This is a genomic window from Rhizobium azibense, assembly GCF_004342325.1.
In the GTDB taxonomy this organism is placed as follows: domain Bacteria; phylum Pseudomonadota; class Alphaproteobacteria; order Rhizobiales; family Rhizobiaceae; genus Rhizobium; species Rhizobium etli_B.
This window is the reverse complement of record NZ_SMBJ01000011.1, coordinates 1-57,671: the sequence shown is the minus strand read 5'-3', so window position 1 is coordinate 57,671 and position 57,671 is coordinate 1. Positions and strand designations below refer to the sequence as shown.

Sequence of the window (57,671 nt, the reverse complement as noted above, 5' to 3'; positions counted from 1 at the left end):
ACCGGATCGCCGAACCCCTTCAACGACTTCGCACCGAGTTCGACAAAATCGAAGGCTCCATTGGCGGCGTCGCGGGTCTTCTGGTCGGCAAGAATTGTCTGAGGGGCGGCCAATGCCTGCAGCCGCTGGGCGAGGTTTGGCACCGGTCCGAAGGCGACAGTCGACACTCCGGCGGGTGCTCCAGCGAAATCGCCGACAACCACAAGCCCGCTTGCAATCCCGATGCGGATCTCCAATCGGGATCCGTCAGGCGTTTCAATCTGCGGCATCGCCTGTATGAGGCTGAAGCCGAGCCTGATTGCACGTTCGGCGTCATCCTCTTCGGCCGTGGGATAACCGAACAATGCCTGCAGCGCGTCGCCGATATAGTTGGCTGTGAACCCGCCATGTGCCTTCACGAGTGCGGCGCATCGGCTGAGATAGGTCTGCGTCAGCTTGCTGAAGTCTTCTGGATCGAGGCGCGCGGCATATTCCGTCGAGCCGACCATGTCACAGAACAGGATGGTCAGCGGCCTTCGCTCCACGGGCACCATCGGCCGTTGATGCGGTTCGCGGGCTTCGTCCAGCTGTGCGATTGCGGAGAGGATTTTTCGGCGCGGACCGAGTGGGATGCCGAGCTCCTTGAGGTCATCGTCGGACAAGAGACGAAGCGTGTCGAAATCAATCTGTGCCTGGACAAACGCGTCCCCCAGCCGACCAAGGCCGAGCGCGTTCAACCATGTCAAAACCTCGTCCATCGTATTTTCTGCCAGAAATCCGCCCTTCGGCATTCACCGCGATCGGCTGAGGCCAATTGCCCAGCAGCGTCCGATTCATATTACATGGAGCACTGAGCAGAGTAACATGCAGCTCTTCTAAATTTAGCAATTTCTTTCTTACTGTTTCAATATGATGTACTCCAGCGACAGTTGGAAACTTCAGTGCATAGCAAGTGCGGCGGCTTCGATTCCAGTCGAACGACCTATGCGGATCGGGAGAAAAAAGCCGTCTGGCAGTAACCTTGCAAGATCTTCTGGAAGTACCTCAACGGCTACGGCGAATTAGCCGGCAGAGACGACGTGCGATTCAACATGGCCGCCAGGGAGAGCCTCATACCTGCGGCGCGCACGATATTGCGAGCCTCGAGCGAGCTGGAACCCCGCCAGTACCGGTGGACTTTCCCGGTACCTGCAATTGCCGATATGCGATCCCGCATCCTTTTGAAGAGATTTTTTGCTTTGACCAAAGCGACGTTGCGTATGGCGCGGAGGACCACCTGATTTCGACGGATGTGCGATACGATTGATGGCCGCGACTGGCGCCGCGGCCATTCTCCGGGCTTAAGATGGCATGGCCTGATCGCAGGACAGATCGCGGCAGCGCCTGATGCCCGTGGCAGCGATCAGCGCGCCAGCCACGGCGGCTGCGACCGGGACGATCAACGCCGTTTGAAGCGATACCAGCCGGGCTTCGGAAGATGTAGCTTCTCCAAGAACATAGGCTCCGATGGCACTTGCACCCGACAGGCCGAGCGCTGCGCCGAACTGAAAGGCGGTGTTGAGCAGTCCGCCGGCCAGCCCCTGTTCGTCTTCATGAACGCCATCGGTGGCGGCGATTGTCAGCGGGCTGTAGGCGATCGAAAAGGCCAGTCCCAGCAAAAGCATGCTTGGGAAGATTGCCGCATATGTCCAGTCGAGGCCCATCGGCAGCAGCAATGCGTAGGAGGCGGCGGCAAGAAGCAGGCCTGCGAAGATAACGCGGTCGTTTCCGAAGCGGTTGACAAGCCTGGGCGTCAGGATGGGAGCGACGACCGCGTCGATGCCGATCACAAGCATCGCCATGCTGGTCTGCATGGGTGTCCAGCCGAGCAGTTCCTGGAGATAGAGGGTCGCGATAAACTGGAAGCCGAAGAACGAGCCGGCAAACAGCAGCGCTGCGAGGTTGGAGCGGACGAGGGAGCCGGAGCGGAATATTCCAAAACGTATGAGCGGCGCGCCCGACAGGCGCTCGATCAGCAAGAAGGCAAGCCACAGGGCCGCGCTCAGGCCGAACATGCCGAGCGTCCATGCCCAGCCCTGGTCCAGATGTTCGAGGCGGGTCACGCCATGAACCGCAAGCAGCATTGCTGCCGTCAGCACGACGGCGCCTGGAATGTCGAAACGTTCCCTGGTGGTTCCAGGCTGCTTGTCGGCAATGAGCCTGATCGCGGCGGCAAGGATGAGGAGCGCCATGATCACGGGTGCGAAGAACACCCAGCGCCAGTCGATTGCAGCAAGCAACCCGCCCAAAACGAGCCCGAGCGAGAAACCGGCGGAAGCGGTGGAGGCGTAGATGGTCAATGCACGGTTGCGCTGCGGACCCTCCGGAAAGTTCGTCGCAACGAGCGCCAGGCCTGCCGGTGTCATGAATGCCGAGGACGCGCCGGTGACGAAGCGGGCCAGAAGGAGCATCCAGCCCTCCGTCGCAAGGCCGCCCAGTCCGGAGAATGCAATGAAGACGGCAAGTGCGGAAAGAAAGACCCGGCGTTTGCCGAAAATGTCGGCGGCACGGCCGCCGAGCAGCATGAAACCGGCATAGCCCAGCACATAGGCGCTCACCACGCCGCTCAGCGTGGTTGTCGTCAGACCAAGATCGGCCCGGATTGCCGGAAGCGCAATGTTGAGCATGGCAACATCGATGCCCTCGAGAAAGATGGCGCCGCAAAGGACGATCAGCGTCGCTGCGGCACGCCGCGTCATAGGCGCGGCGCCTGCCTGGGAAGATGAAAGGGTCGTGGACATAACATGATCCTTCGTTGACGATGAAGAGGCAAGTGACTTTTCGTCAGTCAGTTCCCTCTTGTAACCATCGAACAACTAGGCCATGCTCCCGACCCATGAAAGAAGGCACTTTAAACTCACCGAGTAACCTTTGCAGCAGCGAGCCGGATTACGACGTCCTGCAATGGGATGTGCGCGAAGGCTGCGAGGTACGGCAGATCCTCGATCGGATCGCCGATAAATGGTCGCTTTTGGTTATCGCTCTTCTGGAAAAGCGCACGCTCCGCTTCACGCAATTGCGCAACAGCATCGAGGGCATCAGCCAGCGCATGCTGACGACCACCTTGCGCAACCTCGAACGCGACGGAATTATCGAGCGGACGGTCTATCCGGTCGTGCCGCCGCGTGTGGAATATGCGCTGACGCCCCTCGGCTGCACCTTGCACGAAACCATTCGCGCGCTGGTGGGCTGGACGGAATCGAACCAGGCTGAAATTCTGGCGGCCCGAGCCCGTTACGACGCAAGGGCAGCCAGCGAGCGCTGGTGAAAGGTGATTTGCCGATGCCGACTGAACATCCGACTGCGCCTGCAAGGGCGACGCTTGCTTCCATCGATCGCTTCTGCCGCGCCGTCTTCATGGCAGCGGGTGCTAACGAGGCGACCTGCGACGGGGCGACGCGGGCGATGATGCACGGGACGCGGCTCGGCATCGACAGCCACGGCGTCCGGCTTTTGCCGCACTACGTCAAGGGCCTGATCGAGGGCCGCATCAACCGGCAGCCGAAAGTGGCACTTTCTTCGGCATTCGGAGCCGTCGGTGTGCTCGACGCCGACAATGGTCATGGAGGGCTTGCCACCTACGTGGCGATGGATCATGCGATCGAATTTGCGGCCCGCCATGGCGTCGGCGCCGTGGCCATCCGCAATTCCTCGCATTTCGGGCCGGCCGGCGCCTATGCGCTCAATGCTGCCCGGCGGGGCTTCATCGGTTTTGCGTTCTGCAATTCCGACAGTTTTGTCCGCCTGCATGACGGCGCGATGCGCTTTCACGGCACAAATCCGATTGCCTGTGCAGTGCCGGTTGTCAACGACAATCCCTGGCTCTTCGATATGGCCACCAGCGCCGTGCCTTATAACCGCGTGCAGCTTTACAGGAGCCTTGGCAGGAGTTTGCCGGCCGGTACGGCTTCCGATAGCCGCGGCTACGATACCACCGACCCGGAACTGGCCGATATGCTGGCACCGCTTGGCGGTGAGTTCGGCTTCAAGGGGGCCGGCTTGGCCGGAATCGCCGAAATCCTCAGCGCCGTCCTGACCGGAATGAAGCTGAGCTTCGACATTGCGCCAATGCCGGGTCCGGATTTCTCGACGCCGCGCGGACTGGGTGCCTTCGTGCTGGCGATGAAGCCTGAGGCTTTCCTGGAGAGACGACGCTTCGACGCCGCCATGACGCACTACCTGGAGACGCTGCGCAATTCGCCGGCCCGCGACGGCTTGAACGTCATGGCGCCGGGCGACCGCGAATGGAAAGTTGCCGAAGACCGCGAGAAAAATGGTGTCGAACTCGACCCTGAGACGGCCCGGTCCTTTGCGGTGCTTGCCGCACGTTACGGTCTAAAGCCGCCTTTCAGTCCATAAAGGCCCTCCTTGCGGCGGATTGACGCACAGGAGGATCAGTGTTACGAATGGATGAATTGGTCAGGCCACTTGGCCAATTGCGCGTTTGAGGAGAAACGCGCCAGGGAGGCTAGATGTTTTCGGCTATTGAATCGCGCCGCCTTTACAGGCAGGTAGCGGACCAAATCCGCTCGATGATCGCGACTGGCGAACTGGCTGTCGGCCAGCGCCTTCCGCCGGAGCGCGAACTCGCCGAAAAGCTGGCAGTCTCGCGTCCGACCATTCGCGAAGCATTGATCGTGCTGGAAGTGGAAGGGCTCGTGCATATCCGCATGGGCTCGGGAATATATGTGGCGCGCAAGCACACCGTTCAGCCCGCTCAGCCGGAGCGCGAACCGTTCGAAGGGCCTTTCGAGCTGCTGCAGGCCCGCGCCATCATCGAATGCGCGATTGCCGAGGAGGCTGCGCAGCGCGCAACGCCAAGCGACATTGCCGTGCTGGACGAGAATCTGCAGCAGATGGCAAGCGCTGTGAACGATACCGATGCGGCGCTCGAAATCGACCGCGCCTTTCACACGGCGATCGCCGGCATCGTCGGCAATGCCGCGCTCATCCGCTTCACCGGCGAGATCTACGATCAGCGCATGACGCCGTATTTCGAGAAGCTGGCGAGCCATTTCGAGGGACCGGATTCCTGGACGCGCGCGATGGAGGAACATCGCGCCATCAAGGATGCGATCGCCGCCAATGACCCTAAGGCCGCCAAGCAGGCCATGCGGACGCATCTCGACAGATCGCAGAAGAGGTTTTCCGAAAGCTTCGGGGAGGAGCTTTTCAGGGACGACGAAGAAGGCCGCGCTGCGGCCCGCAGGAATGCAGAGACCTAACGCAAGCTCGGGAGGAAAGAGCGATGAAGATCAGACTGGCTACGATAGTTTGCACTGCAGCCGCCATCATGGCGACGACGGTCGCCGCGCATGCACAGACGGTCCTGAAATGGGCCCATGTCTATGAAACGTCCGAACCCTTCCATACGGATTCGGTCTGGGCATCCGAAGAGATCAACAAGCGCACCGGCGGCCGCTACAAGATCGAGGTCTATCCCGCTTCACAGCTCGGCAAGGAAGCCGACATCAACCAGGGACTGAAGCTTGGCACCGTCGATATCATCATTTCCGGTTCGAGCTTTGCCGCCCGCGACTACAAGCCGATCGGCGTCACCTATTATCCCTATATCTTCCGCGGCCCGGAACATCTGATCGCCTACACCAAGAGCGATGTCTTCAAGCGCCTTGCCCAGGGCTACGAAGACAAGACCGGCAACCATATCACTGCCGTCAGCTATTACGGCACGCGCCAGACGACCTCGAACAAGCCGATCGCCAAGTGCGCCGACATGCAGGGTCTCAAAATCCGCGTTCCCGACGTACCGGCCTATCTCGCGATGCCGCGCGCCTGCGGCGCAAACACGACGCCGATCGCCTTTGCCGAGGTCTATCTTGCGCTTCAAAACGGCACGGTCGAGGCACAGGAAAATCCGCTGACGACGATTGAGGCGAAGAAGTTCTATGAAGTTCAGAAAAACATCATCCTGACCGGCCATATCGTCGATCATCTGAACACCGTGGTTTCCAAGACCCTGTGGTCGAGCCTTTCTGCCGAGGACAAGACGATCTTCGAGACCGTGATGCGGGAAGCTGCAGAGCGCACTACCAAGACGATCGAAGGACGGGAAAAAGGCCTCATCGCCACCTTCAAGGAGAAGGGGCTCAACGTGACGGAAGTCGACAAGGCCGACTTCGAGAAGGCCATTGCCGAAAAGGTCGCCTTCGAGGATTTCGGCTATGAAAAGTCCGACTGGGAAGCCATCCGCGCTATCCAGTAATCGCAAAGGATGCGGCGCCATCGGGCGCCGCATTCTCCCTTCCGGCGAAAACGGATGTTGCCCATGTCGCAAGAAGTCCACACCCAGATCACTCCCGACGAGATTGCCCATACTTTCGAAGGCGCGGCTCCGACCGCAAAAGCCTCCGACTATGCCCCGGAGGACTGGATCACCCTGATCGTCTTCTGGCTCATGACCGGCTGCGTCTTTCTGCAGTTCTTCACGCGCTATGTATTGAACGACAGCTATGCCTGGACGGAAGAGATCGCCATCAACTGCCTGATCGGCGTCGTCTTCCTCGGTTCGGTCATGTGCGTGCGCACCTCGCGCCACATCCAGGTGGACGTGTTCTACCACTACATGCCGCAATCGATGGCAAGGATCCTTGCCAGCTTCGTCGACGTCGTCCGTATCGGCTTCTTTATCTACGCCTGCTACCTGATGTGGCGCTATGTGCAGATCGTCGCCGAGGAGGAGATGGTGACCATCGCGCTGCCGCGCAACATCGTTTTCTACAGCGTCTTTGCCGCATTCGTCCTGATGCTGCTGCGCGCCATCGTGGTCTTCGTTGCCAATATGCGCCGCGGCTATTCCGTTCTGGAGCGGCCCGAGGAATTCCAGAAAATCGAGGATTGATCACATGCTCCTGCTTGTCGGCTCGTTTCTCCTGCTGATGGTCATCGGCGTGCCTGTCGCGATCTCGATGGCGTCCGCCTCGGTGCTCTATATCGTCCTCTACGGCGTTGCGCCCGACATCATCGTCGCCCAGCGAATGATCGCCGGCGTCGAGAGCTTTCCGCTGCTTGCCGTTCCCTTCTTCATTCTCGCCGGCAACCTGATGAATTCGGCAGGGGTGACCGGGCGTATCTATTCGTTTGCGGTTGCCCTCGTCGGCTGGATGAAAGGGGGCCTTGCGCAGGTCAACATCATCGGCTCTGTGATCTTCTCCGGCATGTCGGGAACCGCCCTTGCCGATGCCGCCGGGATCGGCACCATCGAGATCAAGGCGATGAAGGACCACGGCTATCCGGTTGAAGCAGCCGTCGGCGTCACGGCGGCCTCGGCGACGCTCGGCCCGATCTTCCCGCCGTCTCTGCCCTTCGTCATCTACGGCATGATGGCGAACGTCTCGATCGGCGCCCTGTTCATGGCCGGCATTCTGCCCGGCATCGTCATGACCGTTCTGATGATGGTGACCGTTGCCGCATTCGCCTATGCGCGGAGCTGGGGTTCGGATGCACCCTTCGATGTCAAGCAGCTTCTGTCGGCGTCGCTGGAAATCGTCGTGGTGCTGCTCGTTCCCGTCGCGATCTACCTCATGATGCTTGCCGGGTTGTCGATGAACGTGTCGACCGGAATAGCGCTTGCCGCGCTTCTGGCGCTGGACTGGTATTTCTCCTTTTCTGCCGTCATGGCCCTGATGACGCCGGTCATTCTCATCGGCGGCATGACAATGGGCTGGTTCACGCCCACGGAAGCGGCAGTCGCGGCTGTCCTCTGGTCGCTTTTCCTGGGGTTGGTGCGCTACCGCACCATGACGCTCTCGACACTCGCCAAGGCGAGCTTCGATACGATCGAGACCACCGCCTCGGTCCTCTTCATCGTGACTGCGGCCTCGGTCTTTGCCTGGCTCTTGACGGTCAGCCAGGCCGCACAGCTCTTGTCGACGGCGATCCTTTCGATCACCGACAACAAGTGGGTTTTCCTGATCCTCGTCAATCTGCTCATGCTTTTCGTCGGCTGCTTCCTGGATACCATCGCGGCGATCACCATCCTTGTTCCGATCCTTTTGCCGATCGTGACGCAATTCCAGATCGATCCCGTGCAGTTCGGCCTGATCATGACGCTCAATTTGATGATCGGGTTGCTCCATCCGCCGCTCGGAATGGTATTGTTCGTCCTTTCGCGGGTGGCAAAGCTTTCCGTCGAGCGTACGACCATGGCAATCCTGCCCTGGCTGGTTCCGCTGTTCGTCGCACTGATCCTGATCACCTTCATCCCGTCGGTCTCGCTCTGGCTGCCGCAGCAGCTCGGGTTGCTGAAGTAATGGGGAGCGAGCTTGTGCAGACGCGTTTTGCCCGGCTTTACGGAGCGCGGGACCTCAGGGTCGAGGCAGGCCCGGTGCGCGAACCGGGCGAAGGCGAAGTGCTCCTGCGCATGGCCGCTGCAGGGATCTGCGGCTCCGATCTGCATTACTACCAGGACGGCGGCTTTGGGCCGGTGCGCGTGCGCGAGCCGATCATTCCCGGACACGAGGCGTCGGGCTTCGTCGAGACGGCGGGCGTCGGAGTGGCCCTGCCCGAGGGAACCCTGGTCGCCGTCAACCCGAGCCAGCCGTGCGGATCGTGCGACTATTGCAAGCGTGGGCAGCCGATCCACTGCCTCGACATGCGCTTTATGGGAAGCGCCATGCGGCTTCCCCATGAGCAGGGCATGTTTCGCCAGTGGCTGGTCGTGCCGGCTCTGCAATGCGTCGCCGTTTCCGGTGAGGTCAGTGCGGCCGAAGCGGCATGTGCCGAACCGCTCGCCGTCTGCCTTCATGCAGCTTCACGTGCGGGCGATATCGCGGGAAAGAAGGTGCTGGTCACCGGCGCCGGCCCGATAGGATGCCTTGCCGTTGCCGCGGCGCGTTATCATCGGGCTGCCGAAATCGTCGTCACCGACCTCGCTGACGCAGCACTTGGGCGCGCAAGCGCGATGGGAGCGGACAAGACGATCAATGCAAGAGATCAGGACGCGCTCGCACCCTACGAAGCCACAAAAGGATATTTCGACCTTGCATTCGAATGCTCTGCGGCAGCACCGGCAATCCGCTTTGCGATGGCGTCGGTCAAGCCTTTCGGCACGATCGTGCAGGTGGGCGTGACCGGCGACATCGCCATTCCGCTCAATGCCCTGGTCGGCAAGGAACTGCATATCCACGGTTCGCAACGCTTTCACGACGAATTCGCAGATGCGGTGGCATTGATCGCCAGCCGGCAGATCGACATCCGTCCGATCATCAGCCACAGCTTTCCGCTCGAACGCGCTTTGGAGGCTTTCGAACAGGCCGGCGACCGCCAGGCCGCGTGCAAGGTGCAACTGATATTCTAGGAAGCAAAAAATAGCTCGCCCAGCTCATCGCGCGCAATCTGGCGAAGCCGTGCCGCCTCCGTCTCGTCGATGCCGCGGTATGGTGACCGCAGACGTGTCCCGACAGGTCCCCAATTGCCGATTGCGCTCAGCAGTTTATCGAGCGCGGCATTCGAATAACCGGCCTTCTGGCGGAAAGGGACGATATGTTCGTCCATGAAGCGGCAGATCCGGCCTTCCGTTTCCAATGCGGCCTCGAGGTCGGTCCTAATCAGATCGGTCCATCGCTGCGCCCCGCGCGGGCTGAGGCAGGCGACATTGGAAAATGCGCCTGCTGCCACGCCTTTACTCATGCCGGTCGCCAGGTGATGGCCGGGTACGAAGAGCGAGAATTCCTGGAGGTGCTTTCGCGCTTCGCCGTACCAGTCCGCGCCGCCATCGGAAAGCTTGATGCCAACGATATCAGGGCAGGGGATGCAGATACCTGCGAGCTCCCGGGGCGTCAGAACGCGTTTGGCATGCGGCGGATTGTAAAGGATCAGCGGGCTCCCATCGGCGACCTTTGATGCCCTCGCCAGGAAATCTGCGGCTTCGAGATCATTAACCGGCCACCAGTCCGGCAGGATCACCTGAATGGCCAGCGGCCGAAGGGAGGCTGCACGCCTAACGCGGTCAAGCTGGATCATCGCATCCGGCTGGCATGCGCCGATGACGAAGGGCATTGCGGCTTTCGTGCAACGCTTGGCTAGCATGGACTGGATCCGGTCGAATTCCGCTTCGGTCTGGTTGTGGAATTCACCCGCCGTGCCGTTCGAATAAATGCCGTCGACGCCGGCTGCGATCAGAATATCGATTTCCTCGCCGAGCTTGGCGAAATTGATGCTGTCGTCCGCCTCGATCGGCAAAAGAAGGCTTGCCCAGTTCCCGCCGATCGGATGGCGCCTTTTTTCCGTCACCGAATGCTCCTTCTGCCGATCAATCCAGGTCGTCTCGAATGCAGGCCTTGAAATGCCCAGGGGCCACTTCGCGCAGTTCCGGCACGGTCCGGGCGCAGGCATCCAGCGCCTTTGGACAGCGCGTGCGGAAGACGCAGCCGCTCGGCGGATTGGCGGGGCTTGGAATGTCGCCCTGCAATATCTGCCGGTTACGCCTGGCATCCGGGTCAGGCGAGGGGATCGCCGAGAGCAGGGCGCGGGTATAGGGATGCTTCGGCCTGGCATAGAGATCGGCGCTCGCCCCGATCTCCATGATCCGCCCGAGATAGAGCACGATCACCCGGTCGCAGATATATTCGACCACGGCCAAGTCATGCGAAATGAAAAGCATGGTGAGGCCAAGGCGCTGCTGCAGATCGCGCAGCAGGTTGATGACCTGCGCCTGGATGGAGACGTCGAGCGCCGAAACGGGCTCGTCGGCAACGATGAATTCCGGCGACAGCGTCAATGCACGCGCAATACCGATGCGTTGGCGCTGTCCGCCGGAAAATTCATGCGCATAGCGATTGAGCGCGTCGGCCGGAAGATCGACCTGTTCAAGGGCCGACCGCGCCCGGTCGAGCCGTTCCTCGCGCTTTCCGATGCCCTGGATCGTCAACCCCTCCGTCAGTATTTCGCCGATGGTCATGCGCGGCGAGAGGCTGGCATAGGGATCCTGGAAAATATACTGCATGCGCGGCCGGGCCCGCCGCATGGCGCTGGCCGTCAGCGCGGTGAGTTCGGTTCCGTCAAAGCGCACGCTTCCGGAGGAGGGTTCGACCAGGCGCAGCACCGAGCGGCCGATCGTCGTCTTGCCGCTGCCGGATTCGCCGACGAGACCGACGACCTCGCCCTTGCCGATATCGAAGGAGATATCCTGCAGGATCGTAAGTTTCGTCCCGCGCGAGATATAATGTTTCGCAAGACCGCGAACCGAAAGCAAAGGCTCGTTCATCTAAATCTCCCGCCAGCGGATACAGCGGCTTTTATGTTGCGCATTGACGTCGTCGAGCGGCGGGACGGCCGCGCAGCACGCGTCGATCGCGAACCTGCAGCGAGGCGAAAAGGCGCAGCCCGGCGGCATTTTCATCAGGCTCGGCACCATGCCGGGAATGGCGGCGAGCTTTTCGCCGGCGAGCTTCATGCGGGTTGCATCGCCAAGCCGCGGCATCGAGGCGAGCAGGCCGATCGTATAGGGATGCTTCGGATGGCGGAAAACCTCGCCGACCGGCCCCTCTTCGACGATCCGCCCGGCATACATGACCGCGACGCGGTGGGCGATTTCCGCGACGACGCCGAGATTATGGGTGACGAAGAGCATCGCCATGCTGCGCTCGCGCTGCAGCTTCAAGAGCAGATCGAGGATCTGTGCCTGGATCGTCACGTCGAGCGCCGTCGTCGGCTCGTCGGCAATCAATAGCGCCGGATCGCAGGCGAGCGCCATGGCGATCGTCGCGCGCTGGCGCATGCCGCCGGAAAGTTCATGCGGATATTGGCCGGCACGGCGCTTCGCATCGGGAATGCCAACGCTTTCGAGCAGGGCAATGGCCGCATTCATCGCCGCCTTCCGCTCCGCCCCGCGATGAATGCGGATCGGCTCTGCTATCTGGTCGCCGATGGTGAAGACGGGATTGAGGCTCGACATCGGCTCTTGAAACACCATGCCGATATCGTCGCCGCGGACCTTTCGCATGTCCTGCTCGTCAAGCAGGACGAGGTCGGCCACTTTGCCGCTCTTCCGCTTCAGGCGAATGCTCCCGGCGGCGATCGCGCCGATATTGCGTGAAAGCAGCCGCATGACCGAAAGGCTCGTCACCGACTTGCCCGACCCGGATTCGCCGACGAGTGCCAGCGTCTCGCCGGCGGCCACGGTCAGGTCGATGCCGTTGACCGCCGTCACCTCGCCGCCGCGGATGCGAAAGATCGTCCGCAGTCCGCGAATGTCGAGAATTGGATCGGCGGTCTGTTGCATGGCGATCATCAGCCAAGCAGCCCGGTCGCGCGCAGGATCTCGTCAATCCGGGCGGTCTCGGCCTGGTTAAGCGGAGCACGCGGCCGCGGCATGAAGGCAGTATCGATGATGCCGAGCCGTTTCATGGCAGTCTTGAAGGCGCCGATGCCCGAGGCGCCGCCGCTGACACGGCCCTGCGCGACCCAGACAATTTCGAAAAGCCGGCAAAGACGTTCCTGCTCCTGCTTCGCGAGAGCCCAGTCGCCGCGCTGTGCTGCATCCCAAAGGCGGACATAACCGTGCGGGTCGACATTGGCGATGCCCGGAACGACGCCATGCGCACCCATCAGCAGCGCGGTGTCAACAACGATTTCCGAGCCTGTCATCAGGAAGACGTCCTTGTGCGCGGCGAGATCGAGAAGCGCATAGCGGAAATTGCCGTCGTCGCCGCTTGAATCCTTCAAGCCGATGATCGTGCCTTCCTTGGCAAGCGTCACGGTCGTTTGGCGTTGCAGCTTGACGTTGACGCAGACGGGAATGTCGTAGGCGATGAGCGGCACGTCGACGGCGTCGCGGATATAGCGGAAGTGGTCGAGGATCTCGGGCTGGCTGGTAACGGTGTAGAAGGGTGCTGTTACGACAACGGCGTCAGCACCCGCGGCCTTTGCGATCTTCGCGTGCGAGATGACCCGATCGGTCGTCGGATCGATGGTGCCGACGATGAGCGGCACGCGGCCGTTCACCACCTTGGCCGAATGTTCGATGATCTCGCGCCGCGCCTTGTCGTCGTAAAAGACCACCTCGCTCGTCGAACCGAGCACGAAGACCCCGTGGCAGCCGGCGCCGATCAGGTGCTCCAGAACGCGCGTATAGGAGGGATAGTCGACGGTGAAATCCGGATTCAGCGGCGTTACGACAGGAGGAACCACACCCTTGAATTTGCTCATTTCGCTTTCTTTCGATTGTCAGTTTAATTCGGCGCGAGGGTCGAAGGCGTCCCTCAGGCCATCGCCAATGAAATTGATCGCAAGCACGGCAAGAACCAGCGCCCCACCGGGGAAGAGCCATTGCCATGGATATTGTTCGAGAACCGCGGTGGAGCGGGCGGCATTCAACATGTTGCCCCAGCTTGCAGCAGGCGGCGCAATGCCGAGCCCGAGGAAGGAGAGGCCGGCCTCGAGCAGAATGGCATTGGCGATCTGCAGCGTCGCATAGACCATCAGGATATCGATCGAATTCGGCAGGCCGTGACGGAACAACAGGTGCGGCAGGCCGGCGCCCATGCCGCGCGCCGAAAGGACGAAATCGCGTTCGCGCAGTTCCAGCAGGCGCGAGCGGATCATGCGGGCAAGCAGCGGCCAGGAGAGCAGCGAGATCACCAGCACCGTCGGCCAGATGCCGGTACCGGCAATCGAGGCGAGCACGAGCAGGAAGATGACGGGCGGCAGCGTCATGACCAGGTCGACGAAGCGCATGGAAAGCGCATCAGCCCAGCGGCCGGCCAGGGCGGAGACGGCGCCGAAGAGAAAACCGATCATCGCAGAGATCGCAGTCGAGGCGACGGCGACCAGAAGCGAGATGCGGCCGCCCTCCAGAACCCGGGCAAAGACATCGCGGCCAACGCCGTCCGTGCCGAACCAATGCGTCGCGGTCGGGCCGCTGTTCATGGCCAGAAGATCGATGTCGTTCGGCAGGAAAGGCCACCAGAGCGGATAGGACAGGATGATCAAAAGCATCGGGATTGCGACGCATAGCCCGAAGACGGCTGCCCGGTTGAGAAGGAAGCGGTCAAAGGCGCGGGCGAGAGGGCCTGGGCTGCGGGTTGGGGCGCGGGCCAGCATGGATCAACCCACCTTGATGCGCGGATCGATAAGCGCATAGGCGATATCGGTCAGCAGATTGACGATGATGACGCAGGTGCCGATGACGAGCGTCGCACCCATGATGACGGGATAGTCGCGCGTCTCCACGGCATCGACGAGCAGAAGGCCCATGCCCGGCCAGTTGAAGACGCTTTCGATGAAGATCGCCCCGCCAATCGCAAGGCCGATAGTCGAACCGATCAGCGTGACGACGGGCAGCAGCGCGTTTCTGAGAGCATGCTTGGCGATGACCCAGAATTCGACGACGCCTTTGGCGCGGGCGGTGCGCACGTAATCCTGGTTGAGGACTTCGAGCATCGAGGCGCGCATGTAGCGCATGATCAAGGCAGCCTGGGCGATGGCGAGCAGTGCGGCAGGCAGGATCAGATGCCGCAGGAGATCGAGGACGGAAAACGCCTCGCCCGGCGTCAGCATGCCGCCCGACGGCGTCCAGTTCAGCCGGACGGAAAAAATGTAAAGACCGATCAGCGCGCTCAGAAAGGCCGGGCTGGAAATGCCGGCAAGCGCGAAGACCGAAAAGGAAATATCGGCGAGGGAATTGCGGCGCACGGCGCTGATGACGCCGGTCGCGATCCCGGCGACGATCGAGATGACCAGCGCGGTGCCCATTAAAAGCACCGTCGGGCCGATGCGCGAAAGCACGAGGGTCAGGACCGGCTGGTCCAGCCGCTTGATCGAGTAGCCGAGATTGCCCGCCAGCGCCTGCTGCAGCCATGCGAGATACTGAACCGGCAAAGTCTGGTCGAGCCCGAGCCGGCTGCGCAATTCAGCAAGATCAGACGACGACATGGGGATGTTGGGATCGATATAGGCATCGATCGGATCGCCGGGGGCAAGGCGCAGCAGCAGGAAGATCAGCGCGCTCAAGGCAACGAGCATGCCCATCCCGATGATCACGCGCCGGAGGCTGTATCTGAGCATTGGAAATCCATTCCGTGAGGGTGGCCGAAGCCACCCTCGATCGTTCAAGAAGAGCGCCTTATTCGGCGATCGACCACTGCTGCGGATTGGCCTGGTATGGCCCGCCGCCTGGAGCCGGCGTCCAGACGAAATCCTTGACCTTCGTCGACACCACGCCGTAGCGGTTCGCGACCCAGAGCGTTGCCCAGGGCAACTCGGTGTTCATCACCTTGCAGACCTGCTGGTAGCGGGCATCGCGCTTGCTGGCGTCGGTTTCGGCAAGGGCAGCATCGAGTGCTGAGGTCAGATCCGGCATGCGGGCTCGCACGACGTTCGGGCCTGCCGGCGGAATCTGCTTTTCGTTGAGGCCGGGATTGATGCTGCCGGCATCCGGGCCGTTTTGCAGGCCGGCATAGACCATCTGGAACTGCGAGATGTCGGCATCTGCCTTCAGCACGATGCTGTTGTAGGTCGGCGCATCGACGGCGCGCGGAACGACGTTGATGCCGACCTGGGCGAGCATCGCCTGCACGGCCGCGAGCACGTTGGTCGCAAGCGGCGTCGTGTAGTAGGTCAGGAGCGTGATCGGCTTTGCGCCGTTGATCTCGTCCCAGCCGGCTTCCTTCAGCAGTTCCTTGGCCTTTTGCGGATCGTAGGCGTAGGCTTCGATATCCTTCGGCACCAGCCGATCGGCGATATAGGCGCAATTGGCCGGCGTCGCAGCGCCGCCGTAAAGGCTCTTGATGATGGCGTCGCGATTGATGGCATACATCACCGCCTGACGGAGGCGCACGTCCTTCCAGATCGGCGAATCGTGGTTGAAGCCCAGATAGTTGACGACGAAGGAATTGCCTTCGATGACCTTGAAGGACTTGTCGTCCTTGAAGGTCGGCACGTCGTTGGAATCGACATAGGTGAACTGGATTTCACCCGACCGCAGCGCAGCGATCGCTGCCGCCGGATCGGCGAAATAGCGATTGATCACCCTTTCCAGCGCCGGCTTGCCGCCGCGATATTCGATGTTGGCAGCGAGCTCTACATATTGGTCGGCGACGTATTTGGTGAACTTGAACGGGCCGGTACCGATCGGCGACGTCGACCACCAGGTGCTCTTTGCAAGCTGATCGGCGGGGATGGTGGCGAGCGCGTGCTCGGGCAGCATCATCACCTTGGTCATCGTATCCAGGATACTGGCGCTCGGTGCGCTCAGCTTGACGACGAGCGTATGGTCGTCGGGTGCCTCGACCGCGGAAACCGGCTTGAGGCGGGCGGCAAGCACCGAGCCCGTCTTGGCATTCATCGCCAGTTCAATGGTGAATTTCGCATCCTTGGCCGTGAAGGACTTGCCGTCATGCCACTTCGCATCCGCGAGCTTGAAGGTGTAGGTCTTCTGGTCGTCGCTGACCTCATAAGACGAGGCCAGTACGCCGACGACCTTCTGCAGCTTATCGTCATAGGCAACGAGCGGCTCGAAATAGATACTGAGCCAGGTGAAGCCTGCGGTCGCCGCCAGCGGATTGAAATTGCCCTGAAAGCCGCCGGGGCCGACGTCGAAGCCGCCGGAAAGGGTCGCTGCTTCAGCCGGCGGTGTGAACGCTGGAATGGCGGTCGTTGCCATCATCGCGGCGAGCGCGATGGCCGATAGTCTGGACAGTCGTTTCATTGTGTTCCTCCCACATTTGAACTTGTCTTGTTATTTGCAATCACCCGGGAGATGCCGGCATAATGGCGATCCAGGCGCATGCGCGCTTCCTCCAGGTTCTTTGCTTCCACCGCATCGACGATCGCCTCGTGGTCCCTCCAGGTGGCCATGGGATCGACATTGTCGAGATTGACGAAGTCGGACGCCTTGTAAAAAGCCAGCCAGAAGACATCGATCAGCCGCACGAGCGTCTCGTTGTTCTGGCAGCGGAAAAGCAGGCGGTGGAAGAGCTGGTCGTCTTCGGCAAATGACTGGCCGCGCTCGGCATAAAGACGCATCCTGTTGACCGTCGCACGCAGCTCGGCGATATCCTCGTCGCTGATCATCTCCAGCGTCTTGCCGATCAGACCGACTTCGAGCGTGCGGCGGATCTCGAGGACTTCCTCGATCTGGCGAAGCGCGCCGCCGAGCCCGTAAGCCAGGTTGTCGAGCAGTGGCTCGAAGGAGAAGGCCTTCACGAAGATGCCGACACCGCGCCGCGATTCCAGAACGCCAAGCGACTCCAGCGCCTTGATGCCCTCGCGCAACGAATTGCGGCTGACGCCGAGTTGGCTTGCAAGCTCTCCCTCGGCCGGCAGCAGAGTTCCCGGCGAAAGGCCGTTGTCGGCAATATAGGCGCGAAGGCTCTCTTGCACCGAGACGTGCAGCAGAGGCGCCCGCGTCAGAGGCTTCATCGTCTTAAGCGCCATGCCGATCCCGCTCCTGCGTGAGTTCCGAATACCGATAGACATATCCACTTGTAGGATATCTGTCAATTGGATAGCCGTGGCCGCCCACTTAATGTCGGCATCGGGCATCCGCTGTTTCTTGAAAGCGTTTAGAAAAGCCTGAGCGACTGTTCAGCCCAGGCTGCCTGCAAAGCGAGCGGAAAGCTTCTGAGCCCGGAATTCCTCGGTGAGGAAATTCACGAAGACGCGGGTCTTTGCGGGAAGAAGGGAATGGCTGGGATAATAGAGCGAGATCGGTCCGGCATCGGCATACCATTGCGGGATGAGCCGGACGAGTTCGCCGCTTTCGAGACAGGGCAGGGCGTCGGGTTTTGCAATCAGCGCCACCCCAAGGCCCAGGACTGCCGCGCGGCACATGGCGGCGGGATCGTTGAGGACGATCTTTTCCCGCGGCCCTCCAGCAATCTCCTCGCCTGCGGCATTGCGCATCTGCCAATGGCGGATGCGTCCGGTGCGCATCGAGCGCATGACGATGCCGTCGAAAGCGGAAAGGCCGGCTGGATCGGCAGGTGGGGTGCGGTCGTGCATATAGGATGGAGAGGCGACAGCGATCAGGTGCGCGGGTGCAAGTGTACGGGCTATTACGCCGGGCGTCAGCTCGAAACCGCCGCCGATTGCCGCATCGTAACCTTCGGCGATCAGGTCGACCTGCCGGTTCTCAAATATCCATTCCGGCCGGATCTGCGGATAACGCGCGACAAAGCCCGGCAACAGCGGAAGGATATAAGTGAGGCCGAAAGTCGGGCTCATGCTGACTTTCAAGATACCGCACGGTTCGCCGCGATCTGCCGAGACATCTGCGATCGCTTCCTGCAGGCTCTCGAGATTGCCGCGGATGGCAAAAAGGAAGCGCTCACCGGCTTCTGTCAAGTCAGCTTACGGGTGCTGCGTTGGAAAGGCCGGACACCAAGCCTGGTTTCCAACGTTGCGACGTTCCGGCTGACGGCAGCCGGTGTGACCGAAAGCCTGCGCGCGGCAGCCGAGAAGCTGCCGAGTTCGGCGCTGCGTACGAAGGGTCAAGGTTGGCAAGCGTTTCCATCGGCCGATTTTCAATTCCAGCTTGAAGCCGGCGAAAATTATTGCATCGAAACTCTTATAGGCACGATCATCATTTTTGAGGAGAGCCATGATGTTAAAGTTAACCTATATAAATAATAGCTATTTCTTGTGTGTTCATGCTTTCGACGCTATTTGCATGGATAGAAGAAAGCAGCGCGCGGATCTGCGGGGCGATCGTAAATGCTGACCAAAAAGGGAAAATACGGATTGAAGGCACTGGTTGATCTGGCGCGTCTGGCGCCGGGGGAAACCGCCTTCATCAACGATGTCGCCGCACGCAACAATATCCCGAAAAAATTCCTCGATACGATCCTTCTGGAGCTGCGCAATGTCGGCATCCTTCGCTCCAAGAAGGGGCCGGGCGGCGGCTATTCGCTGTCGCGGCCGGCCTCGGAAATCCGCATCGGTCACGTCATCCGCACGCTCGACGGGCCGCTCGCTCCCATTCGCTGCGCAAGCCGCACGGCTTATGAAGCCTGCGACGACTGTTCGAATCCGGAAACCTGTCATGTGCGCCGCTCGATGACCGAAGTGCGCGATGCGATCGCCGATATCCTCGACAACATGACGCTCGAGCAATTCGTCGCCAAGGGCGGCAAGCTTGGCGATGGAGGCGACGAGACTATGCCCGTTTTCGCGGCAGGCTGACCTAGCGATCCTTGCGCAAATGACGGGCGGCGCGCCGATGAAGAACATCGGCGGATGTTTTCAGCGCACGGATGCGGGCGTTGCGCCAATGGCGGTCGAGATTGAGCGCGATACTCGCGGTGTTTTCCCCCATCAGTTCGAAAATCAGGTTCGAGGCATCTATTGCCACCTTGCTTGCGACGGCGCGCGCGGCAGTCGCGCAGAAATAGGCATCTTCGCCCGCCGGGCCGCTGATGTTGATCTGTGCGATGTCGAGCTTGCGGCCAGCCCTTTCCAAAAGCGCGGCGACCGTCTCTGCGCCGATCGCAAGCTTGCCGAAGTCGTTAGCCGGCGCTGAGCCGGCATCGGCGGAAAGAACCGCACGCGCTATTCCAAGATCGACGGCCGCATGCAGCAGCTCGCCGATCGCCGATGGCGCATGCGCGGCAAGCGCGACAACATTCCCCTCCACGTGCAAGTCGCTGGCCACGATGGCGGCTGTGCCGTTGGTGCGCTGCCCAAGGCCGTCCCAATCATCGACAAGCTGAAGGCCTTCCTTGTCGGAGGGGAGGTAGAGCACCGTCTGGTCAATTCCGATCGCGATCCAATCGGAAAAGAGCACCGCCGGCGACGACGTGCTGCGGCCATTCAGTCGATACCCGAGAGCGCGGGAACCGACTGTGGCAGCATCGGGAAAAGCGGCCGCAGCAAAACGATCGCCTTCAAGTACGCGCGCATAAAGGGCGCGCTGCAGCTCTTCGCCAGCCTGCTGCCGAAGTCCGTCGAGTACCGAAAAGTGGACTTCCAGGAACTCCCCGATCGAGGGATCGCCTTCAGCGATAATCGCAACGATTTCGGCGAGCAGCGAATTGCCAACGTCCAGTCCTTCATATTCGGGCGGAACGGTGATCGCGCCAAGGCCGGATTGCGAGAGGGCGTCGATTTCCTGATAGGGCAGGATTCGATTGATGTCGCGCTCGCTCGACTGGCGCTGAAAGGCGGCGGCAAGGGTGCGGGCCGTGCTGATCGCCTCTTCCTCGCTTCCGATGCGCCGTGCGACCGGCCGCGCCCGGTCGTGAAATTGCGATACGGTTCCCATCGATCGTACTCTTGTTCGATGATGATAGAAGTGATGGATCGCAGCCTCGATGATAAGGCCGGTTTTTCTACAAAACCGGTGCAGTTTGAATTTTCTTACCAGCTTGATAGAGATGGCCATGCCTGACCATCCCGCAAACCTTCCAATTGTCCACGGCGCAGCTTTCAGTCAGGCACAGGATTGATTATGGCTCATCCATCGAAGATGACCAGGAGGTTCCCATGATGCTATCGCCCGCGCGGCAACGCCTCCAGCTCGATCCCGGCGACAGGCCGATCTATGCCGTCGGCGACGTCCATGGGCGGCATGATCTTCTGCAGATGGCCGAATATACGATCGTGCGGGATGCAGCACGCCTGCCCGGGCGCAAGCTCATCATCATGCTTGGCGATTACATCGACCGCGGCCCGTCATCTGCACAGGTGATCTCCCATCTGATGGGGCCGGTGCCGGAAAGTTTCGACCGCATCTGCCTGACCGGCAACCACGAAATCATGATGCTCGACTATATCGACGGGAAGATCTCGTTTTCCGAATGGATGCGCATGGGCGCCGATTCGCTGCTGCGCTCCTATGGCCTCGACGCCGAGCACCTGCCGCTGATCTTTCCGACGGCCTCGAAGCTTGACGGCTTCATCCGCCAATCGCTGCCGCGCCAGCATATCGACTTCATGCGGGCGCTGCCGATCCTCGTCGATACACCGGACGTTTTGTTCGTCCATGCCGGGATCGACCCCAGCCTTACGATCGACAAGCAAAGCGATGATGACCTCGTCTTCATCCGCGAGCGGTTTCTCGACAGCGGCATCCCGCTGCCGAAGCTTGTCGTTCATGGCCACACGCCCTGCAGCGAGCCGGACATCCAGCCGCGGCGACTCAATCTGGACACGCGGGCATTCAAGAGCGGGCGGTTGACCGTCGCCCGCCTCTGGCGGGGTCGGGTTCACCTCTTCTCCACCTGATCAGGCTTCGGCAGACTGCCGCTTCGGGGGAATTTCCGGCGTGTAATAGCTGACATACTTGTGGTGGTAGCGTTCTGCTCCGCCGAAGTTGCTGAATTTGGAGAGCTCGGACATATCCGTCTTGTTGAGGATGACGCCCAGGATCTTCTGCTTGATCTGCGGTTCGGCGTTGACGATATCGCGCACCATGTTGGTCGGCGTCTGGCCCCATTCCGTCACGAACAGGAAGCCATCGACCTGAGGCGCGAAGGCCTTCGCGTCGATGACCGGGCCGAGCGGTGCAAGGTCGACGACGATGTAGTCGAACATCTTGCGGGCATTTTCCATCAAATTGAACATGCCCTGCGAGGCAAGAAGCTCGCTGGTGTGCATCAGGTTGTCGTTCGAAACGACCGGCAGGATCGCAAGCTTGGTGTGGCTGTCGACCCTGACGGCGCTTGCCCACGGCACTTCGCCGAGCACCGCTTCGACCAGTCCATGCTGCGGCGGGGTCTTCAGCATGCGCGTCAGGCCCGGGTTGCGAAGGTCGGCGTCGATCAGCAACGTGCGCTTGCCGCTTGAGGCAAGCAGTGCTGCGAAGTTGGCCGCCGTCGTCGACTTGCCTTCGCCTGGAAGGGCGGAGATGACGCCGATGACACGGTCGCTCTTTCCCTGGAACATGACGTCGCTTGCAAGCTTGGCGTTGCGTAGCGTTTCGGCAAAGATCGAGCGGGGCGCTTCAAGAACGATACGCATGATGCGTTCGAAACTGGCGCCGTCTTCGAGCACTTCTGCGGCCTGTGGCAGCGGGGTCTTGCGCGGCTGGAAGACCTTGCGCTCCTTCGGCAACTTGCCGACCAGCGGCAGATAGCCGAGGAACTTCAGGCCGAGGATGGAGCGAACGTCACCCTCGACGCGGAAGAAGCGCTCGCGGAATTCCTGGAATGCCGTCAGCGCGGCGCCAGCCATCAGGCCGAGGACGATCGCCAGACCAAGCGTCATGGTCTTCTTCGGGCTCGACGGTGACGTCGGGATACCGGCTTCGGAAATCACACGCGCCTTGGCGATCGGGAAGGACTGCTGCTGTGCAGCTTCCTCGTAACGACCGAGATAGGCCTCATAGAGCGTCTTCAACGCGGTTGCCCGCTGTTCGAGATCGTTGAGCTTGACGATCGACTTGTCGGATTCGGAGTTCTTTCCGGTCAGATGCCGGATGTTTTCCCGAAGCGATTCCTCACGCGATTTGGCGACCTCGAACTCGTTGCGGTAGCTGGAGGTGAGCTGCTGGAGTTCCTGGAAGATCTGGCGCGTCAGGTCTTCCTTTTCCGTGCGCAGCTGCACGGCCTGCGGATGGTCGGCACCGAAATTGGTGGTGATCTCCTGCTCGCGGCGGGTGACCCCGATATAACGGGTGCGCAGGTCCTGGATCACGGAATTGTCGGTCTGGCCGGAGGAAATTGCCGCGTTGTTGACCGCACCTTCCGGACCCTGATCGACAATCGACTTGAACTGGCTGTAGCGGGCCGAGGCGCTGGCCGCATCAGCCTGCGCGACGATGAGCTGCTTGTTGAGGTCGGCAAGCTGCTGCTCGGACATCAGTTCGCCGTTCGCCGACGTCAGGCCGTTTTCGGTCTTGAACTTTGCGACTTCGAGCGCAGCCTGCTGCGAACGGTCGCGCAGGTCGGCAAGACGTTCCTGCAACCAGACGGAGGCGCGTTCCGTTGCGTCGAAATTCGCGTTGAGCTGGTCGTTCAGATAGGCGTCTGCATAGGCTTTCGTCACCCTTGCCGCCAGCATCTGGTCCGTCGAGCGGAAGGCGACGGCGATCACCGAACTGCGCGAAACGCGTTCCACGCTCAGTGCCTGCTGCAGCATGGCCGCGGCCTTCTGACGGCGGCCATTGCGGGCATTCTCCTCCGAGGCCGGCGGCCCGCCCGGTGTCAGGGCGCTGGCAATGATTTTCACCCCGGATTTCACGAGTTCGACGGGCGACTGCCCGGGATCGAGGATGGTCGCGTTCTCGGAGAGGTTTTGAGCATCGACCACGCTCAGCGCCAGTTCGTTCGACTTCAGAATCTCGACGGCGCTCGCGATCTGCATGTCCACCTGCTGGGCGCTGGCGGCAGGCGCCTCGTCCTCGGCATATTTGGTCATGCTGTCATCGAGCAGGATCTGCGTCATCGATGTGTAGACGGGTGTCGAAAGGATCAGATAGATGGCAGCAAGCGCCACGAACGCGACGACGCAAAGCGCGATCGAACCGGCGCGGCGAGACAGGATCGCAATCAGCCGATCGATATCGATGAAGCTGTCGGAATCGTCGGACGCTTTCGGTACCGTGCTGTGCAGGGTCAGGTTTCGTTGGTTCATGTGGTCATCCTTTGGGCGAGCGCGGCACGCTGCCGAACGTTTGAATGTCTGTCTTGAGGCCGGCGAGATTGCGCAATGCCGCGGCCAATCTGTTGATGCGGACAGCGATCGGCATCTTGAGGTGGCGCAGCGCGACCGGATCGCTCCATGCCGCCTTGATCGTGCCGGAGATCGACCTGTTCTTGATGCTGTCGACAAGCAGGAGGAACGATCTTGCCTGCCGCAGGCTCCGTGTCCGGAACTGCTGCGCAGACACGGCCTCCACATCGAGCGTGTGCTTGCCAAGGAAGACCCTGTCGGCCTCCATCATCGCCTCGATATGCCGCAGTTCCAGCACCCGGGAGATGGAACCCTCGCGGATATTGTAGTCATAGCCCGCAACGGGCTCGACCACGCAGCGCGCCCCAAGCGCCAGCGCAGAGGCGAGGAATACATAGTCCTCGCCGATCCGCAGATTTTCGTCGAAGCGCAGTGCGTGCCGCTCGATGAAGGCTCGTTCGAAAACAGGCTTGAGATAGCCGAAATTATGGGTCGTCTGGAAAAGAGCATTGGAGCGAATGAAATCGGCCAGCGTCAGTTCCGGCATGGCTGCCAGCGCGCCTTCGGAAAACATCGTTTCCGGCGGCGTGCCGTCGGCGCGGATCACCCGCAGATTGTCGACCGCGATCTGCGCACCAGCTTTCTCGGCGCGGGCAATCAGTCTGGCCAGCCGCCCCGGTTCGATCGCGTCGTCGGAATCGAGCACGGCAAGCCACCGCCCCGTTGCCGCGGCAATGGCTGCGTTGCGCGCTGCGGCCGGTCCGCCGTTCCTTTCGAGCGTAAGCAGACGGACATTCCTTTGAAAATAGCTTTTGGCCACCTCGCGCGTGCCATCGCCCGAGCAATCGTCTGCAACAATGACCTCGACGGTCACGCCGGTCTGCGCCAGCGCGCTTTCGATCGCCTTCGAAAGCGTTTCAGCTGCGTTATAGGCAGCCATGATGAAGCTGATGTCCGGCTGCTCCTTCGTCATGCAGTCCCCTCTGCTGCGCCATACTGGCGAATTTCGCGCACGCCGAGCAGGCCGCTAACGACGCCGAGATGCATCATGCCGCGAAGCGCGTAGCGATAGCGTGGAACGGGCACAAGGATACAGACGAGTGCCACGCCCAGGCAATAGCCTGCCTTTGCGGTGGCAAGCCCGATCTGTTTCAGGCGGTTGAGGCCCTGATGCCTTTCCTGCAGCAGACGTCCATGGGTCTGGCCGAAACGGAAACGGCGTTTGGCAAGCCACGAAAGCTCTGCCCGTTGTTCCGGCACCGCCTCATAGACATAGGCTTCGGGAGCATAGGCGATGCGTCCTCCGTCCCGGTGCATATGGCTGAAGAATTCGGTGTCTTCGCCGCCCGACTTTCCAAGCGCCAGATTGAAGCGGCGGCCCTTGACATGTTCGGAGCCGAGATTGAGCAGCACGTTGCAGGTGTAGCCCGTGCGAATTTCCTCGCCCACCCAGACCGGCAGCGTCGAATGAAAATCACCTTCGCGCATCCAGGCTGGAGCCGTCGATGCATAGACGCTGCGGACCGGGCCGAGGACTGCATCGGCGCCGGTCTTTTTTGCCGCATTCAGCAGTTCTACCAGCCAGTTTTCCGAAGCATCCTCATCGTCGTCGATGAAGGCCAGGAATTCGCCCGTGGCATTTTCGAGGCAGGCGTTGCGGGCAATCGAGATGTTCGATGCCGGGCAGTGCACATAAGCGATCTCGTGCGGGATCGCCTGGCGGAGCGCGTTGACGCGCTCCTGGGCGCTCGCCGTCAAGTCATTGTCGGCAACGATGATGCGCAGGGTGACGTTTTCAGGAATAGCAAGCACGCCAAGCGAAAGCAGCGCCTTGTCCAACGAGGCGCGGCGATAGGTACAAACGCCGATATCGATCTGCATGCCTTGGTCCTTCATCAAGACGCCTTGCGGTTGCGGAAGCTCAGGAGCTCCATCCAGAATCCGGCCGACCAGGCGAAATGCATCACCATGGCCGAGAGCGCGGCAAGCGGCCCGTATGGATTGCGCTGGCCGACCGCCATCCAGAAACCGTAGCCGACGCAGGCAACGGCCCAGAGGCTGAACGGAATAACCGCAATCCAGCTCAGCACGGCCAGAAACGCGCCGATAAAGACAGGCACCACCGCGAGCGGCAGCATCTGGCGAAGGTTCGGCATGCTGCCGTGCTTGAGGATGTTCTTCGCACGGCCCCGGCCATAGCCGAGATATTGCCGGAAAAGCGTTCCAACGGTTGATCTTGGATAGTAGATCATCCGCGTCTTATCGGTCATCCAGATGCCAAAGCCCGCCTTTTTCAGACGGTAATCCAATTCCGCGTCCTCATTATGACTGAATGTTTCATCGTAGCCGCCGACGGTCTCGAAGGCTGCGATGCGCATCAGCGCATGGTGGCCGTGATCGGTCCAATGGCCCTTGGCTCCCTCGCGATGCTTGGAGCCGCCATTGCCGAGTTTGGAGTTCTGCGCGAAAGCGGTGGCCTTCTGGAATATGCCGAATCCGATCGTCTCCATGGCGACGACGACCGAATCCGCCTGAGTAAGCTCGGCCTCTTCGACGAGCCGCTGGCAGTAATCTGCCGGATAGTCGCCGTGGGCGTCGATGCGGATCAGGTATTCATAATCGCGCCCGAAGGTCTTGACCGCGAGATTGATGGCTGCACTCTGGATGCGGCCAGGGTTGTCGAGCAGGATGATGCGCGGGTCCGTTTTGCTGATACGGCCGACGATCTCACGCGTGCCGTCGGTGCTTCCGCCGTCTGCGACGACGATGCGGGCGTTCAACTGATCAAGCGCGGAGCCCAGTTTTTCGATCAAGGGCTTGATATGCTTTGCCTCGTTCAGGCAAGGAATGATGATAAGGCTGGCGACGCTGGAACAAACATCAGTCTTCATTGCAGTCGACCCTTCTGGAACTGCGGTTGCGGGGTTAGAGGCATCGGCCGTGTGCGTTTCGGGGGCCGACGGCACAAGGCGGGACAGATTTTCTACCAGGGCGCGACAATCGCTGCGGTCGGCCAGCCAGCTCTTCCGATCCTCGGCGGCGACTGCCGCAGCGAGTGCGCCATAACGTTCACCGGCCAGTTCCTCGAAAAGCGCTTCAAGGCTTTCGACAGAGGCGTCGTGCAGCGTAAGGCCAATATCCTTGCGGGACAGGAAGCGAGCCGTCTCGGTGCCCGCAAGCGCAATGGGAACGCTGCCATGCAGGCAACCTTCATAGACCCGGTTGGGAAGCAGCCAGGCGGAATTGAGACCCTCCTCGAAGAAATCGATCGCCCAGGAGAAATGGACGTCGCTGTAGATCGCCGGCAGGTCTTCCGGGTTCTTATATGGCCCCTCGAAGCTCAGGTAGGGCTGATTGGCGACGAAGGTGTCGAAGTCCTCGAATTCGGAATAGGCCGGCCGGCCGCGCAGCACGATGCGGACACGGCCGTTCATCCTGTTGGAAAAATCGGCGAGCAATTGCAATGACTTGCGACAGCGCAGCGCCCCGAACCAGCCGATTTTCCAGGGCTCGCCCTCGTTCGGGGGCAAGCGGATCTGGGCTTGCGGCATGCCGTCAAGCGCCAGCACCTTGTTTTCGACAAGCATGATAGGCGCCTTGAGAGCCGAGCGCGGAACGAAGTAGTTCGCGATGAAGGCGGGCGAACTCGTCAAGATCAGTTTCACATCCCGCCCGAAATAGGCCTCGGCGCGGCGGACCAGCCTGCCCGTTATGCCGTCATTGACGAGCAGGCGATGGATGTCGAGGCATTCGTAGACGATCGGCACGCCGCCGAAGAGGTGGCTTGCCCGTTCGGCGACTGCAAGCGATTCCAGATTGCGCCCGATGATCACGTCCGGCCGTTCGACACCGCTCAGCAGGCCCCGCAGACCGCCGACCGCCCTTGCAACAGCGGCCATCCGCTGGCCGAATTTGGCATCGGCGGTTCGGCCAAGTTCGACCGGCGTGAGACCGTTGACGGCGGCAAGCGCGTTTTCGCCTCGCCGGAAGCCGCAAAGCGTCACCGAGGCGCCTCCTTCCGTCAACATCAGCACACGGCGGCGCACGGCAGGATCGGCCAGATCGTGCGCCAAATAGAGGACTTTGAGCATCAATACTCCTTGCGCTATCCCGGCTGTCACCGGAGTCCGTTTCGTGCTGTGCAATGGTTCGGCGGTTTCAACAAGCTTAATTGAGTGTGCAGGCGATCGAACCCTGGAACTGGCATTTGTCACCCGGGGCCGTGTAGGCTACCCGATCGATTTCCATCGTCGTGGGTTGGGTGTAGACGAATTTGCCCATCCAGTCCGCAAGTTTGTCCGTTCCCCAAAGGCTGAAGAAGATCTTCTGCGCGTTCTGGGGAATCTTCGACGGATCGGTGACGTCCTGGACAAGCTTGCCGTTCAGGTAATAGCGAAGCCTCTCGGGCTCCCAGACGAATGCATAGTCATTGAAGCCCTGATCGGCGGCCTGGCCGACCGGCACGAGCTTTTCGTTACCGCCCTTGGCCTTGATGTACTGGTTTACCTGGACACTCGAGGTGTCCTTGCCGAGCACCTCGAAGTCGATTTCGTCATGCTGCTGCTTATCGGCAGGGCCGATATAGGTGAAGAAGGCAGAGTTCAGGCCCTTGCCGGTGGCAGATTTGATGCGCGCTTCATAGGTGCCGTAGCTGAAGCGTTTTTTCGTCTGGATCTCGCCGCAGAGATAATTGCGGTCCTTGGATTTACCCTCCGCGAAGGTCAGCTGCAGCATGCCGCCCTCAGCCTTCACCTGGTTTTTCGACCATGTGCAGTTCTGGTGGGCGCCGTTGTTCCAGCCGTCGGAAACGAACCAGACGCTTCGGTCGATCTTGTCGAAATCATCCACGAAGGATTTGCCCGTTGCCTGCTGGGCGTGGGCGGAAAGGGCTCCGAGGATAGTGGCGCCGATCGTCAAACTCTGGCAAACGAGTCGCGCATGGGCGATTTTGGCCGTCATGTCTCACCTTTGCTGTGGAACGAATTCTGCCGGGACATCCCGGCGGGAAGGGGATCGAGAGCCCTTTTTAGTCCGCCCGCCCGTCAGCACGGCATAAAGGCGCGGCGCGTTACTGCGGACAAAGCTGTTGGAAAGCACAAGCACTGGAAAGAGCACCAGAAGCGAGCCGCAGAAGAAGAGCGGATAAAAGCCGATGCCTGTCTTTCCCCAAACCATGAAGAACAGGACAAGCAGTGGATAATGGGCGCAGAAGATCCAGAAGCTCAAGCTTCCGGTCTTTGAAAGACGCTGGCCGACAGATGTCTTGATCAAAAGCGCCGAGAGCATCCAGAATCCGGCGGCCCCGCCGATTGCCAGCGCGTTGCGGCACAGCTCCACCCAGTCCGGCATCGACGGGCCGGTCATGTAGATCGCGGTTGCAAGCAGCCCTGAAGCGGCAAGCAGCAGCGCCACGCCCAATGGTGCAAAGCGGTCGAGCGCCTTGATATCGATCTTGTACATGCTCGCATAGATACCAAATGCGAAGCTGAAGAGGATCGAGCGCTTGATCACGATATGGAGCGACATTTCCGGAATGAGCGCAAGCAGTAACAAGGTCGACAATGTCAGCAGGGGGATCCGCCGGATGAGCCAGGCCAGCAGCGGCGAAAGCAGGATGCAGACGAAGAGGTCGCGCAGGAAGTACAGCGGGATGTTGGTGGGAAATTCCTCGACCGCAAAGAGCTGACTGAGAAGGCCACGCATCGATGCGGTCCACGGGCTGACCACATAGCCGTCACCGATGCCGACGCTCAGCATCGCAAGCGCGGCGATGAAGAATGCCGTGTTCCAGATGAGGAACGGCAGGAAAACGGTCTGCGCTTTCGTGCGCACCGTCTTCACATAGTTGAAGTCCTCCGTCCCGCCGCGAAACAGCAGGTAGCCGGAAATGGCGCTGAGGCAGGGAACCCCCACGCGGAAGAGCGCTTCGCTCAGGAAGACCCGCAGCCAGTCGAAGACACCGTAGGTTCCGTTGAACGGCGTATTGGCAGGGTCAAACGGTATATGGACGAACACGATGCCCGAAATGAGCACGATGCGCATCAGGTTGATCCGCGAGGATACGTTGGCGTCAACGTTCACGTTATCAGTCACCCCTATTGGGTCGCACCCCCTTGCGACCGTTTCAACGAGAGCAGACTCGAGCCCGCAGACCAAAAGCTAGAGCGTTTTTACGGAAGAAAATATGGCACTGCAGCAAAAATCATCGGCGATCCCGTTCCGGGACGGTTGAATCGAACGGCTCAGCGACGGCTCTTATCGCGATTGGCTTTAAGAGAAGGAACTGAAACGCCGATGGGCCAATGTATATCGGAATGTCATCATAAATTCAAATTGGGGGGCGATGAAAGCCGCCGCGACTGGAAAGTTTTGTCTTTTGGTGAGGGGATCGATCCGGTTTCACGCGATGCCGGCTGCCTAAATGTGGCTGGAATGTGGCAGTCCTCCGCCGGATGAGTATATTCGGCACATGGCTGAGAGTGCGCTCTTGGCCTTTGACAAATTTCGGCCGGAATGACCTAGATCATTTCGCAGTGCAGCAACTTGCTCGGGTGCAGTGGCGGCCCTATGTGCCCATGCACCGGACGCTTCAGGAGAAAGAATGGCGACCTTCACGATCATCATCCCGTTTTATCAGCGCGAGGACGGCATTCTGCGCCGTGCGCTGGCATCGGTCTTTGCCCAGAGCTTTCAGGACTTCGATGTGATCGTCGTCGATGACCAGTCGCCTTATCCCGCCGACGACGAACTGAAGCCGCTTGCCGAAAACCAGCGATCGCGCATTGCGGTCGTGAAACAGTCAAATGCCGGACCAGGCGGGGCACGGAATACAGGCCTCGACAACGTTCCGGCGGCAACGCGCTTTGCAGCCTTCCTCGATTCAGACGACTTGTGGACGCCCGAACACCTGCAAAATGCCCATGACGCGCTGCAGACGTTCGATGCCGATTGCTATTGGGCGTCAATCCATGGCGGCGAGGAGTTCGACTATCATTTCAGCATCGCCGACCTGGAGGCCAGCGAGAAGGCCGTGCGCCTTGGCGAGCATCCGCTGCTGCTCGAGATCCCCGACATTGCCAGCGTGATGCTGAAGAACTGGGCTTTCCTCCACATGTCGTGCATGGTCATCGGCCGGCCGCTCATCGAGAAGGTTCGCTTCGACGCTGCGCTGCGGCTGGCGGCGGAGGACGTGCTTTTCTTTTGCGACTGCATGCTTGCGGCGCGACGCGTGCTTCTTTGCGCGCAGGCGGGCGCCTTGCGCGGAGAGGGCATCAACATCTTCCACGGCGTCGACAATGATTCACCGCAGTTTCTCAAGCAGCAGTTCATCACCTGGATGGCGCTGGATCGGCTTGAAAGCCGTTTTTCGATGCGTCCGCAGGAGATCGAGACCATCAAGGCCTACAAGAACCGGGCGCGCAAGCAGGCGCTGTGGAGCCAGGCGCGGCTGGTGCGCCGGCGGCGCCTGCCGGACTTCCAGATGCTGGCCCGCTGGGCGTGGCGTGATCCGGCTCTGTTGGCAAGTGCTCTGCAGATCGCCGGCGGCAAACTTTCGAAGTAGCGATTCCTATTCGGCCGACGACGGCAGCAGATATCTGAGGCCGCCGGCGCCTTGCGTGGCGATCTCGACGCCGCCGGGGCTGCGGAAACGCTCCGTCTTGTCCATGAAGATGCCGCCGGCAATTGCCGGGACGGCGAAAGGATGGGTGAGGGCGTAGCGCAAGGCTGCACCTGCGCCCGATTTCTTCTTGATATCGAGGAAATGGCGAAGTTCGTACTTGCCGCGAGCGTGGCTCTCGTGGCGACGCACGGCGGCGGCGGCTTGCGGCGTCAGGCTGCAGTTTGCCAGGATCGCCCGGTCGGCTTCGTAAAGCTTGCGAAGATCCTCCGTCCGGTGGCTGCCGCTCAACGAGTTGCCACGCACGACGGCACCGTAGCCGCAGCTGTGGATCACCTTGTAGCGCGCGCCGTTGGCCAGGGCCCTGACGTAGAGGTCGTAGTCCTCCCCTAGACGCATCTCCTCGCGATAGCGCAGCCTGTGAGCATCAAGAAACGCGCGCCGCATCACGGGCTTCAGGAAGCCGATTTCGCCGCGCCGGACGCCGCGCTTCGAAATATTGCCGTCTACGAAGGCCACAAGGTCGAGAAACACCGGACGGTCCAGGAAATGATCGAGCTGCTGGGGCGCACGCGTCACGGTCTCGGCCTCGACGAAGGCAATATTGTCGGCGACGAAATCCCAGTCGTCGTTGGCAAGCATCCGGTCGAACCGGCCTTCGAAGAAGAAGTCGTCGGCATCGAGGATGCTGATCAGAGGGGCGGTGGAGATTTCGATCGCGTGATTGCGGGCCGCCGATGGCCCTCTGTTCTTTTCGAAGGAAACGACATTCAGGCGACTGCTGCCGTCATCAACAGCCCGGGCGGCGCTTGCGGTTCCATCGGCGGATCCGTCGTCGATGACGACGACTTCAGCCACCTGTTTTTCCCGCAAAGCCGAAGCGACAGCCATTCCGATCGTATCGGCGGCGTTCTTGGCGGCGATGATCACGCAAACGCTTGCCTTAGCCATTTCAACCACGTCGTACCCTCCGTTGTCTCGCGCAACAGTTAGGACGTCGCCGCTTCTGCGGCAATGCAAAAACCTTCAAAAGATACTACGGGATCGGCCGGCGGCTATCGATTGCGGCCTTGAAGCTTTGATTTCAGCGGTTGAAAGGTTCCGAACCATTGAAGGGCGAGACAGGAATCTGCTCCTTTTCGTCGCTTCGGGCCGGCGTATGGGATATCGCCGTGGTGCCTTGGGAATTGCGCGCCTTGGCTTCCTTCCAAACGAGGAACAGGACGCCGCCGAAATAGCCCAACTGAAGGAGAACGGCGCAGATCACCGTGTCTATCAGTGTCGTTGTCAGTGAGCCGTTCAGCCAATAGATCGCAACCGCAAAAACGGCTAAAGCGCCGATCATGCTTACGAAAACGCGAGGTGCATACATAACCGTGCCTCCCTTGGGGAGGCTCGTTCAATGAACAGTCATTGAATCAGGCTTCCTCCCTAAGGACCCTTTATTTTGTATATTTTAGAAGGCCCTTTGTTTCAACCGAACCAGAGCATTCTTTTTCATCCGTCCTCTCGTTATCTACAGTATTCGGTTTAAGGTTTCCTTCCGGCTTTGGGTAAAATCGACGACGCCCCGTTAAGGAATGCCGTGACAAGGATTCGGGAGCAAATGTGTCCTTTTTACTCCAGGTTGTGAAAAATGTGACATTGCACGCAGTCATTAGCGTCACATTTGCCTACCGAATGAACGCATGAGAGCCAAATGCGTTCAACTTTTATTACAAAGTTTTCATCTAAACCGATTTGAGTGTGCGCCGCAAAATGGATGGTGCGATGCAATAAATTACCCGATAAGACAATATAGTTGACCTACTCGTGGTAGTGCCCGCATGGCTTAGTCAAATGTCACCCGAAAGGCGTAGAAAGATTTATTCTTCAATCTTTTTGCGACGCGAAGCAAACACCAAGACCTTTAGTGCGCCGCACAGAGTCTAAACAAAAACATTGCATGCTTTGGATGTGAAATTTAGAGAACCCTTAAAAAAAGAAATGTGATAAAGACACGCCCGAAACGGGCCGTTACACAATCGCCATGAAATTGTGGCTTAAAAAAACAAAATCCGCCCATACACTCCTCATTCGTCAGCGCTAGCTTAGCGGCCTGGGCTTACCGACCAAACGGCAAACATAAGTGGAGTTAACTCTATGAAGTCTGCGTCGAGATCGGACAGTACGCCATTTTTTGGCGTGGTTCATGCAAATGTGTTTCCGCCGACTGGCGGGATCATGAAGCGGGCATTCGATATCACGGCTGCCTCGCTCGGGCTTCTTTTCCTGAGCCCGATTTTTCTGATGGTGATGCTGCTCGTAAAGCTCTCCGACAAGGGGCCGGCTTTCTATGGGCATCGCCGTATTGGTCACAACGGCCAGGAGTTCCGTTGCCTGAAGTTCCGGACCATGGTCGTCAACGGCGACAAGGTCCTGCAGGAGCATCTGCGCAACAATCCGAAAGCGATGGAGGAGTGGCGTGAAACGCGAAAACTGCAAGACGATCCCAGGGTCACCGCGGTCGGAAGCGTGCTTCGCAAGCTCAGCCTCGATGAACTGCCACAGCTCATCAACATCCTTCGCGGCGAAATGAGCGTTGTCGGGCCCAGGCCCGTCGTTCTTGATGAACTGGAACTCTATGAGTCTTCGGCCGTCTACTATCTGCAGGCGCGTCCTGGTCTTACCGGCCTTTGGCAGATCAGCGGGCGCAATGACGTGTCTTACGCTGCCCGCGTGGCTTTCGACACCCACTACGTCGAAAACTGGTCGCTCATCCGCGATGTGAAGATCATTGCACAGACGATTCCCGCCGTCTGCATGCAGCGTGGCAGCTACTGACAAGCCGCTTCCATATATGCCAAGTAACGTACGGTACTGCTTCTGGCTTGCCGTGCCGATCTATGAGGAAGACTGAATGAGAGACGTCCTGTTGCGCCGCAACCTGCTTGGAAGTTCCTTTATGCACGGCCTCGCTTTCGTTGCGGGGCTTAGCATATTGATCGGGTCCTCCGGTTTTGCCCGGGCTGCCGACTACCAACTCGGCATCATGGACAAGCTGCGCATCCGCGTTGCCGAATGGCAAACGGCGGAAGGCTCGATCCGCGACTGGTCAGTGGTGAGCGGCGATTACACGATCGGCCCCTCGGGCAGTCTCTCACTGCCGTTCGTAGGCGATCTCCCGGCCTCCGGAAAGACGACGGATGCAATCGCGCAGGAAATCGGCGTCGCGCTGCAGAAGCAGTTCGGCCTCAAGGACCGGCCCTCGGCATCCGTCGAACTTGCCCAGTTCCGGCCGATCTTTCTCACCGGCGATGTAGAAAACCCGGGCGAATATCCCTTCGCACCCAATCTGACAGTCGTGAAGGCCGTCAGCATCGCTGGTGGCCTGAGGCGGGCCGATGCCGGCCAGCGTTTTGCCCGCGATTTCATAAATGCCAAGGGCGACGCCGTCGTCTATACGACGGAGCGCAACCGCCTCATTGCCCGCAAGGCGCGGCTGCAGGCCGAAACCTCCAAGAGCGACACGATCGAAATGCCGCAGGAGCTCAAGGATCTGCCCGAAGCAAAGGCCCTGCTTGCCAGCGAAACGTCATTGATGAACACGCGCAAGAAACGGCTCACGCTGCAGCTTCAGGCGCTCGATGACCTGAAAGCGCTGTTGCAGGCCGAAATCGTGTCTCTGGGCAAGAAGACGGAGACACAGACGCGCCAGCTCGAGCTTGCCAAAGAGGACCGCGACAAGGTCGAGAACCTGGCCGAAAAGGGCCTTGCCCTCAGCGCCCGAAAGATGGCGGCCGAACAGCGCGCAGCCGATACCGAGGCCACCCTTCTCGATATCGATACCAACATCTTGAAGGCCAAGCAGGACATCAGCCAGGCCAACCAGGACGAGATCACCCTGCGCAACGACTGGGACGCCAAGCTGTCGCAGGAACTGCAGGACACCGAATCCGAACTGGATACGCTCAACCTGAAGATTGCCACCAGCGATGCGCTGATGTCGGAAGCACTGGCGCAATCGAACGACGCGGCTCGTTTCGACCCCCAAAATGCCGCTAGCATCAGCTATTCCATCGTGCGGGAGGTTGACGGCCAGTCGAAGGAAATTCCGGTCCAGGAAAACACCACATTGCAGCCGGGCGACCTGATCAGGGTCACCGCCGGGGTTGCGATGAGATAGCGGAGACCCGCATGCGGATCGCCAAGTCGGTGCTGATAAAGCCTGGTGAGAACGAGCTCTACGCCATTCCGGCGGTTGCCCTTTCTCTCTTCTGCTTCGCTTACTCGATCCGCTTCGGGCAGGTGGCGGTCCTGTTTTACTATGCATTGTGGCTGCCGCTGGTCGCCGTCGATTATCGCAAGGTGCTCGGCAGCTACAGCCGGTACATCTGGCTGTTCGCCTTCGCCGGTTTCGCCTTCCTCTCCGTCTTCTGGTCCAACGTGCCGAGCGTGTCGATGAGGGCGAGCATCCAGTATCTGACGCAGGTGGCCTGCGCGCTGATTGCCGTGCGCGTGCTTGATGTGCGGACGCTGACGCTGGGGGTCGTGGCAGGCGCGGCGGTCGTGCTGCTTTATTCAATCCTCTTCGGCTACTACGAATATGACGTGCTGGACGGGACCTACAGCTTCGTCGGCGCCTTCGCATCGAAGAACCAGCTCGGCGTTTATGCCTCGCTCGGCATCATCTTCGCCTTTGCGGCCGTCTTCATTTACGGCGAGCGCCGTTTCTGGATGATGGCGTCGGGCATGGTCGGGCTTATGGCTGCCTATTGCCTGCTTGCCTCGCAATCCGCCACCTCGGTCATCACGACGGCGGCGATCGTTGCCCTGCTGATCGGGTTTCGCGTCGTGCTCATGCTGTCGCCGCAACAGCGCAAGCTGCTGGTGGTCGGCGGCGGCGTCGCAGCTGTCATTCTGGTGGTCGCGGGCGTCTATCTAGGCGCTGTCGACGCGATCCTGGGCATCTTCGGCAAGGATTCGACGCTGACGGGCCGCACCTATCTCTGGCAACAGGGCATTGCGGCTGCGGCGCAGAACCCGGCCTTCGGCATCGGCTATCAGGCCTATTGGGTTCAGGGTTTCGCAGAGCCCGAGCGGCTGTGGAAGGAATTCTTCATCGCCTCGCGAGCCGGTTTCCATTTTCACAATACCTACATCGAGACGGCCGTGGAACTCGGCCTGATCGGCGTGCTCATCCTTGCTGTCACGATCATCGCGACCCTGTGGGGGCATCTGCGCCGGCTGATCGAGGATGTCCACAATGATGAATCCTATGTCCTTTTCGGCATTGTCGTTCTGCTTCTGATCCGTTCTTTCGTGGAGATCGACGTTCTAACGCCCTATAATGTCGGTACCTTTCTTCTTTATTTTTCCGCAGGAAAGCTTGTCGGCGCGCGCCAGCGCGCGGCGATGGCCGGCCTGCAGCGTTATCAATCTGCCAGGCCCGTTCGTTCCTGATTTTTGCATGTACGCCGCTGAAAGCGGGCGTGACGAGGGATATGCATGAAGACCCTGTACGGGATCCAGTATTTGCGTGCCTTTGCGGCACTGGCCGTCGTCGTTTTCCATGCCGCAGAAAGAAGTGGCGGGCACTTTAGCATCGGCGCTGCAGGCGTCGACGTCTTCTTCGTCATCAGCGGCTTCATCATGTGGGTGATCAGCGACCGCAAGCCGGTAATGCCGCATCGCTTCCTTGTCGAGCGCATCCGCCGTATCGCGCCCTCATACTGGCTGGTGACGCTCATCATGATCGCCGGGGCGATGGCAGGACTGTTTCCGAACCTGCAGCTCGACGCAGGCCACGTGCTTTCCTCGTTCTTCTTTGTTCCGGAGCGCTCGCCGAGTACCGGCGAGATTTGGCCGATCCTCGTCCAGGGCTGGACGCTCAATTTCGAGATGTTCTTCTACGTTCTTTTTGCCGGCGCCCTGTTCCTGCCGCGCCAGTGGCGGCTGGCTTTCCTCTCAGCTGCCTTCGGCTTCTTCGTCGTGATCGGCCTGATGTGGAAGCCGTCTTCGCCGATGCTCGCCACCTATACGCGGCCGATCATTCTGGAGTTCCTCGGCGGCGTCTTCATTGCCGAATTGTGGTTGCGGCGCTGGACCGCCGGCAACAGTCTCGGGCTTGGCTGCGTCGGCGCCGCACTGTGCGGTTTTGCGGCGATCCACCTGACGGGTGCCGGGTTCGATGAATTCATATGCGCACCTCTGGCGATGGCCCTGGTGTTCGGCATGGTCTCTCTGGAGGCCGACGGCAGCATCGGCCGCGTGCCGGTGCTCACCTATCTCGGCGATGCGTCCTATTCCATCTACCTGTGGCATACGCTTGCGGTATCGGTTGCGATCAAGGCCGCGGGAATTCTTAGCATTCCGGGCGGCCTTGCCGTCGTTGCGGCCATTTGTGGTGGAACGTTGCTCGGGATTGCGGCCTATGAGATGGTCGAAAAGCCGCTGCGCAAGCTCCTGTCGGGTGAACCACTCAAGCGCCGCGAGCTTGCGCGGCGCCCTTCGTAAAAATCAACCTGTTTCCTCGACCGGTTGCCCTTGCGGCTCGGCTTTGCGGCGGCGTGCGCGCAGCACGACATAGAAAACAGGCGTCAGGAACAGGCCGAAGATCGTAACGCCGAGCATGCCCGAGAAGACGGCAGTACCGAGCGACTGGCGCATTTCGGCGCCTGGCCCTGTCGCGATCATCAGCGGCACGACGCCGAAGATGAAGGCGAATGCCGTCATCAGGATCGGGCGCAGGCGCAGATGGCTGGCCTCGACCGCCGCTTCCATCGGCGTCTTGCCTTGCTCTTCGGCCTGTCTTGCAAATTCCACGATCAGGATCGCATTCTTCGCCGCAAGGCCGATCAGCACGATGAGGCCGATCTGGGTCAGGATGTTGTTGTCCATGGCGCGAAGATGCACGCCCAAAAGCGCGGCAAGGATCGCGAGCGGCACAATCAGGATGATCGCAAGCGGCAGCACCCAGCTTTCATATTGCGCCGACAGCGCCAGAAAGACGAAGATCACCGAAAGCGCGAAGATATAGATTGCCGTGTTGCCGGTGCCGCGCTCCTGAAAGGCGAGCTCGGTCCAGTTGAAGGTCGTTCCCGAAGGCAGTTGCGAACCCGCGATCTTCTCCATGCTGTCGAGGGCGGTGCCGGTCGACACACCCGGCGCCGGATTGCCCTGTAGCGGTACCGAGACATACATATTGTAATGCTGGACGAGCGCCGGACCGCTCCTGTCCTGGACTTCGATAAGGGTTCCCAGCGGCACGAGCGCGCCCGTCGCCGACCGGACCTTCAGGGCAAGGATGTCGTCCCGCTCGAGGCGGAATTCCTGGTCGGCCTGCGCCCGCACCTGATAGACCCTGCCGAAAGCATTGAAGTCGTTGACATAGGATGTGCCCAGATTGATCGAAAGCGTATCGAATATGTTCGAGATCGGGACGTTCAGCATGCGTGCCTTGTCGCGATCGATATTGAGGAAGAATTGTGGGGTCGATACGGAGAAGGTCGTGAAGACGCCGGTCAGCCCGGGCGTCTGATTGGCGGTACCCATCATCTGGTAGGCAAGGTCCAGAACCCGCCGCATGTCGCCGCTTTCAAGGTCCATCAACTGCATCTTGAAGCCGCCGGAATTGCCGATACCCCTGACCGACGGCGGCGGGATGGCAATGATGAAGGCTTCCTGGATGCTCTGCAGGTTTTGGTAGAGCTCGCCGATGATCCGGCCGGCGCTCAGACCCTGCTCAAGCCTGTGTTCGAAGGTGTCGAAGGGTGCGAAGACAACGCCTTGATTGGACGCATTGGTGAAGGTGGCGCCGCTGAAGCCTGCAAAGGCCACCGCGTGCGAGACCCCAGGCGTGTTGCGGATGACTTCCGCCGCCTGCTGCACGACGGCATCGGTTCGGTTGAGAGAGGCGCCCTCGGGCAATTGGACGACGACGATGGCATAGCCCTGGTCCATATTGGGGATGAAGCCACTCGGGACGATCCGGCCCATGTAGTAGGTCGATGCCAGCAGTCCCGCAAATACCAGCAACGCACAGAACAGGGCGGTCCTTGTCGCAACGGTGCGGCGAACGATCCATGAGTAGCCGTGGCTCATGCGGTCGAAGCCGCGATTGAAGCCGTTGGCGAGGCCGCGGCCCAGCCGGGTGAACGGATTTCGCGTCTCCTTCCCATGTTCTTCGTGCGGCCGCAGCACGAGCGCAGCGATAGCCGGCGACAATGTCAGCGAGTTGACCGCCGAGATTGCCGTTGCGACCGAGATCGTCACCGCAAACTGCCGGTAGAATTGGCCGGTAATGCCCGGGATGAAGGTTGTTGGAACGAACACTGCGATGAGTACCAGAGAGATCGCAATGACCGCCGTTCCGACCTCGTCCATGGTAACATGCGCCGCTTCCCTCGGCGTCATGCCCTTGGCCAGATTTCGCTCGACGTTCTCTACGACGACGATCGCATCGTCTACCACGATGCCGATAGCGAGCACGAGCCCGAAGAGCGTCAGCATGTTGAGCGAGAAGCCGAAGGCGAGCAGGAAGGCGAAAGTGCCGATCAGAGACACCGGGATCGCGACGATGGGGATGATGGCCGTGCGCCAGGATTGCAGAAAGACGAGCACCACAATTGCGACCAGCACGGCCGCTTCGAAAATGGTCTTGTAGACCTCTGATATCGACTCGGAAATGAACTCGGTCGGATTGTAGACGATGTTGTAAGCCAGCCCTGGGGGAAAGTCCTTGGCGAGCCGTTCCATGTTCGCCTTGATTTCGTCGGCGGTAGCGAGCGCGTTTGTGCCTGGACGCGAGAAGATGCCAAGCGCCACCGCCGGCTTGCCGTCGAGGTAGCTGTTGGTCACGTATTGCTTGGCGCCGAGCTCGATGCGGGCAATATCCTGCAACTGTACGAGGCGGCCGTCCTCTGTCGCTTTCACAATGACGTAGCGGAATTGCCGTGCATCGGAGAACCTGCCCTGCGTCGTCACGGTGTATTGGAACGCGTTTGTGCCCGCCGCCGGCGGCCCGCCGATCGAGCCACCCGAAACCTGCACGTTCTGTTCGCGCAAGGCATCCACAACATCGTTCGGGGTCATGCTATAAGCGGCCAGCCTTTGCGGATCGAGCCAGATGCGAAGGGCATATTCGCGCTCGCCGAAGATTGTGAGGTCTCCGACGCCGTCGAGACGCACCAGCACGTCGCGGATGCGGCTGCGCGCGTAGTTTGAAACGTAAAGCTGATCGTAGCGGCTGTTCGGAGACAGGATATGCACGACCATCATCAGGTCGGGTGAACTCTTGGCGGTGGTGACTCCGCTGCGGCGAACCTCGTCAGGCAGACGCGGTTCGGCGATCGCTACCCGGTTTTGGACGAGAACCTGCGCCGTATCCAGATCGGTACCGAGCTTGAAGGTGATTGTCAGCGACATCGACCCGTCGTCAGTCGAATAGGAGGACATGTAGAGCATGTTCTCGACGCCGTTGATTTCCTGTTCGAGCGGCGTTGCGACCGTGTCGGCGACGGTCTGTGCGTCGGCGCCGGGATAGTTGGTGCGCACGACGATGGTGGGCGGTGCTATTTCGGGAAACTGCGCCACCGGCAACTGGAAATAGGCGAGACCGCCGAGAATGAGCAGGACTATGGAGAGGACGGACGCGAATATCGGTCGGTCCACGAAGAAGTGCGCAAACCTCATTGGGCAAGCTCCATGCTTGCAGCTTCCGGCGGGATATCCTCGCGGCTCTGCGGCAGTTCAGTCGTCTGCGGCGTGACTTTGGCTCCCGGACGGGCACGCATCAAACCGTTGACGATGATCGTTTCGTTGCCGTCCATGCCTTCGCGGATGACGCGGTAGCCGTAAAGCCGCGGGCCGGTCCGCACGGGCTTTGTCGAAACCGTGCCATCGTTGCCGACGACATAGACGACCCGCTGGTTCTGGTCGGAGCCGATTGCCTCGTCCGGCACGAGAATGGCCCTGTAAACGTTGGACGCCTCCACCTGCACGCGGCCGAAAAGTCCAGGCTGAAGCACGAAGTTCGGATTGTCGAAGCGGGCCCGGACGCGCATCGTGCCGGTCTGGCTGTCGACCCGGTTCTCGGCGAAATCGAGCTTGCCTGTGAACGGCTTCTCGTTGGCATCCGTGATGCTGACCTTGACCTCAAGACCGCCGCCGCCCTGCTGAAGGTCGCTGCCGCGCGACCGCGCCGTCTGCGCGAAGTTCAGCAGCCGGCGCTCGTCGACGTCGAAATAGAAGTCGATCGGATCGAGCGAAACGATCGTCGTCAGCACCGACTGGTCGGCCTGCACGAGGTTGCCGGCCGAGATCAGCCGCCGGTCGATGCGGCCGCTGATCGGTGCGGTAATCTTCGTATATTCGAGATCGAGCGTGGCCCGATCTGCCGTGGCCTGGGCGCCGCGGACATTGGCCTGAGCGGAAACCCATTCGCGGCGCCGGTCATCGAGCGTCGAAACCGACTGGCTGCCGCTGGTGGCGAGTGATTCTGCGCGTTTGAACTGCGCCTCAGCGTAAATCAGCGTCGATTTCGCGACTTCAAGCGCAGCGGTTGCTTCATTGAACGCAGTGACAAAGGGGCGCTGATCGATGACGAAGAGCAAGTCGCCTTTCTTGACCATCGCACCATCGGTGAAATGTACTTCCTGCAGGTAGCCGCCGACGCGCGATCGCACGGAGACCTCGTCGACTGCGGCGAAGCGGCCGATGAACTCGTCGCTGTCAACGACATCGCGAACGACCGGTTTTGCAACCGTAACGGGCGGAGCAGGCGGAGCATCCTGGGCAATGACGACTGCGGGGAAAAGGACAAGGTAAGAAAGAGCAAGGGCTTTACGAAGAGAGTAAGGCATAGCGGTCCCCCATTCTGGGCGGCCGGTATGCCGCCAAACTTATGCGGTAACGATGCGATTCATTTCTGCTGTGTCAAACCCGGCTTTCTCGCCTTCGTCTTGCTGCTCTTGTCACGCACCGGCCGTTCGGCGGGGGTGCCAGCTTGCAAAAAGACCAAAGGTCTGCTCCGGTAACTCTATGAAATCGGACTATAAACGTCAGTCGGCAGAAATTGCAAACGCCAATCGCCGGTAGTTTGAGAATCTGACCTGGAGCAAGGATTTCGACGATCAGCCCTTGCCACACGTCCTTCCGACTCGAAGTCCCTGGTTTTGAAAGCCGAACGTGAGCCTGCCCTGCGGCATTTTGGCCGCAACTGCGGGAATCTGCGGCCGATCATCTTGTGCTGTGCGCACACTCACTATATCCGCCAACATTATAAGCATACTTATAAATAGCTGGCATGGCTTTATGAGTGCCCATCGACCCTCGGTTTTGTCCTACACCACGATTGTTTCTCGACCGGAACTTCGCGATCAGCATGGTGTTCATCTTCGTGGTCGGCGTCACCTATCTTGCCTCGCTGGCGCTGATGACGCCTTATCTGCAGACGCTGATGGGCTATCTGGTCATCACGGCCGGGATCGTCATGGGCCCACGTGGCATCGGCACCATACTTTGCATGTTCATCGTCGGGCGACTGATCGGCAAGGTCGACACCCGCTGGCTCCTCGTGTTCGGCCTCGGCCTTACGGCCTTTGCAATGTACGACATGACGGGCTGGACGCCGGACGTCTCGCAGTGGACGATCGTCTCGGTCGGTTTCATACAGGGTGCCGGTCTCGGGTTCCTGTTCGTGCCGCTGACGACGATTGCCTTCGCTACGCTGCCGGCGCATATGCGCGGCGACGGTACGGGCCTCTACAATCTTTCCCGCAACATCGGCTCGAGCGTCGGGATTTCGATCGTCGCGGCACTGATCGTCGAGAATACGCAGAGCAATCACGCTTCGATCGCGGCCTATGTCACGCCGTTCAACCGGGCCTTTGATGCCACCGCCGCGCAGTCGCTGAGCCCGCTTACCGCGGCAGGCCGGGCTTCGATCAACGAGCTCATAACGCTGCAATCGACGATCATCGCTTACATGGACGACTTCAAGCTCCTGATGCTGATGTCGCTTGCGGTAATGCCGCTGGCGCTCATCTTGCGCAAACCCAGGCGGCGCCCGCATCAACGGATCACAGCGCCGTCATGGAGTGATCAGCGGAACGGCTTGCTCAGATATCGCGAGCCCTGAATGCCGAAGCGCCATGGAACTTCGGCATTCTTCGTTATGCCGATCCGCGTGCCGGAGGTGATCGGAACCGGCGCCGATCGCGAGATCGAAAAAGGCGGGCGGTCGAGCAGCCGGTTGTTGATCTCGATATCGATATCAAGCGCCTGGCAGAGCTTGCCGGGACCGCTGCAGAGCTGGGTCAGCACATCGGTGCCGCGTCGCTCGATCATTCCAGCGATACCGCTTTGCGGCTCCAGCGCGCGGATGAGGACGGCCGAGCCCGGCGTGCAGACGAAGTTCAGGCACCAGTACATGCCGTAGATGCGGTAGATATAGACGTTGCCCGGCGGGCCGAACATCGCGCCGTTGCGCTTGGTCGGTCCGCGGAAACTGTGCGAGGCCTCGTCGTGCGGGAAATAGGCCTCCGTCTCGGTGATGAGCCCACCCGAACCGTTGACGAGCAGGTGGCAGCCGATGAGATCGCGCGCGACGGCGATCGCATCGCGCTCGAAGAAGGCTCGAAGGTCGCTGCCGGTCAGGGGTGCGTTTCCAATGGCTCCTGTATTCGTCATTCAAGTTACCCGTCGTTTGATCCCGCCGATATCATCGCCCATCGAATGCAGCTACCCGAAACCTGCCCGCTGCTGCGCAAAGAGCTTCACCAGCCAGTCTATGAAGACGCGAACGCGCGGGGTAAGCTGACGATTGCGCGGATAAAGGAGCGAGACCGGCGTCTTGGTCGGCGGGAAGTCTTTCAGGATCTGAATCAGCTCACCTGAGGCGATGTAGCGTTCGGCGTGGTAGCGCGGCACCTGTATGATGCCCAGTCCGCAGCGCGCCGCCGCATGGAGGCTCTCGGCTGCATTGACCGAGACGATGGCTGGGATCGACATGTTGCGGACCTGCCCGTCGACGATGAATTCGAGCGGCAGCAGCCCGCCCGTGGCGCTGGACCGGAACCCGACCATGCGGTGGCCGTCGAGCTTGTCGGGATGTTCCGGTGTGCCATTCAGTTCGAGATAGGCGGGTGAGGCGAGGGTGATCTCTTCCAGCGTAGCGACCGGGCGGACGATCATGTCGCTATCCTGCGGCACGCCGACGCGCAAGACGCAATCGATGCCTTCACGAACGAGATCGACCAGACGATCGCCTTCGCTCATGTAGAATTCGATATCCGGATACGTCTCCAGGAAGGATGGCAGGCCCGGCAGCACGAAATGCCGGGCAAGCGTTCCGTGCACATCGACCCGCAACATGCCCTTCGGTTTGGCGCCGACAAAGGCGCCCTCGGCCTCCTCGATGTCGGCGAGGATCGAAAGACAGCGCTGGTAATAGGCCTCGCCGTCGAGCGTCGGGCTGACATGGCGGGTGGTGCGCTGGATGAGTTGCACGCCGAGGCGCGCTTCCAACTGCTTGACGGCATCGGTCACCGTCGAGCGGGGCAGGCCCGTATCCCCGGCTGCGAGGGTGAAGCTGCGGCGTTCCACGACGCGGCAAAAGACCCGCATGGCATCAAATCGGTCCATCTTGTTTGTTCGCGTTTCTCGGATAGTGATGCCGAAGAATGCATGATTATCCGCACAATGAAAAGTATCATCTTCTCCTCATCGAAACGCGCTTCGGCGCAAGGAACTGAAGGAGAAGAAAAATGGCCAGCAACGACAACAAGGTCGCGATTGTCACGGGTGCATCCCGCGGCATCGGTGCGGCCATTGCCGAACGTCTTGCCAAGGATGGCTTTACCGTCGTTATCAACTATTCCGGTAATGCCGCTCCTGCCGAAGAACTGGCTCAAAAAGTCGAGCAGGCCGGCGGCAGGGCGCTAACGGCGAAGGCCGATGTCAGCGATCCCGAAGCAGTGCGGCGGATGTTCGATGCCGCGCAAGCATCCTTCGGCGGCATCGACGTTCTCGTCAACAATGCCGGCATCATGATCTTGTCTTCAATCGCCGATGCCGACGATGGAAACTTCGACCTCCAGGTCAGAGTCAACCTGAAGGGCACGTTCAACACGCTTCGCGAAGCCGCAAAGCGCCTGCGCAACGGTGGCCGGATCATCAACCTCTCGACCAGCGTCGTCGGCGTGAAGCTCGAAGCCTACGGCGTCTATGCCGCGACCAAGGCGGCAGTAGAGGTGCTGACGGCGATCATGTCGAAGGAAATGCGCGGCCGGAACATCACGGTCAACGCGGTCGCTCCCGGCCCGACCGCGACTGATCTCTTCCTCAATGGCAAATCAGACGAACTCGTCGCCCGCATGGCGAAGATGAACCCGCTCGAACGCCTCGGCAGCCCCGAAGACATCGCCGCTGCCGTCTCCTTCCTCGCTGGTGCGGACGGCTCCTGGATCAACGGACAGGTCCTTCGCGCCAATGGCGGCATGGTCTAAACCCGCGACGTTGTTTCCGACTCCGATGACATTGTTCTGTTTTTCTGAACGGTGATGTGCGAAGTTGCGCCTTAAAATCCGTCCGGTTGCCAATTATATTGCTTGGCAAGGAGCGAACGGAAATTTCTTAGTTCCGGCGCCAAACCTCCAAAAGCCCGCCGCGTCATTTTCCCTGGTGATGCGGCGGGTTCGAAATTCGAAGTTGATCCGATCGCGGCCCGTTGAAGGTTTTTCTGCCTTCGGGGCCGCTTCCCCTTTCAAGCATCGTTGAGCTTGGCGTCGGCAAGCAGCTTTACCATCCAGTCCACAAAGACGCGTACCTTGTTGCTCAGGTGCCGGTTCGGCGGGTAGACGACGTAGAGCGGCAGCGGATCGCGCTTCCATTCCGGCAGAACCTGGACGAGTTCGCCTCGTGCGATGGCGCTGCGCGCCATGAAACGAAGCGTCTGGCCGACGCCGAGGCCGGTGGTGAGGGCGCTCATGAGGGTTCTGCCGTCATTCACCGAGACGATATATCTCGGGTTTACCTCGATCGCGTCGTTGCCGTTCTTGAATTCGAACGGGATCGTGCGGCCGGTCTGTGCGCGGAAATAGCTGATGCCGTAATGGCTGCTTTCGAGCTCTTGCGGGTGTGCGGGCATTCCGAATTTCTCGATGTAGCGGGGGGATGCGCAGGTGACCATTTCGATTTCGGATACACGTCTTGCGATCAACGACTGATCGGCGAGGGTGCCGGCGCGAAGGGCGCAGTCGACGTTTTCTGCGAGGTAGTCCACCGTGCGGTCGCTGACGCCGAGATCAATGCGGATATCGGGGTATTTCATGTAGAAGTCGCAAAGTGCCGGCACGACGATGGTGTCGGCAAAAGCGCCTGCCATTTCAACGCGTAAGCGGCCGCCTGGAAGGCTTTGGGAGTTGGAAAGACTGCCGTCGAGCTCTTCCAGTTCCGAAACGATCTGCGAGGCGCGTTCGTAATAGAGTGCCCCGTCCGTCGTCACCATGACGCGCCGCGTCGTACGGTTAAGCAGCTTGGTGCGCAGATGCGCTTCCAGGCCCTGGATAAGGTTGGTGATTGTCGCTTTGGGCATTGCGAGCGTGTCGGCCGCCCGCGTAAAGTTGCCCGTCTCAACGACGCGGATGAAGGCGCGCATTGCCGAGAGCTGGTCCATTTTTGGTCTCCACAGTTTGCACTGCGATATTATTCGAAAATCGGAACAGTGTAATCATAATACAGCTTCTTATTCCGCGATGTGAATAACAATATCTTTTTTATCGGAATGGCAAGCTGCAGGCGCTTGCCATGCGTTATCTTTGATTAAGCGAAAGCCGGACCGATGACGGTGCAGGTAAAAGACATGGTGCTGGAGAAGGTGGCCATCGGCCCCGTTTCCGCGCGCGTCTACCAAGGCGCCGAATTCGGCAAGGGGGCGCCGATCGTTCTCTTCTTTCACGGCGGCGCCTTCCTAGAATCCGGCATCCAGGCCACCGTCAAGGAAAGTGCGATTGCTGAGAGCATGGCGAAAGCCGGTGCGATCGTTGCGATCCCTGACTACAATGCGCCCCTTGGTAACGTCTTTCCGAAGCCGCTCGAAGTCGGCTATTCCCTGTTTTCCTATCTTGCCAACAAGCGCGCCTCCGGCATTGGCGATCGCAACTCGCTGCTTCTGATCGCTGGCGAAGAGGCTGGCGGCAATATCGCGGCGGGTGTGGCGCTGAAGGCGCGCGATCACTACGCCGACGCACTCGACGGCCAGATCCTGTTTTCGCCGCTCCTCGATCCGTTCATGGGCACCTCCTCCATCCGCAAGGCAGACGGCATCGGCATGCGCCAGCGCTGGACGGAAGGTTGGAGCCATTATCTCAGCGGCGGCGGCTGTCACCCCTATGCGGCGCCCTGCCTCTGTTCGCGCATTGCCGGTGTTGCGCCGGCGCTGTTTTTCACGGCGGAAGACGATCCCTTGCGCGACGAGACCGTCGGTTATGCCGACCGTCTCAAAGCGGCAGGCGTCGATGTCCGCCAGCATATCCTCCCCGCCGGGGCAGGCTGGCCATCTATCTATGGCGGGAAGACGGACGGCACCTCGAACTGGCAGGAGAGCGTCAGCCGCGAGTTCAAGAGTTTCGTTCAGGGATTAAGCGTTCAACACCAATTGCATTGAAAACGAACTGATTATCGTCGGCCGTACAGGGCCGCAAGGAGAGTACCGATGACGTCCAGAAAGAAGCGCTGGGCCCTGGTGGGCGCTGGCATAGGGCTTGTTGCGTCTGTTTCGGCAGCCGCCATCTTTTTTGAATTGCCGATGGGCGCGGCTGCGACGGCCGCTTCCGCCCCTGCACAAGCTCCCGCTGTGCCGGTGACGGTTTCCGTCGTTGCAAGCCGTGATGTGACTACCTGGGAAGAGTTCTCAGGCCGTCTCGAAGCGATCGACCGGGTTCAGCTTCGCTCGCGCGTTGCGGGCGCCATCCAGTCGGTCCACTTCCGCGAAGGCGCGCTGGTGAAGGCCGGCGACCTGCTCTTCACAATTGATCCGGCCCCTTACCAGGCGGCGGTTTCTCAAGCCGAAGGCCAGGTTGCCTCCGCCGAGGCCAAGGTCAGCCTGGCCCAGATCGAGCTCGAGCGTGGCCGCCGGCTTTCCGATAGCCGCACGATCTCGCAGAGCGATATGGACCAGCGCCAGAGCGCCTTTACAGAGGCGCAGGCAGGGCTGCGTACCGCGCAGGCGGCCCTGCAGTCGGCTCAGCTCGATCTCGGTTACACCGAGGTTCGGGCTCCGGTTTCCGGCCGAGTGGGCAAGCTGGAGATCACCGTCGGCAATCTTGTTGCTGCCGGTTCCGCCTCCCCAGCGCTCACCACGCTCGTCTCGATCGATCCGATCTATGCGAGCTTCAACGCCAGCGAGGAGATGGTGACGAAGGCGCTGTCGCAGCTTCCGGCCGATGACAATGCAGTGCGCGCCCTCGAACAGATCCCGGTCGAGGTCGGCACGCTTGCCGATGAAGGCACGCCGATCAAGGGCAAGCTCCAGCTCGTCGACAACCAGGTCGATGCTGCAAGCGGCACGATCGGTGTCCGCGCCGTGTTCGACAATCCGGGCGGCAAGCTGATCCCCGGCCAGTTCGTTCGCGTCCGTATGGGCCAGCCAAGAGCCGAGAACAAGATTCTCGTCAGCGAGCGGGCGATCGGCACCGACCAGGACAAGAAGTTCGTCTTCGTCGTCGATGGCGAGAACAAGGTCAGCTATCGGCCGGTCCAGCTCGGCAGGGCAAGTGACGGTCTCCGCGTCGTCGAAAGCGGTCTGAACCCGGGCGAGAAGATCGTCGTCAATGGCTTGCAGCGCATCCGTCCGGGCGCGGTGGTCGAACCGCAGATGGAAGAGAAAGTGGCGGCCAAGTAGGGCCGCCAGAGCAATTTTTCCTTTCGGCGTGGAGAAGGACGTCCGCACTAAAGACGAGGGGGCGAGCGGCGAAGGAGCCAACGTCTTGGCCAAAAGCAGAGACGATACCTGCCGAGCCTCCCCGTCATCCGGCCCTTCGGGCCAACAACGAAATGATTTGACCCGCCGGCGGTACCCCAACCGGCCGACAAGGGTTCTTGCATCCAAGTTCATCCCGGAGAGGGCCTTGAAATGAACATCTCCAGATTCTTTGTGGACCGCCCGGTGTTTGCCGGCGTGCTTTCGGTCCTCATCCTCGTAGCCGGTCTGATCGGCCTCAGGGCACTGCCGATTTCCGAATATCCGGAAGTCGTGCCGCCGTCGATCGTCGTGCGCGCGACTTATCCGGGCGCCAATCCGGAAGTCATCGCGCAGACGGTTGCGACACCGCTCGAAGAGCAGATCAACGGTGTCGAGGACATGCTCTACATGTCCAGCCAGGCGACCTCCGACGGCGTCATGACGCTGACGGTAACCTTCAAGCTTGGTACCGACCCGGACAAGGCGCAGCAGCTGGTCCAGAACCGGGTTTCGCAGGCCGAACCGCGCCTGCCGGACGAGGTGAAGAGCATCGGCATAACCACCGTCAAGAGCTCTCCCGACCTGATGATGGTCGTCAACCTGATCTCGCCGGACAACCGCTACGACATCACCTATCTGCGCAACTACGGCGTCTTGAACATCAAGGACCGCCTGGCGCGCATCGATGGCGTGGGCCAGGTGCAGGTCTTCGGTTCGGGCGACTATTCGATGCGCGTCTGGGTCGATCCCCAAAAGGCCGCCGAGCATAATCTCGCTGCCAGCGATATCACCAACGCGATCCGCGAACAGAACGTTCAGGCCGCTGCCGGCACGATCGGAGCTTCGCCGAGCCTGCCAGGCACCGAGCTGCAGCTGAACGTCAACGCTCAGGGGCGCCTGCAGACGCCGGAGCAGTTCGGCAGCATCATCGTCAAGACGGGCGCCAACGGTGAAATCACCCGCCTTCGCGACGTTGCACGCATCGAACTCGGCGCTGCCGACTATTCGCTGCGATCGATCCTCGACGGAAAGCCGGCGGTCGCCATCCCGGTCTTCCAGTCTCCGGGCTCCAACGCCATCACCATCTCGGACGAAGTCCAGAAGACGATGGAGGAGCTGAAGATCGCAATGCCGGACGGGGTCAGCTACGAGATCGTCTATGACACGACGAAATTCGTCCGTTCGTCGATCGAGAAGGTCGTCGATACACTGCTTGAAGCCATCGCTCTTGTCGTTCTCGTCGTGATCCTGTTCCTGCAGACGTGGCGTGCCTCGATCATCCCGCTGATTGCCGTTCCCGTGTCGATCATCGGCACGTTCGCGGTAATGTACGTCTTCGGCTTTTCGATCAACGCACTCAGCCTCTTCGGTCTGGTACTGGCGATCGGCATCGTTGTGGATGATGCGATCGTCGTCGTCGAAAACGTCGAGCGCAACATCGAGAATGGGCTCAGCCCGCGCGATGCGACCTACAAGGCCATGAAGGAAGTTTCCGGCCCGATCATCGCGATCGCACTGGTGCTCGTCGCCGTCTTCGTGCCGCTCGCCTTCATCAGCGGCCTGTCAGGGCAGTTCTATCGCCAGTTCGCGCTGACGATCGCGATCTCGACGGTTATTTCGGCCTTCAACTCGCTGACCCTGTCTCCGGCGCTGGCAGCCCTCCTGCTGCAGGGTCACCACGCCAAGCGTGACTGGCTGACGCGCGGCATGGACTTCATCTTCGGCTGGTTCTTCCGCGGCTTCAACCGCGTTTTTGGTGCAGGTTCGAAAGCCTATGGCAAGGGCGTTGGCGGCCTGCTGTCGCGCAAGAGCATCGTCATGGTCGTCTACCTGGCGCTGGCTGGTGCGACCTACGGCCTCTTCAATGCCGTTCCAGGCGGTTTCGTGCCGGCACAGGACAAGCAGTATCTGATCGGTTTTGCCCAGCTGCCGGATGCCGCAAGCCTTGACCGGACCGAAGATGTCATCAAGCGGATGAGCGAAATCGCCATGGCCGAGCCCGGCGTTGCCCATGCAATCGCCTTTCCCGGTCTGTCGATCAACGGTTTCACCAACTCTTCAAATGCCGGCATCGTCTTTGTGACGCTGAAGGATTTCGAGGAGCGCAAGTCGCCCGCGCTTTCGGGCGGTGCGATTGCCATGTCCTTGAACCAGAAGTTCGGGGCGATCCAGGATGCCTTCATCGCCATGTTCCCGCCGCCGCCGGTCAATGGCCTCGGCACGACGGGCGGCTTCAAGATGCAGCTCGAAGACCGCGCCGGTCTCGGCTACCAGGTGCTGGACGAGGCCAACAAGGCAATCATCGCCAAGGCACACGAGGCGCCTGAGCTGACCGGCATCTTCTCTGCGTACCAGATAAACGTTCCGCAGCTCTTTGCTGACCTCGATCGCGCCAAGGCCGAGCAACTCGGCGTCTCGGTGACCGATGTTTTCGAAACGCTGCAGATCTATCTGGGTTCGCTCTATGTCAACGACTTCAATGCTTTCGGCCGCACCTACAGCGTGAGGGTGCAGGCCGATGCGAAGTTTCGCGCCCAGTCGGACGACATCGGCCAGTTGAAGGTTCGTTCGGCGTCGGGCCAGATGATCCCGCTGTCGGCGTTGCTGAAGGTCAGCGCGACGACCGGGCCGGAGCGGACCAACCGCTATAACGGTTTCCTCTCGGCCGATATCAACGGCGGTCCTGCGCCGGGCTTCTCCTCCGGCCAAGCTCAGGCTGCGATCGAAAAAATCGCCAACGAGACGCTGCCGAAGGGCATCAGCTTCGAATGGACGGATCTGACCTATCAGCAGATCCTGGCAGGCAATTCCGGCGTGCTCGTCTTTCCGCTGGCGCTGCTCCTCGTCTTCCTCGTGCTGGCTGCCCAGTACGAAAGCCTGACCCTGCCGCTTGCGATCATCATGATCGTGCCGATGGGCGTGCTGGCCGCCTTGACGGGCGTCTGGCTGACGGGCGGAGACAACAACATCTTCACGCAGATCGGCCTCGTGGTCCTTGTCGGTCTCTCGGCGAAGAATGCGATCCTGATCGTGGAATTCGCACGTGAACTGGAGTTCGAAGGCCGTACGCCAGTCCAGGCGGCGGTCGAGGCAAGCCGGCTGCGTCTTCGCCCGATCCTGATGACATCCTTGGCCTTCATCATGGGTGTCGTGCCGCTGGTCGTCTCCACCGGTGCCGGTGCGGAAATGCGCGCCGCCATGGGCGTTGCGGTCTTTGCCGGCATGATCGGCGTGACTTTCTTCGGCATCTTCATGACGCCGGTCTTCTATGTGCTGCTCCGCAAGCTGACGGGCAACCGCCCGCTGGTGCAGCACAACGACAATCGTCCGCCGTCCGAAGAGGGCGCCATCCGGGTGGCAGCGGAGTAAGCGGCAACATCATCAAATCGGCAGGCGGGACATCCAGTCCCGCCTTTTTTATTTGCATGGAGGCGTCGCAGGTTTATGTCTTGATGAACGTACATCTAATGGACGGAGCCGTTCGGAAAGATATGCCGACTGTCCGTTCTGGAGGAAAGAATGAACGACGACAAGCCGCCGAAGCGCCGCCTGCGTTCGCAGGACTGGTTCGATAATCCCGACCATATAGACATGACAGCGCTCTATCTGGAGCGCTTCATGAATTACGGCATCACACCGGAAGAGTTGCGCTGCGGCAAGCCGATCATCGGGATCGCCCAGAGCGGCAGCGATCTTACGCCCTGCAACAGGGTGCACGTCGAACTTGCCAAGCGGGTGCGCGACGGTATCCGCGATGCGGGCGGCATTCCGATCGAGTTCCCGACGCATCCGATCTTCGAAAACTGCAAGCGTCCGACGGCCGCACTCGACCGCAATCTCGCCTATCTCGGGCTCGTGGAAATTCTCTACGGCTATCCGCTCGATGGCGTCGTGCTGACGACCGGCTGCGACAAGACCACGCCTTCGGCGATCATGGCGGCTTCCACCGTCGATATTCCCGCCATTGTACTTTCAGGCGGACCGATGCTTGACGGATGGCACGAGGGCGAACTGGCCGGATCGGGAACCGTGATCTGGCGCATGCGGCGCAAATACGGTGCCGGCGAAATCGACCGGGAAGAATTCCTTCAGGCCGCGCTCGATTCCGCACCCTCCATCGGCCACTGCAATACGATGGGCACCGCTTCGACGATGAATGCGCTTGCCGAAGCACTCGGCCTGTCGCTGACGGGTTGTGGCGCCATTCCGGCGGCTTACCGCGAGCGCGGCCAGATGGCCTACCGCACCGGGCGGCGTGCCGTCGAAATCGTGTTCGAAGACCTGAAGCCGTCGGACATCCTGACGCGCGAGGCTTTCCTCAACGCCATCCGCACCAATTCGGCAATCGGCGGTTCGACCAATGCGCAGCCGCATCTGGCGGCCATGGCGAAACATGCCGGTGTCGAACTTCATCCCGACGACTGGCAGGTCCATGGCTTCGACATCCCGCTGCTTGCCAACGTCCAGCCGGCCGGCGCCTATCTCGGCGAGCGCTATCACAGGGCAGGCGGCACGCCTGCGGTCATGTGGGAACTGCTCAAGGCCGGTAAGCTCGACGGCAACTGTCGGACCGTCACCGGCAAGACCTTGGCCGAAAACCTGAAAGGCAGGCAGGCAAGCGACCGCGAGGTCATCCGGCCGTTTTCTGCACCTCTCAAGGAACGGGCGGGCTTCCTCGTGCTCAAGGGCAATCTCTTCGATTTCGCGATCATGAAGATGAGCGTGGTGTCGGACGATTTCCGCCGGCGCTACCTGCAGGAGCCGGGGCGCGAAGGCATATTCGAGGGCAAGGCGACCGTCTTCGACGGTTCGGAAGATTATCACAAGCGCATCAATGATCCGTCGCTGAATATCGACGAAAACACCATCCTCGTCATCCGTGGGGCAGGGCCGATCGGTTGGCCGGGTTCAGCCGAAGTCGTCAATATGCAACCGCCCGACCACCTCTTGAAACGCGGCATCAACAGCCTGCCGACGATCGGCGATGGCCGCCAGTCCGGTACTGCCGACAGTCCTTCAATCCTCAATGCCTCGCCCGAAAGTGCCGCCGGCGGCGGTCTTGCCTGGCTTCGCACCGGTGACATCATCCGCATCGATTTCAATCTGGGGCGCTGCGACATGCTGGTCGATGACGCCGAGATCGAACGCCGAAAAGCCAAAGGTGTCCCGCCCGTGCCGCCGGACGCGACGCCATGGCAGCGCATCTACCGCCGCTCGGTCAGTCAGCTTTCGGAAGGGGCTGTGCTCGAAGGGGCGGCAGACTTCCGTAAGATTGCAAAGCTCCCGCCACGTCACAACCACTAGGTGAATAGTCCGGCGGGAGTAAGGAAGGGTTCACCCAATAGCCAGTTCGGCAATCCAAAAGGCTTCGTTAATGTCTGCTTGAGACGGTATTATAGTTTCTCGCATCTGCTTAAGTCTGAGACACCGAATTGCCGAAAAGGACACCGACGCGGTCGGAACAGGAATTCCAAGATCTGTTAAGGCGCCTCGAGCTTGCACTCGATGCGTCGCAGATCGGCGTTTGGGAGCATGATGTGCGCACCAACCAGATCCTCTGGGATGCGCAGATGCACCGGCTCTATCAAACGGGCCAGACCATGCGCGTCCTTCCCACGTCGTTTTGGTTTGACGCGGTTCATCACGAAGACCGGCAACGCGCAGCACAGGAATTCGACGAGGCGATCGCAAGGCGTGGCGCCTATGATTCCCAGTTCCGTATCGTGCTGCCGAACGGCGAAATCCGCCATTTGCGCTCGCGGGCGCATTTCTACGTCAGCGAGGAGGGTGCTCCCTCCTTCATCGGCGCCGAGTGGGACGTCACGGCCGATGTCATGCTGAATGCGGAGCTGAAGCGTCAGCGCCAGGTCGCCGAAGCGCGGGCAAGGGCGCTTGAGGAAAGCAACGCCCGGATCGAGTATGCCGCCGAGCATGACTATCTGACCGGACTGCCCAACCGCCGCCTCTTCGACAGGCGGCTTGTCGAATTGCATGCCGACAAGTCGATCTCGATGCTTGCGATCCTTCACCTTGGTCTCGACCAGTTCAAGCAGATCAACGATAGCTATGGCCACGCCGCAGGCGACGCCGTTCTGCGTGCTGCAGCGCTGCGGATGACGGCCGCCGTTCCAAAGAACAGCCTCGTGGCGCGTGTCGGCGGCGATGAATTCGTCATTCTGCTCTGGAATTTCGCAGGCATCGAAGCGCTCACGCGCATTGCTGCGGATGTCCAGCAGCGGCTGCGAAGGAAGATCCGCTTCGGTCAGGAATTGCTGCAATCGGGCACGTCGATCGGGATCTCATGGAGTGCCGGCCGGCGGACGCGCAATCTGTTTACCGAGTCCGATCTTGCTCTCTATCAGGCCAAGAAACTTGGCGTAAACCGCATCGAATTCTTTACCAGGCAGTTGCGGGACGACCTGCTCAGCAAGCGGCGTCTCGCCGAAGAGCTGAAGCGCGGGCTCGAGCGGGGAGAGATCGTTCCTTACTACCAAGTGCAGTTCGACGCCAAGACGCGGGCGATCTGCGGCCTCGAAGCGCTTGCCCGCTGGATTCATCCAGAAAGGGGCGTGCTGTCGCCGCCCGTCTTCCTGAAGGCTGCGGATGACAACGGGCTTTCGGCCGATATCGACGCGGCAATTCTGAAGATGGCACTGGAGGATTGCCGGCATTGGCTGGATCGCGGTGCCGCCGTTCCGCGCATAGCGGTCAATATTTCGAGCGCGCGCCTGTTCGATCCGGCCCTGCTCGACAGCCTGCGGGCGCTTCAGGTTCCTCCGGGCGAATTCTGTTTCGAACTGGTGGAGACGATCTTTCTCGACGATCCAGACGACAAGCTGCTGAGCAACATCGATCAGATCAAACAGATGGGCATCGATATCGAGATCGATGATTTTGGTTCCGGGCACGCCTCGTTGATCGGCTTGGCAAAGCTGCGTCCAAAACGCCTGAAGCTCGACCGGCAACTGGTGACTGACATCGTCGAATCCAAGGAGCAACGCAGTGTCGTCAGCTCCATCATCGACATCGCCAAGGCTCTCGATGTGAGCGTAATCGCTGAAGGTGTTGAAACGGAGGGCCATGCCGAAACGTTGACGCAACTCGGCTGCGACATGCTGCAGGGATACGCACTCGGCTATCCCATGCCGGCTGCCGAGATCGGCAAGCTCATTTGTCCGCCTGGCCGGCCCCCGGCCGAAAAAGACGCGGGCAGGCGGGTGCTTGCGGTCACGGCTCCAGTTCCCGGCGGGCTTCCAGATACCATTCGACAAAGGCGCTGACGCCGGTTTCAAGCTTCGTATCGGGCTTGTAACCCGTCAGGGCGGCAAGCAGGTCCGGGCTTGCGAAGGTGCGCGGCACGTCGCCCTTCTGCATCGGCAGCATCTTGCGCTGCGCCGGCTTGCCGAGCGCTTGTTCCACGGTCTCCACGAAGTCCATCAGGCTGACAGGCTGGCCGCCGCCGATATTGACGACGCGGAACGGCGCCTGGCGAGACAGCGTCTCGATCCTGTCGTCGGCGATGCGGTTTTCTTCCGAAGGTATAATCGGCGAAAGCCGCACGATCGCCTCGACAAGATCGTCGATATAAGTGAAATCGCGGCTCATCTTGCCTTCGCCATAGATTTCGATCGGCTGGTTTTCCAGCATGCACTTTACGAACTTGAAGAGCGCCATGTCCGGGCGGCCCCAGGGTCCGTAGACGGTGAAGAAGCGGAAGGCGGTGGTCGGCAGCTTGTGGAGATGCGCATGGCTGTGCGCCATCAGCTCCATCGACTTCTTTGTCGCGGCATAGACCGTCAGGGGCTCGTCGGCCCTGTCGGTCTCATGGAAGGGAACGGAGGGGTTGGCACCATAGATCGAGGAGGTCGAGGCCAGCATCAGATGCTGCACCTTGTGGCGCTCGGCAATTTCCAGAATGTTCCACGAGCCTTCGACGTTCGAGCTCAGATAGGCGCGCGGGTTTTCAAGACTGTAGCGGACGCCGGCCTGGGCCGCCAGATGGATCAGGATGTCCGGCTTTGCCTTGCCGGCGGCATCTTCTAGCGCCCTTTGATCTTCAAGCATGGCGATCACCGGCTTGAAGGCCGGAAACTGCGCCAGGGCCGCGTGCCGCATATGCTTGAGCTTGACGTTGTAATAGGGCGTCAGACCGTCGAAACCGGTAACCCGATGCCCATCCTGCAACAAGCGCCGCGCGAGATGAAAGCCGATGAAGCCTGCGGTGCCTGTTATGAAGTAGTGCATTTTCTATCTCTACTCGGTCTTCTTGCCGACGGCAAAGTGGCTGAAGCCGTGGCGCGTGATTTCGGCGACGGGATAGATATTGCGCAGGTCGACGACGACCGGGTTGTTCATCGTGGTCTTCAGGCGCTTGAAGTCGAGCGCGCGGAACTCGTCCCATTCGGTAACGAGCACGATGGCATCGGCGCCCTCGGCAATCTCGTAAGGGTCGTTGCCGTATGTCACCGGCGCAAGCATTTCCTTGGCCGCTTCCATGCCTTCCGGGTCATAGGCGCAAACCGTGGC

General features: G+C 60.5%; 46 protein-coding genes and 3 pseudogenes (1 of these 49 running past the window's edge). 21 read left to right on the top strand and 28 right to left on the bottom strand.

Annotation, left to right across the window (positions count from 1 at the left end; translation table 11 throughout):
• Together EV130_RS25175 and EV130_RS25170 are read right to left on the bottom strand one after the other, a co-directional pair.
• Positions 1–737: the 5' portion of an AAA family ATPase gene (locus EV130_RS25175; protein ID WP_132661933.1), read on the bottom strand. Its footprint begins 2,506 nt before the window's first position; the window shows 737 of its 3,243 coding nt (coding positions 1–737); the start codon lies at positions 735–737; its stop codon lies off the left edge, out of view.
• Between the two features lie 582 nt (positions 738–1,319).
• Positions 1,320–2,759 (bottom strand): MFS transporter, encoded by a 1,440-nt coding sequence (locus EV130_RS25170; RefSeq protein ID WP_207900904.1) that lies wholly within the window; start codon positions 2,757–2,759, stop codon positions 1,320–1,322.
• A gap of 95 nt (positions 2,760–2,854) precedes the next feature.
• On the opposite strand from EV130_RS25170, the gene EV130_RS25165 reads away from it, so the two are divergent.
• From EV130_RS25165 to EV130_RS25135, 7 genes are all read left to right on the top strand, one after another.
• Positions 2,855–3,286 (top strand): winged helix-turn-helix transcriptional regulator, encoded by a 432-nt coding sequence (locus EV130_RS25165; protein WP_132553822.1) that lies wholly within the window; start codon positions 2,855–2,857, stop codon positions 3,284–3,286.
• 14 nt (positions 3,287–3,300) lie between these two features.
• The gene (locus EV130_RS25160; RefSeq protein WP_132661931.1) at positions 3,301–4,377 is read left to right on the top strand and encodes an Ldh family oxidoreductase; all 1,077 of its coding nucleotides are present in this window, start codon (positions 3,301–3,303) and stop codon (positions 4,375–4,377) included.
• A 113-nt stretch (positions 4,378–4,490) separates the two neighbouring features.
• On the top strand, positions 4,491–5,243 hold the full coding sequence (locus EV130_RS25155) for a FadR/GntR family transcriptional regulator (RefSeq protein ID WP_132661929.1): 753 nt from the start codon (positions 4,491–4,493) through the stop codon (positions 5,241–5,243).
• A 23-nt stretch (positions 5,244–5,266) separates the two neighbouring features.
• Complete coding sequence (locus tag EV130_RS25150) at positions 5,267–6,241, top strand: sialic acid TRAP transporter substrate-binding protein SiaP (RefSeq protein ID WP_132661927.1); 975 nt, start codon at positions 5,267–5,269, stop codon at positions 6,239–6,241.
• A gap of 63 nt (positions 6,242–6,304) precedes the next feature.
• Entirely contained in the window at positions 6,305–6,877 is a 573-nt protein-coding gene (locus EV130_RS25145) for a TRAP transporter small permease (protein WP_074063269.1), read from the top strand.
• A gap of 4 nt (positions 6,878–6,881) precedes the next feature.
• Positions 6,882–8,288: a TRAP transporter large permease gene (locus EV130_RS25140; RefSeq protein WP_074062128.1), complete on the top strand. Its 1,407-nt coding sequence runs from the start codon at positions 6,882–6,884 to the stop codon at positions 8,286–8,288.
• Positions 8,289–8,302: 14 nt separating this feature from the next.
• Positions 8,303–9,334: an L-idonate 5-dehydrogenase gene (locus EV130_RS25135; RefSeq protein WP_132661925.1), complete on the top strand. Its 1,032-nt coding sequence runs from the start codon at positions 8,303–8,305 to the stop codon at positions 9,332–9,334.
• Here EV130_RS25135 and EV130_RS25130 read toward each other — a convergent pair.
• The 9 genes and pseudogenes from EV130_RS25130 to EV130_RS25090 form a co-directional block, all read right to left on the bottom strand.
• Positions 9,331–10,269, bottom strand: coding sequence for a dihydrodipicolinate synthase family protein (locus EV130_RS25130; RefSeq protein WP_245520104.1), 939 nt, complete (start codon positions 10,267–10,269; stop codon positions 9,331–9,333). The genes EV130_RS25135 and EV130_RS25130 overlap by 4 nt on opposite strands.
• A gap of 19 nt (positions 10,270–10,288) precedes the next feature.
• On the bottom strand, positions 10,289–11,242 hold the full coding sequence (locus tag EV130_RS25125; protein ID WP_132661921.1) for an ABC transporter ATP-binding protein: 954 nt from the start codon (positions 11,240–11,242) through the stop codon (positions 10,289–10,291).
• Positions 11,243–12,259 (bottom strand): ABC transporter ATP-binding protein, encoded by a 1,017-nt coding sequence (locus EV130_RS25120; protein ID WP_132661919.1) that lies wholly within the window; start codon positions 12,257–12,259, stop codon positions 11,243–11,245.
• Between the two features lie 8 nt (positions 12,260–12,267).
• On the bottom strand, positions 12,268–13,185 hold the full coding sequence (locus EV130_RS25115; RefSeq protein WP_074062125.1) for a dihydrodipicolinate synthase family protein: 918 nt from the start codon (positions 13,183–13,185) through the stop codon (positions 12,268–12,270).
• Positions 13,186–13,203: 18 nt separating this feature from the next.
• The gene (locus EV130_RS25110) at positions 13,204–14,079 is read right to left on the bottom strand and encodes an ABC transporter permease (RefSeq protein WP_132661917.1); all 876 of its coding nucleotides are present in this window, start codon (positions 14,077–14,079) and stop codon (positions 13,204–13,206) included.
• A 3-nt stretch (positions 14,080–14,082) separates the two neighbouring features.
• Positions 14,083–15,042: an ABC transporter permease gene (locus EV130_RS25105; protein ID WP_074062123.1), complete on the bottom strand. Its 960-nt coding sequence runs from the start codon at positions 15,040–15,042 to the stop codon at positions 14,083–14,085.
• Between the two features lie 58 nt (positions 15,043–15,100).
• Positions 15,101–16,684, bottom strand: coding sequence for an ABC transporter substrate-binding protein (locus tag EV130_RS25100; protein ID WP_132661915.1), 1,584 nt, complete (start codon positions 16,682–16,684; stop codon positions 15,101–15,103).
• On the bottom strand, positions 16,681–17,412 hold the full coding sequence (locus EV130_RS25095; protein WP_132661913.1) for a FadR/GntR family transcriptional regulator: 732 nt from the start codon (positions 17,410–17,412) through the stop codon (positions 16,681–16,683). Before EV130_RS25095 ends, EV130_RS25100 begins: the two co-directional genes overlap by 4 nt.
• A 150-nt stretch (positions 17,413–17,562) precedes the next feature.
• Positions 17,563–18,490, bottom strand: a pseudogene (locus EV130_RS25090) (LysR substrate-binding domain-containing protein).
• A 200-nt stretch (positions 18,491–18,690) separates the two neighbouring features.
• Here EV130_RS25090 and EV130_RS25085 point away from each other — a divergent pair.
• Positions 18,691–19,158 (top strand): RrF2 family transcriptional regulator, encoded by a 468-nt coding sequence (locus EV130_RS25085; RefSeq protein WP_074062119.1) that lies wholly within the window; start codon positions 18,691–18,693, stop codon positions 19,156–19,158.
• 1 nt (position 19,159) lies between these two features.
• Here EV130_RS25085 and EV130_RS25080 read toward each other — a convergent pair whose 3' ends face one another.
• The gene (locus tag EV130_RS25080; protein ID WP_132661911.1) at positions 19,160–20,236 is read right to left on the bottom strand and encodes an acyl-CoA dehydrogenase family protein; all 1,077 of its coding nucleotides are present in this window, start codon (positions 20,234–20,236) and stop codon (positions 19,160–19,162) included.
• A gap of 224 nt (positions 20,237–20,460) precedes the next feature.
• Between EV130_RS25080 and EV130_RS25075 the strand changes: the two genes are divergently transcribed.
• A complete protein-coding gene (locus EV130_RS25075) occupies positions 20,461–21,198 on the top strand; it encodes a metallophosphoesterase family protein (protein WP_132553879.1) in 738 nt (245 codons plus the stop codon).
• On the opposite strand, the gene EV130_RS25070 is transcribed toward EV130_RS25075, so the two are convergent.
• From EV130_RS25070 to EV130_RS25045, 7 genes and pseudogenes are all read right to left on the bottom strand, one after another.
• A complete protein-coding gene (locus EV130_RS25070; RefSeq protein ID WP_074062118.1) occupies positions 21,199–23,547 on the bottom strand; it encodes a polysaccharide biosynthesis tyrosine autokinase in 2,349 nt (782 codons plus the stop codon).
• A 4-nt stretch (positions 23,548–23,551) separates the two neighbouring features.
• Positions 23,552–24,559 carry a glycosyltransferase family 2 protein gene (locus EV130_RS25065; protein ID WP_132661909.1) on the bottom strand — a complete coding sequence of 336 codons (1,008 nt, stop codon included), beginning with the start codon at positions 24,557–24,559 and terminating at the stop codon, positions 23,552–23,554.
• The gene (locus EV130_RS25060) at positions 24,556–25,467 is read right to left on the bottom strand and encodes a glycosyltransferase family 2 protein (RefSeq protein ID WP_425375576.1); all 912 of its coding nucleotides are present in this window, start codon (positions 25,465–25,467) and stop codon (positions 24,556–24,558) included. The genes EV130_RS25065 and EV130_RS25060 overlap by 4 nt, the downstream gene beginning before the upstream one ends.
• Before the next feature lie 14 nt (positions 25,468–25,481).
• Positions 25,482–26,477, bottom strand: a complete 996-nt coding sequence (locus EV130_RS32690) for a glycosyltransferase family 2 protein (protein WP_165918575.1) — start codon at positions 26,475–26,477, stop codon at positions 25,482–25,484.
• 63 nt (positions 26,478–26,540) lie between these two features.
• Positions 26,541–27,677, bottom strand: a pseudogene (locus EV130_RS34275) (glycosyltransferase); the annotation flags it as partial.
• Between the two features lie 76 nt (positions 27,678–27,753).
• Positions 27,754–28,545, bottom strand: a complete 792-nt coding sequence (gene exoK / locus EV130_RS25050; RefSeq protein ID WP_074062115.1) for an endo-1,3-1,4-beta-glycanase ExoK — start codon at positions 28,543–28,545, stop codon at positions 27,754–27,756.
• Between the two features lie 3 nt (positions 28,546–28,548).
• Entirely contained in the window at positions 28,549–29,667 is a 1,119-nt protein-coding gene (locus EV130_RS25045; protein WP_132661903.1) for an acyltransferase family protein, read from the bottom strand.
• Positions 29,668–30,187: 520 nt separating this feature from the next.
• On the opposite strand from EV130_RS25045, the gene EV130_RS25040 reads away from it, so the two are divergent.
• Positions 30,188–31,147: a glycosyltransferase family 2 protein gene (locus EV130_RS25040; RefSeq protein WP_132661901.1), complete on the top strand. Its 960-nt coding sequence runs from the start codon at positions 30,188–30,190 to the stop codon at positions 31,145–31,147.
• Between the two features lie 6 nt (positions 31,148–31,153).
• On the opposite strand, the gene EV130_RS25035 is transcribed toward EV130_RS25040, so the two are convergent.
• Positions 31,154–32,155, bottom strand: coding sequence for a glycosyltransferase family 2 protein (locus EV130_RS25035; RefSeq protein ID WP_074062113.1), 1,002 nt, complete (start codon positions 32,153–32,155; stop codon positions 31,154–31,156).
• Positions 32,156–32,288: 133 nt separating this feature from the next.
• Positions 32,289–32,576, bottom strand: a complete 288-nt coding sequence (locus tag EV130_RS25030; protein ID WP_074062112.1) for an exopolysaccharide production repressor protein — start codon at positions 32,574–32,576, stop codon at positions 32,289–32,291.
• A 770-nt stretch (positions 32,577–33,346) separates the two neighbouring features.
• On the opposite strand from EV130_RS25030, the gene EV130_RS25025 reads away from it, so the two are divergent.
• The 4 genes from EV130_RS25025 (at position 33,347) to EV130_RS25010 (ending at position 37,699) form a co-directional block, all read left to right on the top strand.
• Positions 33,347–34,027 carry a sugar transferase gene (locus tag EV130_RS25025; protein ID WP_074062111.1) on the top strand — a complete coding sequence of 227 codons (681 nt, stop codon included), beginning with the start codon at positions 33,347–33,349 and terminating at the stop codon, positions 34,025–34,027.
• 76 nt (positions 34,028–34,103) lie between these two features.
• Positions 34,104–35,369: a polysaccharide biosynthesis/export family protein gene (locus EV130_RS25020; RefSeq protein WP_132661899.1), complete on the top strand. Its 1,266-nt coding sequence runs from the start codon at positions 34,104–34,106 to the stop codon at positions 35,367–35,369.
• Between the two features lie 11 nt (positions 35,370–35,380).
• The gene (locus EV130_RS25015) at positions 35,381–36,646 is read left to right on the top strand and encodes an O-antigen ligase family protein (RefSeq protein WP_132661897.1); all 1,266 of its coding nucleotides are present in this window, start codon (positions 35,381–35,383) and stop codon (positions 36,644–36,646) included.
• A gap of 45 nt (positions 36,647–36,691) precedes the next feature.
• The gene (locus EV130_RS25010; RefSeq protein WP_132661895.1) at positions 36,692–37,699 is read left to right on the top strand and encodes an acyltransferase family protein; all 1,008 of its coding nucleotides are present in this window, start codon (positions 36,692–36,694) and stop codon (positions 37,697–37,699) included.
• Between the two features lie 3 nt (positions 37,700–37,702).
• Here EV130_RS25010 and EV130_RS25005 read toward each other — a convergent pair whose 3' ends face one another.
• Entirely contained in the window at positions 37,703–40,876 is a 3,174-nt protein-coding gene (locus EV130_RS25005; protein WP_074062107.1) for an efflux RND transporter permease subunit, read from the bottom strand.
• Positions 40,873–42,045: an efflux RND transporter periplasmic adaptor subunit gene (locus EV130_RS25000; protein ID WP_132553788.1), complete on the bottom strand. Its 1,173-nt coding sequence runs from the start codon at positions 42,043–42,045 to the stop codon at positions 40,873–40,875. The genes EV130_RS25005 and EV130_RS25000 overlap by 4 nt, the downstream gene beginning before the upstream one ends.
• A 485-nt stretch (positions 42,046–42,530) precedes the next feature.
• On the opposite strand from EV130_RS25000, the pseudogene EV130_RS24995 reads away from it, so the two are divergent.
• Positions 42,531–43,285, top strand: a pseudogene (locus tag EV130_RS24995) (MFS transporter); the annotation flags it as partial.
• Here the strand turns inward: EV130_RS24995 and EV130_RS24990 are convergent.
• Positions 43,286–43,873: a DNA-3-methyladenine glycosylase gene (locus tag EV130_RS24990; protein ID WP_132661893.1), complete on the bottom strand. Its 588-nt coding sequence runs from the start codon at positions 43,871–43,873 to the stop codon at positions 43,286–43,288.
• Positions 43,874–43,924: 51 nt separating this feature from the next.
• Entirely contained in the window at positions 43,925–44,827 is a 903-nt protein-coding gene (locus EV130_RS24985) for a LysR family transcriptional regulator (protein ID WP_132553778.1), read from the bottom strand.
• Between the two features lie 122 nt (positions 44,828–44,949).
• On the opposite strand from EV130_RS24985, the gene EV130_RS24980 reads away from it, so the two are divergent.
• Positions 44,950–45,690, top strand: coding sequence for an SDR family oxidoreductase (locus EV130_RS24980; RefSeq protein WP_132661891.1), 741 nt, complete (start codon positions 44,950–44,952; stop codon positions 45,688–45,690).
• 257 nt (positions 45,691–45,947) lie between these two features.
• Here the strand turns inward: EV130_RS24980 and EV130_RS24975 are convergent, their stop codons facing one another.
• Entirely contained in the window at positions 45,948–46,859 is a 912-nt protein-coding gene (locus EV130_RS24975; protein ID WP_074062100.1) for a LysR family transcriptional regulator, read from the bottom strand.
• A gap of 165 nt (positions 46,860–47,024) precedes the next feature.
• Between EV130_RS24975 and EV130_RS24970 the strand changes: the two genes are divergently transcribed.
• The 5 genes from EV130_RS24970 (at position 47,025) to EV130_RS24950 (ending at position 56,425) form a co-directional block, all read left to right on the top strand.
• The gene (locus EV130_RS24970; protein WP_207900903.1) at positions 47,025–47,849 is read left to right on the top strand and encodes an alpha/beta hydrolase fold domain-containing protein; all 825 of its coding nucleotides are present in this window, start codon (positions 47,025–47,027) and stop codon (positions 47,847–47,849) included.
• Positions 47,850–47,897: 48 nt separating this feature from the next.
• A complete protein-coding gene (locus tag EV130_RS24965; protein ID WP_074062099.1) occupies positions 47,898–49,085 on the top strand; it encodes an efflux RND transporter periplasmic adaptor subunit in 1,188 nt (395 codons plus the stop codon).
• A 231-nt stretch (positions 49,086–49,316) separates the two neighbouring features.
• A complete protein-coding gene (locus EV130_RS24960; RefSeq protein WP_132661889.1) occupies positions 49,317–52,514 on the top strand; it encodes an efflux RND transporter permease subunit in 3,198 nt (1,065 codons plus the stop codon).
• A 150-nt stretch (positions 52,515–52,664) separates the two neighbouring features.
• Positions 52,665–54,449, top strand: a complete 1,785-nt coding sequence (locus tag EV130_RS24955; RefSeq protein ID WP_132661887.1) for an IlvD/Edd family dehydratase — start codon at positions 52,665–52,667, stop codon at positions 54,447–54,449.
• 233 nt (positions 54,450–54,682) lie between these two features.
• On the top strand, positions 54,683–56,425 hold the full coding sequence (locus EV130_RS24950) for a putative bifunctional diguanylate cyclase/phosphodiesterase (protein WP_245520102.1): 1,743 nt from the start codon (positions 54,683–54,685) through the stop codon (positions 56,423–56,425).
• Here EV130_RS24950 and EV130_RS24945 read toward each other — a convergent pair.
• Positions 56,373–57,389, bottom strand: coding sequence for an NAD-dependent epimerase/dehydratase family protein (locus EV130_RS24945; RefSeq protein WP_132553768.1), 1,017 nt, complete (start codon positions 57,387–57,389; stop codon positions 56,373–56,375). The genes EV130_RS24950 and EV130_RS24945 overlap by 53 nt on opposite strands.
• A 9-nt stretch (positions 57,390–57,398) precedes the next feature.
• On the bottom strand, positions 57,399–57,671 hold a 273-nt coding region (locus tag EV130_RS24940; RefSeq protein WP_281032209.1), incomplete at its 5' end, for a UDP binding domain-containing protein.

Excerpts from the sequence above, each read along its gene's own strand:
- EV130_RS25170 (WP_207900904.1), bottom strand. The coding sequence starts at position 2,759 with ATGTCCACGACCCTTTCATCTTCCCAGGCAGGCGCCGCGCCTATGACG.
- EV130_RS25165 (WP_132553822.1), top strand. The coding sequence starts at position 2,855 with ATGAAAGAAGGCACTTTAAACTCACCGAGTAACCTTTGCAGCAGCGAG.
- EV130_RS25160 (WP_132661931.1), top strand. The coding sequence starts at position 3,301 with ATGCCGACTGAACATCCGACTGCGCCTGCAAGGGCGACGCTTGCTTCC.
- EV130_RS25155 (WP_132661929.1), top strand. The coding sequence starts at position 4,491 with ATGTTTTCGGCTATTGAATCGCGCCGCCTTTACAGGCAGGTAGCGGAC.
- EV130_RS25150 (WP_132661927.1), top strand. The coding sequence starts at position 5,267 with ATGAAGATCAGACTGGCTACGATAGTTTGCACTGCAGCCGCCATCATG.
- EV130_RS25145 (WP_074063269.1), top strand. The coding sequence starts at position 6,305 with ATGTCGCAAGAAGTCCACACCCAGATCACTCCCGACGAGATTGCCCAT.
- EV130_RS25140 (WP_074062128.1), top strand. The coding sequence starts at position 6,882 with ATGCTCCTGCTTGTCGGCTCGTTTCTCCTGCTGATGGTCATCGGCGTG.
- EV130_RS25125 (WP_132661921.1), bottom strand. The coding sequence starts at position 11,242 with ATGAACGAGCCTTTGCTTTCGGTTCGCGGTCTTGCGAAACATTATATC.
- EV130_RS25120 (WP_132661919.1), bottom strand. The coding sequence starts at position 12,259 with ATGCAACAGACCGCCGATCCAATTCTCGACATTCGCGGACTGCGGACG.
- EV130_RS25115 (WP_074062125.1), bottom strand. The coding sequence starts at position 13,185 with ATGAGCAAATTCAAGGGTGTGGTTCCTCCTGTCGTAACGCCGCTGAAT.
- EV130_RS25110 (WP_132661917.1), bottom strand. The coding sequence starts at position 14,079 with ATGCTGGCCCGCGCCCCAACCCGCAGCCCAGGCCCTCTCGCCCGCGCC.
- EV130_RS25105 (WP_074062123.1), bottom strand. The coding sequence starts at position 15,042 with ATGCTCAGATACAGCCTCCGGCGCGTGATCATCGGGATGGGCATGCTC.
- EV130_RS25100 (WP_132661915.1), bottom strand. The coding sequence starts at position 16,684 with ATGAAACGACTGTCCAGACTATCGGCCATCGCGCTCGCCGCGATGATG.
- EV130_RS25095 (WP_132661913.1), bottom strand. The coding sequence starts at position 17,412 with ATGGCGCTTAAGACGATGAAGCCTCTGACGCGGGCGCCTCTGCTGCAC.
- EV130_RS25085 (WP_074062119.1), top strand. The coding sequence starts at position 18,691 with ATGCTGACCAAAAAGGGAAAATACGGATTGAAGGCACTGGTTGATCTG.
- EV130_RS25080 (WP_132661911.1), bottom strand. The coding sequence starts at position 20,236 with ATGGGAACCGTATCGCAATTTCACGACCGGGCGCGGCCGGTCGCACGG.
- EV130_RS25075 (WP_132553879.1), top strand. The coding sequence starts at position 20,461 with ATGCTATCGCCCGCGCGGCAACGCCTCCAGCTCGATCCCGGCGACAGG.
- EV130_RS25070 (WP_074062118.1), bottom strand. The coding sequence starts at position 23,547 with ATGAACCAACGAAACCTGACCCTGCACAGCACGGTACCGAAAGCGTCC.
- EV130_RS25065 (WP_132661909.1), bottom strand. The coding sequence starts at position 24,559 with ATGACGAAGGAGCAGCCGGACATCAGCTTCATCATGGCTGCCTATAAC.
- EV130_RS25060 (WP_425375576.1), bottom strand. The coding sequence starts at position 25,467 with ATGCAGATCGATATCGGCGTTTGTACCTATCGCCGCGCCTCGTTGGAC.
- EV130_RS32690 (WP_165918575.1), bottom strand. The coding sequence starts at position 26,477 with ATGAAGACTGATGTTTGTTCCAGCGTCGCCAGCCTTATCATCATTCCT.
- exoK (WP_074062115.1), bottom strand. The coding sequence starts at position 28,545 with ATGACGGCCAAAATCGCCCATGCGCGACTCGTTTGCCAGAGTTTGACG.
- EV130_RS25040 (WP_132661901.1), top strand. The coding sequence starts at position 30,188 with ATGGCGACCTTCACGATCATCATCCCGTTTTATCAGCGCGAGGACGGC.
- EV130_RS25035 (WP_074062113.1), bottom strand. The coding sequence starts at position 32,155 with ATGGCTAAGGCAAGCGTTTGCGTGATCATCGCCGCCAAGAACGCCGCC.
- EV130_RS25030 (WP_074062112.1), bottom strand. The coding sequence starts at position 32,576 with ATGTATGCACCTCGCGTTTTCGTAAGCATGATCGGCGCTTTAGCCGTT.
- EV130_RS25025 (WP_074062111.1), top strand. The coding sequence starts at position 33,347 with ATGAAGTCTGCGTCGAGATCGGACAGTACGCCATTTTTTGGCGTGGTT.
- EV130_RS25020 (WP_132661899.1), top strand. The coding sequence starts at position 34,104 with ATGAGAGACGTCCTGTTGCGCCGCAACCTGCTTGGAAGTTCCTTTATG.
- EV130_RS25015 (WP_132661897.1), top strand. The coding sequence starts at position 35,381 with ATGCGGATCGCCAAGTCGGTGCTGATAAAGCCTGGTGAGAACGAGCTC.
- EV130_RS25010 (WP_132661895.1), top strand. The coding sequence starts at position 36,692 with ATGAAGACCCTGTACGGGATCCAGTATTTGCGTGCCTTTGCGGCACTG.
- EV130_RS25005 (WP_074062107.1), bottom strand. The coding sequence starts at position 40,876 with ATGAGGTTTGCGCACTTCTTCGTGGACCGACCGATATTCGCGTCCGTC.
- EV130_RS25000 (WP_132553788.1), bottom strand. The coding sequence starts at position 42,045 with ATGCCTTACTCTCTTCGTAAAGCCCTTGCTCTTTCTTACCTTGTCCTT.
- EV130_RS24990 (WP_132661893.1), bottom strand. The coding sequence starts at position 43,873 with ATGACGAATACAGGAGCCATTGGAAACGCACCCCTGACCGGCAGCGAC.
- EV130_RS24985 (WP_132553778.1), bottom strand. The coding sequence starts at position 44,827 with ATGGACCGATTTGATGCCATGCGGGTCTTTTGCCGCGTCGTGGAACGC.
- EV130_RS24980 (WP_132661891.1), top strand. The coding sequence starts at position 44,950 with ATGGCCAGCAACGACAACAAGGTCGCGATTGTCACGGGTGCATCCCGC.
- EV130_RS24975 (WP_074062100.1), bottom strand. The coding sequence starts at position 46,859 with ATGGACCAGCTCTCGGCAATGCGCGCCTTCATCCGCGTCGTTGAGACG.
- EV130_RS24970 (WP_207900903.1), top strand. The coding sequence starts at position 47,025 with ATGACGGTGCAGGTAAAAGACATGGTGCTGGAGAAGGTGGCCATCGGC.
- EV130_RS24965 (WP_074062099.1), top strand. The coding sequence starts at position 47,898 with ATGACGTCCAGAAAGAAGCGCTGGGCCCTGGTGGGCGCTGGCATAGGG.
- EV130_RS24960 (WP_132661889.1), top strand. The coding sequence starts at position 49,317 with ATGAACATCTCCAGATTCTTTGTGGACCGCCCGGTGTTTGCCGGCGTG.
- EV130_RS24955 (WP_132661887.1), top strand. The coding sequence starts at position 52,665 with ATGAACGACGACAAGCCGCCGAAGCGCCGCCTGCGTTCGCAGGACTGG.
- EV130_RS24945 (WP_132553768.1), bottom strand. The coding sequence starts at position 57,389 with ATGCACTACTTCATAACAGGCACCGCAGGCTTCATCGGCTTTCATCTC.